The 56597-nt window shown below is 38.5% G+C and carries 59 protein-coding genes and 1 other RNA gene (1 of these 60 only partly in view); 37 read left to right on the top strand and 23 right to left on the bottom strand.

Annotation, left to right across the window (positions count from 1 at the left end; all coding sequences use genetic code 11):
* Window positions 1-638: 638 nt before the first annotated feature.
* The 3 genes from ACFX4N_RS11590 to ACFX4N_RS11580 all read left to right on the top strand — a co-directional run bounded on the left by ACFX4N_RS11590 (window position 639) and on the right by ACFX4N_RS11580 (window position 3029).
* Complete coding sequence (locus ACFX4N_RS11590; RefSeq protein WP_029323166.1) at window positions 639-2042, top strand: MFS transporter; 1404 nt, start codon at window positions 639-641, stop codon at window positions 2040-2042.
* Window positions 2043-2332: 290 nt separating this feature from the next.
* On the top strand, window positions 2333-2536 hold the full coding sequence (locus ACFX4N_RS11585; RefSeq protein ID WP_013056405.1) for a cold-shock protein: 204 nt from the start codon (window positions 2333-2335) through the stop codon (window positions 2534-2536).
* A gap of 322 nt (window positions 2537-2858) precedes the next feature.
* A complete protein-coding gene (locus ACFX4N_RS11580; protein ID WP_013058097.1) occupies window positions 2859-3029 on the top strand; it encodes a hypothetical protein in 171 nt (56 codons plus the stop codon).
* Between the two features lie 183 nt (window positions 3030-3212).
* Here the strand turns inward: ACFX4N_RS11580 and ACFX4N_RS11575 are convergent, their stop codons facing one another.
* The gene (locus ACFX4N_RS11575) at window positions 3213-3413 is read right to left on the bottom strand and encodes a cold-shock protein (RefSeq protein ID WP_013058096.1); all 201 of its coding nucleotides are present in this window, start codon (window positions 3411-3413) and stop codon (window positions 3213-3215) included.
* Between the two features lie 290 nt (window positions 3414-3703).
* Here ACFX4N_RS11575 and ACFX4N_RS11570 point away from each other — a divergent pair, with 290 nt between their 5' ends.
* A complete protein-coding gene (locus ACFX4N_RS11570; RefSeq protein ID WP_013058095.1) occupies window positions 3704-4579 on the top strand; it encodes a YitT family protein in 876 nt (291 codons plus the stop codon).
* Between the two features lie 853 nt (window positions 4580-5432).
* Window positions 5433-7361: a fructose-1,6-bisphosphatase gene (fbp, locus tag ACFX4N_RS11565; RefSeq protein ID WP_057273622.1), complete on the top strand. Its 1929-nt coding sequence runs from the start codon at window positions 5433-5435 to the stop codon at window positions 7359-7361.
* 55 nt (window positions 7362-7416) lie between these two features.
* Here the strand turns inward: fbp and ACFX4N_RS11560 are convergent, their stop codons facing one another.
* A complete protein-coding gene (locus ACFX4N_RS11560; RefSeq protein WP_013058092.1) occupies window positions 7417-8124 on the bottom strand; it encodes a M48 family metallopeptidase in 708 nt (235 codons plus the stop codon).
* Window position 8125: 1 nt separating this feature from the next.
* Window positions 8126-8629, bottom strand: a complete 504-nt coding sequence (locus ACFX4N_RS11555) for a YehS family protein (protein WP_013058091.1) — start codon at window positions 8627-8629, stop codon at window positions 8126-8128.
* Window positions 8630-9050: 421 nt separating this feature from the next.
* Between ACFX4N_RS11555 and ACFX4N_RS11550 the strand changes: the two genes are divergently transcribed.
* The 3 genes from ACFX4N_RS11550 (at window position 9051) to phaZ (ending at window position 10966) form a co-directional block, all read left to right on the top strand.
* Window positions 9051-9581: an ECF transporter S component gene (locus ACFX4N_RS11550; RefSeq protein WP_013058090.1), complete on the top strand. Its 531-nt coding sequence runs from the start codon at window positions 9051-9053 to the stop codon at window positions 9579-9581.
* 89 nt (window positions 9582-9670) lie between these two features.
* Window positions 9671-9862, top strand: coding sequence for a hypothetical protein (locus ACFX4N_RS11545; protein WP_013058089.1), 192 nt, complete (start codon window positions 9671-9673; stop codon window positions 9860-9862).
* Between the two features lie 207 nt (window positions 9863-10069).
* On the top strand, window positions 10070-10966 hold the full coding sequence (phaZ, locus tag ACFX4N_RS11540; RefSeq protein WP_301264502.1) for an intracellular short-chain-length polyhydroxyalkanoate depolymerase: 897 nt from the start codon (window positions 10070-10072) through the stop codon (window positions 10964-10966).
* 218 nt (window positions 10967-11184) lie between these two features.
* Here the strand turns inward: phaZ and ACFX4N_RS11535 are convergent, their stop codons facing one another.
* Entirely contained in the window at window positions 11185-11751 is a 567-nt protein-coding gene (locus ACFX4N_RS11535; protein WP_053487524.1) for a CBO0543 family protein, read from the bottom strand.
* Between the two features lie 268 nt (window positions 11752-12019).
* On the opposite strand from ACFX4N_RS11535, the gene ACFX4N_RS11530 reads away from it, so the two are divergent.
* The 5 genes from ACFX4N_RS11530 to ACFX4N_RS11510 all read left to right on the top strand — a co-directional run bounded on the left by ACFX4N_RS11530 (window position 12020) and on the right by ACFX4N_RS11510 (window position 15013).
* Window positions 12020-12247, top strand: a complete 228-nt coding sequence (locus tag ACFX4N_RS11530) for a hypothetical protein (RefSeq protein ID WP_063672158.1) — start codon at window positions 12020-12022, stop codon at window positions 12245-12247.
* A gap of 104 nt (window positions 12248-12351) precedes the next feature.
* A complete protein-coding gene (locus tag ACFX4N_RS11525) occupies window positions 12352-12525 on the top strand; it encodes a glycine zipper domain-containing protein (RefSeq protein ID WP_179891645.1) in 174 nt (57 codons plus the stop codon).
* 23 nt (window positions 12526-12548) lie between these two features.
* Window positions 12549-12926, top strand: a complete 378-nt coding sequence (locus ACFX4N_RS11520; protein ID WP_301264501.1) for a hypothetical protein — start codon at window positions 12549-12551, stop codon at window positions 12924-12926.
* A 274-nt stretch (window positions 12927-13200) separates the two neighbouring features.
* Window positions 13201-13824, top strand: coding sequence for an FMN-binding negative transcriptional regulator (locus ACFX4N_RS11515; protein ID WP_098277713.1), 624 nt, complete (start codon window positions 13201-13203; stop codon window positions 13822-13824).
* A gap of 211 nt (window positions 13825-14035) precedes the next feature.
* Window positions 14036-15013, top strand: a complete 978-nt coding sequence (locus ACFX4N_RS11510; RefSeq protein WP_301264500.1) for a ring-cleaving dioxygenase — start codon at window positions 14036-14038, stop codon at window positions 15011-15013.
* A gap of 69 nt (window positions 15014-15082) precedes the next feature.
* Here ACFX4N_RS11510 and ACFX4N_RS11505 read toward each other — a convergent pair whose 3' ends face one another.
* The 4 genes from ACFX4N_RS11505 to ACFX4N_RS11490 all read right to left on the bottom strand — a co-directional run bounded on the left by ACFX4N_RS11505 (window position 15083) and on the right by ACFX4N_RS11490 (window position 17382).
* A complete protein-coding gene (locus ACFX4N_RS11505) occupies window positions 15083-15229 on the bottom strand; it encodes a YjcZ family sporulation protein (RefSeq protein ID WP_377261828.1) in 147 nt (48 codons plus the stop codon).
* Window positions 15230-15584: 355 nt separating this feature from the next.
* Window positions 15585-16478, bottom strand: a complete 894-nt coding sequence (locus tag ACFX4N_RS11500) for a tyrosinase family protein (RefSeq protein ID WP_301264498.1) — start codon at window positions 16476-16478, stop codon at window positions 15585-15587.
* A 177-nt stretch (window positions 16479-16655) separates the two neighbouring features.
* Window positions 16656-17168 carry a hypothetical protein gene (locus tag ACFX4N_RS11495; protein WP_057273620.1) on the bottom strand — a complete coding sequence of 171 codons (513 nt, stop codon included), beginning with the start codon at window positions 17166-17168 and terminating at the stop codon, window positions 16656-16658.
* Window positions 17169-17172: 4 nt separating this feature from the next.
* Complete coding sequence (locus ACFX4N_RS11490) at window positions 17173-17382, bottom strand: hypothetical protein (RefSeq protein WP_029323142.1); 210 nt, start codon at window positions 17380-17382, stop codon at window positions 17173-17175.
* 197 nt (window positions 17383-17579) lie between these two features.
* On the opposite strand from ACFX4N_RS11490, the gene ACFX4N_RS11485 reads away from it, so the two are divergent.
* The gene (locus ACFX4N_RS11485; RefSeq protein WP_274589129.1) at window positions 17580-18119 is read left to right on the top strand and encodes a GNAT family N-acetyltransferase; all 540 of its coding nucleotides are present in this window, start codon (window positions 17580-17582) and stop codon (window positions 18117-18119) included.
* 61 nt (window positions 18120-18180) lie between these two features.
* Here ACFX4N_RS11485 and ACFX4N_RS11480 read toward each other — a convergent pair whose 3' ends face one another.
* The 3 genes from ACFX4N_RS11480 to ACFX4N_RS11470 form a co-directional block, all read right to left on the bottom strand.
* On the bottom strand, window positions 18181-18816 hold the full coding sequence (locus ACFX4N_RS11480; protein WP_013058078.1) for an FMN-dependent NADH-azoreductase: 636 nt from the start codon (window positions 18814-18816) through the stop codon (window positions 18181-18183).
* A 486-nt stretch (window positions 18817-19302) separates the two neighbouring features.
* On the bottom strand, window positions 19303-19938 hold the full coding sequence (locus tag ACFX4N_RS11475; protein WP_013058077.1) for an FMN-dependent NADH-azoreductase: 636 nt from the start codon (window positions 19936-19938) through the stop codon (window positions 19303-19305).
* A 40-nt stretch (window positions 19939-19978) separates the two neighbouring features.
* Window positions 19979-20296, bottom strand: a complete 318-nt coding sequence (locus ACFX4N_RS11470) for a winged helix-turn-helix transcriptional regulator (protein WP_013058076.1) — start codon at window positions 20294-20296, stop codon at window positions 19979-19981.
* Between the two features lie 220 nt (window positions 20297-20516).
* On the opposite strand from ACFX4N_RS11470, the gene ACFX4N_RS11465 reads away from it, so the two are divergent.
* From ACFX4N_RS11465 to ACFX4N_RS11440, 6 genes are all read left to right on the top strand, one after another.
* A complete protein-coding gene (locus tag ACFX4N_RS11465; RefSeq protein ID WP_029323136.1) occupies window positions 20517-20759 on the top strand; it encodes a spore germination protein in 243 nt (80 codons plus the stop codon).
* Window positions 20760-21121: 362 nt separating this feature from the next.
* Window positions 21122-22333 carry a glycosyltransferase family 2 protein gene (locus tag ACFX4N_RS11460; RefSeq protein ID WP_377261412.1) on the top strand — a complete coding sequence of 404 codons (1212 nt, stop codon included), beginning with the start codon at window positions 21122-21124 and terminating at the stop codon, window positions 22331-22333.
* A gap of 129 nt (window positions 22334-22462) precedes the next feature.
* Window positions 22463-23083: a polysaccharide deacetylase family protein gene (locus ACFX4N_RS11455; RefSeq protein WP_029323133.1), complete on the top strand. Its 621-nt coding sequence runs from the start codon at window positions 22463-22465 to the stop codon at window positions 23081-23083.
* Window positions 23084-23337: 254 nt separating this feature from the next.
* On the top strand, window positions 23338-23907 hold the full coding sequence (locus ACFX4N_RS11450; RefSeq protein WP_013058074.1) for a LemA family protein: 570 nt from the start codon (window positions 23338-23340) through the stop codon (window positions 23905-23907).
* Window positions 23907-24680, top strand: a complete 774-nt coding sequence (locus ACFX4N_RS11445) for a TPM domain-containing protein (protein ID WP_057273618.1) — start codon at window positions 23907-23909, stop codon at window positions 24678-24680. The genes ACFX4N_RS11450 and ACFX4N_RS11445 overlap by 1 nt, the downstream gene beginning before the upstream one ends.
* A gap of 378 nt (window positions 24681-25058) precedes the next feature.
* Window positions 25059-26429 carry a DUF2254 domain-containing protein gene (locus tag ACFX4N_RS11440; RefSeq protein WP_098399616.1) on the top strand — a complete coding sequence of 457 codons (1371 nt, stop codon included), beginning with the start codon at window positions 25059-25061 and terminating at the stop codon, window positions 26427-26429.
* A 35-nt stretch (window positions 26430-26464) separates the two neighbouring features.
* On the opposite strand, the gene ACFX4N_RS11435 is transcribed toward ACFX4N_RS11440, so the two are convergent.
* Both ACFX4N_RS11435 and ACFX4N_RS11430 read right to left on the bottom strand, forming a co-directional pair.
* Window positions 26465-27769 (bottom strand): aldehyde dehydrogenase, encoded by a 1305-nt coding sequence (locus tag ACFX4N_RS11435; RefSeq protein WP_301264496.1) that lies wholly within the window; start codon window positions 27767-27769, stop codon window positions 26465-26467.
* Between the two features lie 60 nt (window positions 27770-27829).
* On the bottom strand, window positions 27830-28456 hold the full coding sequence (locus tag ACFX4N_RS11430) for a nitroreductase family protein (RefSeq protein WP_078082002.1): 627 nt from the start codon (window positions 28454-28456) through the stop codon (window positions 27830-27832).
* A gap of 453 nt (window positions 28457-28909) precedes the next feature.
* Between ACFX4N_RS11430 and gdh the strand changes: the two genes are divergently transcribed.
* Together gdh and ACFX4N_RS11420 are read left to right on the top strand one after the other, a co-directional pair.
* Window positions 28910-29695: a glucose 1-dehydrogenase gene (gene gdh / locus ACFX4N_RS11425; RefSeq protein ID WP_013058068.1), complete on the top strand. Its 786-nt coding sequence runs from the start codon at window positions 28910-28912 to the stop codon at window positions 29693-29695.
* 144 nt (window positions 29696-29839) lie between these two features.
* Window positions 29840-30829 (top strand): DUF4003 family protein, encoded by a 990-nt coding sequence (locus tag ACFX4N_RS11420; protein ID WP_192100254.1) that lies wholly within the window; start codon window positions 29840-29842, stop codon window positions 30827-30829.
* 366 nt (window positions 30830-31195) lie between these two features.
* On the opposite strand, the gene ACFX4N_RS11415 is transcribed toward ACFX4N_RS11420, so the two are convergent.
* Together ACFX4N_RS11415 and ACFX4N_RS11410 are read right to left on the bottom strand one after the other, a co-directional pair.
* Window positions 31196-31957 (bottom strand): MBL fold metallo-hydrolase, encoded by a 762-nt coding sequence (locus ACFX4N_RS11415; protein WP_098547927.1) that lies wholly within the window; start codon window positions 31955-31957, stop codon window positions 31196-31198.
* A gap of 144 nt (window positions 31958-32101) precedes the next feature.
* Window positions 32102-33697, bottom strand: coding sequence for a histidine kinase N-terminal 7TM domain-containing diguanylate cyclase (locus ACFX4N_RS11410; RefSeq protein ID WP_199866390.1), 1596 nt, complete (start codon window positions 33695-33697; stop codon window positions 32102-32104).
* A gap of 309 nt (window positions 33698-34006) precedes the next feature.
* On the opposite strand from ACFX4N_RS11410, the gene ACFX4N_RS11405 reads away from it, so the two are divergent.
* From ACFX4N_RS11405 to ACFX4N_RS11395, 3 genes are all read left to right on the top strand, one after another.
* A complete protein-coding gene (locus ACFX4N_RS11405; protein ID WP_029323116.1) occupies window positions 34007-34858 on the top strand; it encodes a PRD domain-containing protein in 852 nt (283 codons plus the stop codon).
* A 119-nt stretch (window positions 34859-34977) separates the two neighbouring features.
* Window positions 34978-36918, top strand: a complete 1941-nt coding sequence (locus ACFX4N_RS11400) for a beta-glucoside-specific PTS transporter subunit IIABC (RefSeq protein WP_192100256.1) — start codon at window positions 34978-34980, stop codon at window positions 36916-36918.
* 42 nt (window positions 36919-36960) lie between these two features.
* A complete protein-coding gene (locus tag ACFX4N_RS11395) occupies window positions 36961-38454 on the top strand; it encodes a glycoside hydrolase family 1 protein (RefSeq protein ID WP_192100257.1) in 1494 nt (497 codons plus the stop codon).
* Between the two features lie 91 nt (window positions 38455-38545).
* On the opposite strand, the gene ACFX4N_RS11390 is transcribed toward ACFX4N_RS11395, so the two are convergent.
* Window positions 38546-39364, bottom strand: a complete 819-nt coding sequence (locus ACFX4N_RS11390) for a histidinol-phosphatase (RefSeq protein ID WP_192100258.1) — start codon at window positions 39362-39364, stop codon at window positions 38546-38548.
* Window positions 39365-39611: 247 nt separating this feature from the next.
* On the opposite strand from ACFX4N_RS11390, the gene rnpB reads away from it, so the two are divergent.
* An RNA gene (gene rnpB, locus ACFX4N_RS11385) (RNase P RNA component class B) lies at window positions 39612-40000 on the top strand.
* Between the two features lie 224 nt (window positions 40001-40224).
* Window positions 40225-40614: a VOC family protein gene (locus ACFX4N_RS11380; RefSeq protein WP_013058062.1), complete on the top strand. Its 390-nt coding sequence runs from the start codon at window positions 40225-40227 to the stop codon at window positions 40612-40614.
* A 125-nt stretch (window positions 40615-40739) separates the two neighbouring features.
* Here ACFX4N_RS11380 and ACFX4N_RS11375 read toward each other — a convergent pair whose 3' ends face one another.
* A complete protein-coding gene (locus tag ACFX4N_RS11375; protein ID WP_057273610.1) occupies window positions 40740-41957 on the bottom strand; it encodes an MFS transporter in 1218 nt (405 codons plus the stop codon).
* Between the two features lie 252 nt (window positions 41958-42209).
* On the opposite strand from ACFX4N_RS11375, the gene ACFX4N_RS11370 reads away from it, so the two are divergent.
* Complete coding sequence (locus ACFX4N_RS11370; RefSeq protein WP_029323104.1) at window positions 42210-43094, top strand: LysR family transcriptional regulator; 885 nt, start codon at window positions 42210-42212, stop codon at window positions 43092-43094.
* A 32-nt stretch (window positions 43095-43126) separates the two neighbouring features.
* Here the strand turns inward: ACFX4N_RS11370 and ACFX4N_RS11365 are convergent, their stop codons facing one another.
* Window positions 43127-43675 (bottom strand): MerR family transcriptional regulator, encoded by a 549-nt coding sequence (locus ACFX4N_RS11365; RefSeq protein ID WP_301264493.1) that lies wholly within the window; start codon window positions 43673-43675, stop codon window positions 43127-43129.
* 352 nt (window positions 43676-44027) lie between these two features.
* On the opposite strand from ACFX4N_RS11365, the gene ACFX4N_RS11360 reads away from it, so the two are divergent.
* Window positions 44028-44342, top strand: coding sequence for an MGMT family protein (locus ACFX4N_RS11360; RefSeq protein ID WP_029323100.1), 315 nt, complete (start codon window positions 44028-44030; stop codon window positions 44340-44342).
* Window positions 44343-44384: 42 nt separating this feature from the next.
* Here the strand turns inward: ACFX4N_RS11360 and ACFX4N_RS11355 are convergent, their stop codons facing one another.
* Both ACFX4N_RS11355 and ACFX4N_RS11350 read right to left on the bottom strand, forming a co-directional pair.
* Window positions 44385-44552 (bottom strand): hypothetical protein, encoded by a 168-nt coding sequence (locus ACFX4N_RS11355; RefSeq protein WP_192100260.1) that lies wholly within the window; start codon window positions 44550-44552, stop codon window positions 44385-44387.
* Window positions 44553-44658: 106 nt separating this feature from the next.
* A complete protein-coding gene (locus tag ACFX4N_RS11350) occupies window positions 44659-45276 on the bottom strand; it encodes a LysE family translocator (protein WP_192100261.1) in 618 nt (205 codons plus the stop codon).
* Between the two features lie 137 nt (window positions 45277-45413).
* On the opposite strand from ACFX4N_RS11350, the gene ACFX4N_RS11345 reads away from it, so the two are divergent.
* From ACFX4N_RS11345 to ACFX4N_RS11325, 5 genes are all read left to right on the top strand, one after another.
* A complete protein-coding gene (locus tag ACFX4N_RS11345) occupies window positions 45414-45959 on the top strand; it encodes a cupin domain-containing protein (protein WP_029323096.1) in 546 nt (181 codons plus the stop codon).
* Between the two features lie 170 nt (window positions 45960-46129).
* On the top strand, window positions 46130-47062 hold the full coding sequence (bla, locus tag ACFX4N_RS11340) for a class A beta-lactamase (protein WP_013058055.1): 933 nt from the start codon (window positions 46130-46132) through the stop codon (window positions 47060-47062).
* 98 nt (window positions 47063-47160) lie between these two features.
* A complete protein-coding gene (locus tag ACFX4N_RS11335; RefSeq protein ID WP_055992029.1) occupies window positions 47161-47424 on the top strand; it encodes an excalibur calcium-binding domain-containing protein in 264 nt (87 codons plus the stop codon).
* A 242-nt stretch (window positions 47425-47666) separates the two neighbouring features.
* Window positions 47667-49064, top strand: a complete 1398-nt coding sequence (locus ACFX4N_RS11330) for an NCS1 family transporter (RefSeq protein ID WP_078081995.1) — start codon at window positions 47667-47669, stop codon at window positions 49062-49064.
* A 187-nt stretch (window positions 49065-49251) separates the two neighbouring features.
* Window positions 49252-49401 carry a hypothetical protein gene (locus ACFX4N_RS11325; RefSeq protein ID WP_013058052.1) on the top strand — a complete coding sequence of 50 codons (150 nt, stop codon included), beginning with the start codon at window positions 49252-49254 and terminating at the stop codon, window positions 49399-49401.
* Window positions 49402-49482: 81 nt separating this feature from the next.
* Here the strand turns inward: ACFX4N_RS11325 and bglA are convergent, their stop codons facing one another.
* Together bglA and ACFX4N_RS11315 are read right to left on the bottom strand one after the other, a co-directional pair.
* Window positions 49483-50922, bottom strand: coding sequence for a 6-phospho-beta-glucosidase BglA (bglA, locus tag ACFX4N_RS11320; protein WP_377261403.1), 1440 nt, complete (start codon window positions 50920-50922; stop codon window positions 49483-49485).
* A 13-nt stretch (window positions 50923-50935) separates the two neighbouring features.
* The gene (locus ACFX4N_RS11315) at window positions 50936-52819 is read right to left on the bottom strand and encodes a beta-glucoside-specific PTS transporter subunit IIABC (protein ID WP_053487516.1); all 1884 of its coding nucleotides are present in this window, start codon (window positions 52817-52819) and stop codon (window positions 50936-50938) included.
* A gap of 168 nt (window positions 52820-52987) precedes the next feature.
* On the opposite strand from ACFX4N_RS11315, the gene ACFX4N_RS11310 reads away from it, so the two are divergent.
* Together ACFX4N_RS11310 and ACFX4N_RS11305 are read left to right on the top strand one after the other, a co-directional pair.
* On the top strand, window positions 52988-53698 hold the full coding sequence (locus tag ACFX4N_RS11310) for a GntR family transcriptional regulator (RefSeq protein ID WP_013058049.1): 711 nt from the start codon (window positions 52988-52990) through the stop codon (window positions 53696-53698).
* Window positions 53699-53821: 123 nt separating this feature from the next.
* Entirely contained in the window at window positions 53822-54313 is a 492-nt protein-coding gene (locus tag ACFX4N_RS11305; protein WP_013058048.1) for a GNAT family N-acetyltransferase, read from the top strand.
* Window positions 54314-54995: 682 nt separating this feature from the next.
* Here ACFX4N_RS11305 and ACFX4N_RS11300 read toward each other — a convergent pair.
* Entirely contained in the window at window positions 54996-55889 is an 894-nt protein-coding gene (locus tag ACFX4N_RS11300; protein ID WP_013058047.1) for a DMT family transporter, read from the bottom strand.
* Window positions 55890-56003: 114 nt separating this feature from the next.
* Between ACFX4N_RS11300 and ACFX4N_RS11295 the strand changes: the two genes are divergently transcribed.
* Window positions 56004-56597, top strand: the 5' portion of a protein-coding gene (locus ACFX4N_RS11295) for a LysR family transcriptional regulator (protein ID WP_013058046.1). The gene runs 279 nt beyond the window's last position; only the first 594 of its 873 coding nucleotides appear in the window; its start codon is at window positions 56004-56006; its stop codon lies beyond the right edge, outside the window.

Genomic DNA, 56597 nt, shown 5'->3' with positions numbered 1-56597 from the left:
GCTTTTACAGTAGAAGACCTACTTGAAGCCACGAACGATTATACGGAGAAAGGAGTTGAATTTCTATCCCTAGAACCCCAGCCAACTCTTAAAGTTTTATTCTATGGACCGAATCATCCATTGCTGCACTTGTTAGAACGGGCTTTATATTTATTTTTAAGGCTACATAATTTTTGTAATAGAAACAGTGTATCTATTACAAAAATAAAGCTTATATCTAATGGGTTGTAACAATAATTGTCAGATAACCTGAGTGGAAATTGCTACCAAGCACATTGTGAACCAGATGCGTTATCTTTAACGACAAGTTACTATTTCAGCGACTGTAATTCCATCGAAAACGATCCCTATTTTAGGCGAAAATCGTTTTTTTAATAGCAATGAATTGTACGTTGAAATAAAAAAAGTTTATTTTGGTTTTAATTCATTTATTTGTTAGCGTTCCTTCCTCAGCATTTTTTGGCTTCAATCCCTTTAGCCATAACCTTTTTTAATATTTAACATCACATGAATAGTTTTCGTTTTTTACTTAAAAATAAGGAGTGTTACAACACATTTAAGTGTGAAATACAGTAAGTCAAATTTGACTTTACTACTCAGTCTTGTATAATCGTATACCGCGGAGGTGACGTAATGAAATGAAGTTTAATAAGAAAAAAATTAACGTCGTAGATATTGACAACGCTAAAAAAAGCGTCTTTGCTACAGGAGTAGGAAACGCGATGGAATGGTTTGACTTTGGCTTGTATTCATATTTAGCCGTAATTATTAGTCAAAACTTTTTTAGCGCAGTTGAAAATGATCAGCTCAAATTAGTGTTCACATTTGCCACATTTGCGATTGCCTTTTTAATGCGTCCATTAGGCGGTGTTATATTCGGTAAAATTGGGGACAAGTTAGGAAGGAAAGTCGTTTTAACCACCACCATTATTTTAATGGCCTTTTCCACATTACTCATTGGGTTGTTACCTACATATGATCAAATCGGTATATGGGCACCCATCCTTTTATTAATTGCACGAATCATTCAAGGTTTTTCAACTGGTGGTGAATATGCTGGTGCGATGGTGTATATTGCAGAATCGTCTCCAGATAATAAGCGAAATGTACTTGGAAGTGGACTAGAAATCGGTACACTTGTTGGTTATATTCTTGCTTCACTGCTAGCTAGCTTACTATTTTTTATTCTGTCGGATAAACAAATGGCCTCATGGGGCTGGAGAATTCCTTTCTTATTAGGATTACCTTTAGGACTTATTGGTTTTTATTTACGAAGAAGTTTAGGGGAAACACCTATTTTTGAAAATGAACTTTCCAACGAAGACGAAGTTGAAGAAGAAAGCTTCCTCTCTATTTTAAAAAATCACAAAAAAGATGTGTTTGTTTGTTTCGTAGCCGTGGCTTTCTTTAACATTACAAACTATATGCTATTATCGTACATGCCTTCTTATTTAAATGAAATTATTGGTTTATCAAACACAGTTGGTACGGTATTAATTACGGCAGTTATGATTTTAATGGTGCCGCTTGCTCTTATGTTTGGAAAACTGAGTGACAAAATCGGAAACAAGAAAGTTTTCTTAATCGGTTTAGGCGGATTGAGCTTACTGTCAGCCTTTTCGTTCTATTTAATTAACTTAAATGGTTTAGTCTTTGTTTCAATCGGTATTCTTATTCTAGGTGTTTTACTTGCTACGTATGAAGGAACAATGCCAGGAACGCTGCCAACAATGTTCTACACAGATATTCGCTACCGAACATTAGCGATCACGTTTAATGTTTCAGTTTCTATCTTTGGAGGAACGACGCCATTAGTTGCGACATGGTTAGTTCACGCAACAGGCAATCACTTGGCTCCAGCGTTTTATTTAACCATTGTGAGCATCATCGGATTTTTCGTGATTTTATTCTTGTTTGCGAACACAGCAGGAAAATCACTCAAAGGTTCATACCCAACGGTTGCTTCTAAATCTGAATACAATGAAGCTGTTGAAAATCCAAAAGATTCATTATGGTGGCACACAGAGCAAACAGAAAAATAAAGTAAATAAAAAGCAGCTGCTACATTAACTGCTGCGCAAAATATGAACACTGAAAAAGAGTCTTCTCCTTGTATAGCATAGAGAAGGCTCTTTTTATCATTCAATAATTTATCCCATTCCCTGTATTTGCTATCTTTGATTCTGTATGTTACGATTAAGTTAATTATTTTTGTTCGGTATAAGATTGAGAGAAGAGAAATCTCTTCCATAGAATTTTTTATCTTAAGATAGTATGGTTGGACAAGGGTAGTAATACAAGCGTGGAGTATTCCACACCAGGAGGCACTATTATGGAACAAGGTACAGTGAAATGGTTTAATGCAGACAAAGGCTTCGGCTTTATCGAAATTGAAGGCGGAGACGATGTATTCGTACATTTCAGCTCTATTCAAGGTGAAGGCTTTAAATCGCTAGAAGAAGGTCAAAAAGTGACGTTTGATATCGAACAAGGCCAACGTGGAGCACAAGCTGCTAACGTTCATAAAGTAGCATAATTAAAACTAAAAAAGACTCCACATAGGGGTCTTTTTGCTTTGGATTTTAATAATTTAAAAAGATTACTTAAAAAATAAGTAAAGACATTGGAGACAGAATGCTATTAAAGAAGAGTTACCTATATGTAAAATCCCGTGTCGCAAAAAAATAGAAAAAACCCCCTTATGGTTATAGAACTGTATGCTTTAGGAGTACATATACGCCTGAAGGTATCAAAAATAACTACCCTTCGCTGGATTAGCCTTGAGAGATGCACATTATATTTCCCGATAAATAAAGTTAAAAATTTGATTATTTTTGATACGAGAGAGGATGAGGAATATGAGTATAAGCTTATTTTCTAATGGAGAAATTGTAAATATAAAAGCATCTAATGAAAGAGTAATCATCTTAAAAAGCCATTATGTAAAAAATATGAAAAGATACTCTTATACAGTGGATAAATATCCAAGTACGTTTTTCTTTGAAGAAGAATTAATGAAACATGAATAAATATTGATTTATAGTTTGGATTTTGTCTATACTGTGCTATACTGAATTTACCATTTGTATTACCGATTACTATTTTTGTATTAATAAGCCCTATTCCTCAGTGGATAGGGTTTTATTATGACATTTTCAAGGAAATGAAAAAGACAGACTCCATGGAGTCTGTCTTTTTATATTTATGATGGATTAAGCTTTTTGAACGTTAGAAGCTTGAGGGCCGCGTTGACCTTGTTCTACGTCAAATGTAACTGCTTGACCTTCGTCTAAAGATTTGAAGCCTTCGCTTTGGATTGCTGAGAAATGTACAAATACATCGTCTCCGTTTTCGCGTTCGATGAATCCAAAACCTTTTTCTGCGTTAAACCATTTTACTTTACCTTGTTCCATAATTGTTGCCTCCTAGTGTGACACGCACACATTGTGTTACTATCCTTGCCCAAATCTACAGACGAAAGTTATTTAACTTATCAATCTTTACCGAACAAAAATAATTCTTCTTAAACTTAACAGAAATAGGGACTTATTGCAAGGATAGAGTCTGTACAGCTAGAATTTCTCTTTTATCTATGTTTGCACTATGTGAGCTAAAAAACGATACGTAAGCCTCCTCAGTTCAAATAAAGAGAATGTTTGTGGTACACTTAAATAGTAAAAAACATTTAAAAGTGAGGAATTATATGAACACAACTAAAAAACATCACAGGCCTAAGCGGCTAAAAATTGCTTTCCGAGCATTAATGGTCATTATCGGAGGAATTATTGCAGCTTACGGCTTAGAAACTGTCTTAATTCCAAACCATGTTTCAGATGGAGGGGTAACAGGCATTAGCATCGTCGCTTCAAACCTATTTGGCTTGCCACTTGGGGTTCTCATCGCCGTTATCAACATTCCTTTTGTATGGTTAGGATATCAACAAATTGGGAAAAGCTTTGCCATATTTTCCATCCTCGGAATTGTCTCATTAGCTGTCGGCACTAGCCTCATGCATCACACTCCAGCAATTATTGAAGGAGATACACTACTCGTAACCGTTGTTGGCGGTATTATCCTTGGGTTTGGAATGGGAATTGCACTTCGTAACGGCGGGGCCTTAGATGGCATCGATATGCTGGCCGTGCTGCTTTCTCGAAAACTGCCGTTTGGAACAAGTGATCTTATTTTGTTCTTAAATGCATTTGTATTTATTTTCGTTTCATTAGTATTTGGTCTGCAAGGCGCGATTCTTTCTGCAATTGCATACTTTATTGCATCCAAAGTTATTCACATCGTAGAAGTAGGGCTAAGCGGATCGAAAACCTTCCAGATTATCACTTCTCAGCCTGCGTTAATGGTAGAGACAATACGTGATCGTTTAGGTCGAAGCGCTACATACAAAGAAGCTTACGGCGGTTATTCTCATGAGAAATTTAAGGAAATCACATGCGTAATCAACCGCTTGGAAGAAAGCAAAATGAAAGAAATTATCAACGAAATTGACCCGACGGCTTTTGTTACGGTATATGACGTAGCGGAAGTTAAAGGCGGCAATTTCAGAAAGAATAATATTCATTAAGTTCATAAATCACTACATTTGTACGAACACTCTACAATAATCCACTTTTAGGCGGGGGTGTAGAGATAAGAAAAGCAGCGTGATGTTTTACATCGGCTGCTTTTTCGTATCATAAAATCCATTTGCCACAAGCCGCCTGTTATATAGCTAACTTGCTCAGCGGAGGTTTTTAAAACGTGATACTTTGAAAAAGTGAAGCGGTCAGAATTAAAGTAGATAGGGTACCTGCAGACATTAATGTGAGGATTTTTCCTTTGTTTTTCTTCTTTGAAGATTTGAGCATTTTTTGTGATACAGCATTCCATATTATAATAGAAGCAATTGCTACTAGTAAAAGCCACATATGATTTCCTTCTTTGTTAATGAATAAACAGAAAAAATCTCTGAACATAAAAGAACAGAGATTCAACAGAATGATGGTTCTTATATAATACAAAGGATGACTTTTCCTGTCTCAGAAAGGTCATCTTTATCGTACCATCACCAAGGACTCGGCGCTGTGCGTTTTCTCACAGCGGGGGAAGAAAAAATCTGCTATTGTATAGAGGTCGGAGTAAACTTTCTTGATTATGTACGCTTCTTTCATATGTATCGAACCTGCTGATCTCAGTCAGCAGGTTTTTTTATGTTATCACTTAGTTTTCATCTTTAAGCGGAAAAGGCCGGTTAATCTTTATGGACAAATAGACTTTATACCATTTTACCTATACGTAAAATAGGTTAAAATAAAGAGGTGAGGCATGGAAAGAAAAGAGTTAAATAAGAGGTGCGTAACATTATAATCACAATTTATCTTACAGGGTTATGACGGTGATTATACTAAATGGTGAACGTTGAAAGGGGATACATAGTTTTGAACACAAAATATCTAGATTTACTTGCACAAAAGTATGATACGGAAGAAAAAGTGGTAACCGAAATTATTAACCTTGAAGCTATTCTTCATCTGCCAAAAGGGACCGAGCATTTTGTCAGCGATTTACACGGCGAGTATCAAGCCTTTCAGCACGTGCTGCGAAACGGTTCGGGGAATGTAAAAGAGAAAATTAAAGATCTTTTTAAAAACGTATTATCTGACAAAGAAATCAATGAATTTGCGACATTAGTCTATTACCCTGAAGAAAAATTACCGTTGATCAAAGCACAGTTTCGAAACAAAAAGGAACTCTATCAATGGTATACAGAAATCATTGATCGTATGCTTAATCTTATTTCGTACGCTTCTTCTAAATACACGCGTTCTAAACTGCGTAAAGCATTGCCAAATCAATTTGTGTACATTATTGAAGAACTGCTATATAAAACGGATGAATTTACAAATAAAGAGCAGTACTACACGAAGATTGTTCAGCAGATTATCTCTTTAGGACAGGCTGATAAGCTTATCGTAGGCCTTGCTTATACAACACAAAGGTTGGTTGTTGACCATCTGCACGTAGTAGGGGATATTTATGACCGTGGACCTGAACCGGATAAAATTATGGATACGCTGATTAACTATCACTCCGTTGATATTCAGTGGGGAAATCACGATGTGCTATGGCTAGGCGCTTTTGCGGGTTCGAAAGTGTGTCTTGCCAATATTATTCGTATCTGCGCAAGATACGACAATCTAGATATTATTGAAGATGTATATGGCATTAACTTGAGACCGTTGCTTAACCTGGCGGAGAAATACTATGAGGATAATCCTGCTTTTAGACCAAAAGTAAGCTCGAGTGACAAACTATCCGATCACGAGCGACTACAAATTACGAAAATTCATCAGGCCATTGCGATGATTCAATTCAAGCTTGAAAGTCCGATTATAAAAAGACGTCCTTTCTTTAATATGTCCGAAAGGCTGTTGCTTGAAAAAATTGATTATGATAAAAATGAAATTACGATATACGGAAACACATATCCGCTAGAAAACAGCTGCTTTGCAACGGTTAATCCGGCGCAGCCTGATCAGCTATTAGAAGAAGAAGAGCAGGTAATGGAAAGACTGCTGCTTTCTGTGCAGCATTCGGAAAAGCTGGCGAGACATATGAAGTTTCTTATGAAAAAAGGCAACCTTTATTTGAAATACAACGGAAACTTATTAATACACGGCTGCATTCCTTTAGATGAAGAAGGAAACATGGAAAAAATGACGATTGAAGATAAAACGTATGCAGGCCGCAACTTGCTTGATGTGTTTGAACATTATTTACAAGAGGCTTTTGCACATCCTGAAGAAACGGATGATTTGGCAACAGATATGGTCTGGTACCTATGGACAGGAGAATATTCATCACTCTTTGGGAAACGTGCAATGACCACGTTTGAAAGATATTTTATCAGTGATAAAACAACGCATAAAGAGAAGAAGAATCCGTATTATTACTTACGGGAAAATGAGGAAGTCTGCCGAAACATCCTGGAAGAATTTAATCTAAATCCTGATCATGGTCATATTATTAATGGTCATACGCCAGTCAAAGAAATTGAAGGAGAAAACCCGGTCAAAGCAAATGGAAAGATGATTGTCATTGACGGCGGTTTTTCAAAAGCGTATCAGTCCACAACAGGAATTGCTGGCTACACGTTATTATATAATTCTTACGGCATGCAGCTAGTCGCTCACAAACACTTCAATTCAAAAGAAGAGATTTTATTAGAAGGAACGGACGTCTTATCCGTAAAGCGATTGGTTGATAAAGAACTAGAAAGAAAAATGGTTTTAGAAACAAACGTCGGAGAAGAATTGTTAAAAGAAATTTCTATTTTAAAAGATTTAAGAAAATATCGCTATAGTTAAAGATAAAAAAGAGCAGTATGCCCCTGGGGCTTCTGCTCTTTTTTGTTTAGCGGTACTACACCGTCATTTCCCAGCTCGACATTTCCAGCCAGTTCTCTTGTTCACGATAATCGGGCATGATTTTCCCGACAAGACGCCAAAAGGATCGGTCGTGATTCATGTGAACCATGTGGCACATTTCATGAACGACTACGTAATCAATGACGTGCTGCGGTGCCATTGCCAGCCGCCAGTTAAAGGTTAGCTGACGCTTAGAATCACACGTGCCCCACGCTTTTTTGCTATCGGAAATCGAAATGGAGCGCGGCTTTGTTTTAAAATGTTTTTGATAGGAGGAGATACTCTTGGTTACTAACGCTTTACATTGTTGATAGTAAAAGCGTTTGAGCGCTTGTTTTATCGCTTCATCGTCGTGCTGATTGACATAAATCTGAAGCGTGTTCGCTTCAAACAATACAGAATCCTTTGTAATGGTCGAATCGTGATGAATCTGTATCGGATAGTTTTTTCCTACATACAAAAAGCGTTCTCCGTGTTCATAGACTTTTTTCTTTGGTCCATGCGTTCTATCTTTCATTTCGTTTATTTTTTGCTGAATCAATGCCCAGTTGTTCTCTAATAACATACATACTTGTTCAGTAGACGTTCCTTTAGGAGCAAGAACTTCGACCGTTCCGTATCCGTCTACTTTAATCGCAAAAGAACTTCGGTTTTTATATCGTATTTCGTAATGGATACTCTGATTTGAAAAAGTGTGTATCATTTTATCCTCTATATTGTACGGTTAAGCCTCTTAGGAATTTTCGAGCAAAATTCTCTTTGCACGGTTTGTAATTTTTGTGGCCTTTTTTTCGTAATAAAGCACCTAATTCTGCTTTAGATACGCGTATTCCACCGTCGTCGAATACTTCTAACATCTCTTCACTGGTTAGGGACAAAGCAATTTTTACTTTCTTTAATAAGACGTTGTACATATTTTGATTGCTCTGAACCGGCGCTGGCGGTGCTTGCCCTGGTTTAGGGTCTTGTTTTCCTCTTTTAAAGGTAATAAAACCGTTTAAAAAAGAATCTAACATACCGTTACTGCACGAGATGTGTTCGTCCGCATGAACTGCATCCTCGTCTTCTTCGTCCGGTGTTCTCGTAAGGATCTTTAATACGTCTTCTTTTGTTACGTCTACTCCGCCAAGATTAAAGATCTCTACCATTTCTGTATTTTTTAAATCCAAGGCATATCGTAATCTAATTAAAATATCGTTATTATCCATTCTTGCTCCTCCTATAACTTGCTTGCTGTATGTAAAAATCATGACTGCCACAATCTGAACGGACGTGGTTAATATCAGTACAATTATAGTAACAGGTTCCGCTGGAATTCTAAGTTATTCCATTCATTTCTACAAACATATAACTTCTCATATTTATCAGCCTTCGTCAACTCTTGAAAAAGAACGATTTGCTCATATTATGCCCGAACAGACTCTTTACCATAACAAAAATTAGGCGCCGCAGTCTACTAAAGGAAGCAGAGGCAGCTTTATTTTTTAAGAACGGATAGGACAATTTTTGAAGTTGGCGGATCCCTGTGTACTGCTAGAATGATATATCTTACTAAATAAATAGTTTTACGTATTTATTAAGTATGTAATTAGGAGTATGATAGTAGTAAAAAAAGAAAGAGGTCAACAAATGAATTCAACATACTCACCAAGAGAATCAACCAAAATCAAAGCTTTATCCATGCATGCGCTTTTTATCGCACTGACGTTTGTAGCGACAATGTTTATCAACATCAAGCTTCCAATTATGGGTAACGGAGGCCTCATCCATTTAGGCAACGTTCCTCTTTTTATAGCAGCCTTTCTTTACGGCAAAAAGACAGGAGCCATCGCCGGGGCTTTTGGAATGGGTTTATTCGACCTCATCTCCGGCTGGACAGCATGGGCGCCGTTTACGTTTATTATCGTAGGTGCAATGGGCTTTTTAGCAGGTCTTATCTCAGAAAAAGCACCTGGTAAAAGAGCACTTGTGAACACACTGGCAGTTGTTGCTGCGCTGATTGTAAAAATCGTAGGCTACTATTTTGCTGAAGTGATTCTTTATCATAACTGGATCGTTCCGCTTGGCTCTATACCAGGAAATGTGATGCAAGTTGTTATCGCCGGTATTATCGTCGTTCCGCTTGTAGGACGCTTAAAGAACAGAGCGGTACAGATTTAATCGCTCAATCGTAAGTCGTTTTACCATTATCTCATCCTTAAGTGATATACTTGATAGATATTCATCAAGTGAAAGGAGCGGAAAACACCATGAAATATTTAAAATCACAGATGAAGCAGCTCATTAAAGACAATCAGGAACTGCAAGGTAAGCTGAACGGACTGATGAAAGAGCACAGCCTTGAAAAAAACTTTGCTCTTAAAGCTCTGTACCATGCAGAAGTAGCTGAAGGCGGGAAATATCAGCTTGCCTATCAAGCATTAGACGCACCGAAAAAGTAATGGCCTTGTTGCTCATTCGTATATTTCTTCATTATAAAAAGGCAGCCAAATCGCGTATTTGGCTGTCTTTTTTAGCAAATAGAATGACATAGAATTATTTTGGGTTTTGCACAACTTCTTTCTAACTGCTTAAATCTTGATAAATAGGGTATTGAAAAATAAATGCTAGCGATCGTTCTAATTATATAAGAAAAGAGGAAAATAGCGATGACCGTATCTGCTTTAGAACAAGCAAAAGTAGAATTATCAAATGGAGAAACAGTAAATTACCGAATGAAAAAGGGCGGAAAAGAGGTACTTTTGTTAATTCACGGAAACATGAATTCTTCCCTTAACTGGGATGTGTTAATGAACGAACTTCCAGAACATATCACAGCTTATGCGATCGACTTAAGAGGATTTGGAGACTCCACTTATCATACACCTATTCACACAATCAAAGACTTATCAGATGATGTCAAACTGTTTGCAGATGCTTTAAAGTTGTCTGCTTTTACAATAAGCGGGTGGTCATTAGGAGGAGCAGTTGCTATGCAATATGTGATTGATCATCCGAATGATGCTAAAAAATTAGTTTTATTAAGCTCCGTCAATATCAAAGGCTATCCGATTCCAAGAAGAACGTTTCTAGAACTGCCTATTCCTAACAACTTTATACAAACCAAAGAAGAAGTAAAAGAAGCATTTAGAATGGTAGAAAACGCGAAAGAAACAAAAAATACATGGTTTTTAAAAATGATGCTGCGTCAATTTTTATATACAAAAAATAAGCCGTCTGCTGATCAATTTGAAAAATATTTAGAAGAAACGATCAAGCAGCGCAACTTAATCGATATCAATTACGCACTCATGAGATTTAATATTTCAAACGATTTTAATGGTGTTGTGGAAGGGACAGGAGAGGTGGGAAAAATCACGATTCCGACTATGGTTATTCAAGGAGACGAAGATAAGATGGTTTCGACAAGAGATGCATCTGACATCGCGAAAGGCATAGGGGAAAATGCGACGTTAAAAATTATGAAAGGTGTAGGTCACTGTCCGTTGTTAGATGATTTAAGCAGTTTAATGGACTTATACAACACTAATTTAAGCAGGGCTTAAAAAAGTGAGATTTTCGCTGTTAACAGAAGTTTTATTATTGCTAGATGCAGCATGTTCTAAATCCACACAAGCAAAATGAGCTGCCTGCAAAATGCTTTGAGATGAACAAAGCCTGTTACCTTCTGAGGAAGCAGACAGCTAGTAAATAAAACAATCACAAAAAACGTAAGGTCTTTTCAAAAAGGCTTACGTTTTTTTATTGAGTGGACTTATTATATTTAATGTTGTTTTTCAAAATAAAGAAACAGATTGGTAATCCATTTTGATAGCAGTATCACAGCCAGATAAAATACAAATAAATGACCGTAAGTAGCCCATTCATGCAGCTGGAAAAAGCCAATCCCTGTTAATAGCGGTTTGAAAATAAAAGCAAAAAACAAACAAAGAGCAGTTGCATATACATAGTAATTTTTATGATGGTTAATTGTCCACTGATAAAGAAGCATAAAAGAGACAGGAATAAGCGAAGCATCTAGGCTAAAGCTTACGGGTATGATTGTGTTGATTTGGTAAGGATACGTCCACAGCCCGTTATAAACTCCAGCGGTGTCAATATAGTGAAACCAAACGTGCACGTTAAATCCATAAAACCCTAAGTGAAAGGCTTTTTTTCGGTCAATTAAAAAATAGAGAATGACTAAAGGTAAAATGAAAGCGCCCAAGGTAACCCAAAACTGCCAAGAACTTGGAGTGGAGTAGTGCTGCCAATATTCAGCCCACGTTTTGGCTAGATTTTCTTGTATGCTATGTATTTTTTTAAGATATTCCTGTTGGTTTGGTGTCAATGCAATCCATCCTTTTTAAGTAAGCAAAATTTCGTTACTTTTAAAATGCCCTTTTCTTAAGTTTTGGATACCTTTTCCTATTAAGATGTTCGTAACTTTCTGAGGAGAGATTATGCTTTTGATACATTAAGTGTAAAGTATGTAGTATTTCATTCTTTTATAGGCACTCCTCGGCTTTCCGCTATGCTAAAATAGTAGCTACAAAAAAGGAAAAATAAGGGAGAGTATAAATAGTCATATTTTAAACATAGTGATAGCAGTTTTGTGTATGATGGTTGGTTTAATGATCCTTTCTTTATCTCGGTCATTATCCGATGAATCAATGAAGCGGGTTCGGATTAAAGGTCTCCTTATCCCCATGTATTGGATAGCTAAAGGATGCTTTGGCGTATCGTTTGAGCGGTTTGTACGTAAATCGATGTATGTATTTGGAGTGATCTGCATGCTTACGTCGGTCTTGCTGCTCGGAGAGGCCGTTTATCAGCTCATCATTTAAAAAGCAGTTACAGCGACTGCTTTTTTTCCATTTTTATGAAACTTTTAGCGCAGTTTTTACGTATAAAAGGTATCAATAAAATAGTAGAAAAAAGGAGTGGTTTTTTGTCTCAAGAAAAGAAAAAGACAGATTATCTAGGAATGGGGTTAGGGATGGGCGTTGCGATGGGGGCTTCTCTCGGTATGCTTATGGATAATATTGGGTTCGGCATTGCGATTGGAACGGCCTTAGGAGTTGCTTTTGGAACGGCAATGAACCAAAGGAATAAAAAGGAATAAAGTTTTGAAAGAAGGAGTTCAGAATGAAGTATTTTGACGAAGCAAAAGAACTATGGTTAAACTATGTCCCGAGAAATGGGCAGTCGGATATCGTAGAAGGAGAAGTCATCCGGGCCATTGAAAAGCTTCGCTGTGAAGCTCAAGGCAACGGAAATGCCAATTGGGACGGCGGATGTGAGATGCTGGTGTTATATATACTAGACGTATTGAATGATCCGGACGTATTCAGCACAGCTATGTTAGCCGAAATAAAAGCCGATGTTCACACCTTGCTCACTTCGGCAGAAGATCCGTATTTAGAAGACGACGTATACGATCGTTTGACCGACCGCGTCATTGAGTGGCATATAGCCAAAGGCGGACCTATCAAACGAGAAAAAAATCCTCAATTGTATAGATAAACGTGAGAAAGGAGCTGTTTTAAACAAGCTCTTCTTTTTTTGAGTTTCTGAAGCTTTATTTAACCAACGGGTATCTAATTGCATCATGTGCTAAATAAATACATATAAAAAAGCAGCGGTTTACATCGCAGCAGTGTAGCATAAGCTTCTTAAAAAATCGATTCATAAATGGTTAAATGTTTGCTGACCTCCATAAAAAGTTCATAACTGACGCTGTTGCAAACACGTATAGTATTATATCTTTTACTAAATAAGAGATAAAGGAGAAGCGCCGATGTATATTCCAAAGTATTTTAAAGTGAATGAGGAACAAATAATGTATGAATTTATTGAAGACAATGGATTCGCCACTTTGTTTTCGTATCATAATGAAAAGCCTTATGCTACTCATTTGCCCCTGATGTTAAACCGGAAAGAAAAAGCTTTATACGGACATTTTGCTCGTCCGAATCAGCAGTGGAAAGATGCTGGAAATCAAGAAATTTTGGTTGTGTTTCAAGGGCCTCACTGTTATATTTCACCTTCTTGGTATGAAACGAATCAAGCTGTACCAACATGGAATTATGAAGCTGTTCACGTGTATGGAACCATGAAAATGATTGAAGAACCAACAGAACTGCTTGGACTGCTGAGAAAGATGGTGGAGAAATATGAAAGCCCGAGCAGTACATATACACTAAATGACGTTGATCCTGCTTATATGAATGGTTTAAGCAAAGGAATCATTGGGTTTAAAATCGACATCAGCAAAATGGAAGGTAAACAAAAGATAAGTCAAAATCATTCAGTCGAAAGACAGCAGTTAGTCATAGAAAAATTAGAGCAGACATCTCGTGAAAATGAAACAAAAATTGCGGAGCTGATGAAGCAAAATGTGCAGCGCGTGCTTAAGAAGTAACCGCTGTTGGAAAAGATCAGCAGTTTGTTAAAGGGAAGATAAAGAGAAACTAACTATGTGTTTAGTTTCTTTTTTATGTTCACAACATTTTCTTGTTATTGACAAACAGGCTGTATATCCTTTAAAATTATCTTTAATTAAAGATAATTAAATTAAAGATAATTTTAGTGGAAGTTAAAAAATTTATATATTATGAAAAGAGGCGGAGCAGATGGAATTGTTAGGGTTGCATCATGTATCTATTTTGACGGGGAAAGCTGAGAAAAACTATCAGTTTTTCACCAAAGTTTTAGGCATGCGATTAGTAAAAAAAACGGTTAATCAAGATAACACTCAGTCTTACCACTTGTTTTATGCAGATGGAGAAGGGACGCCAGGAACGGAAGTAACGTTTTTTGATATTCCGGGGCTTGCAAGAACGCATCAAGGTGCATCTGACATTTCGACTGTTTCGCTTCGCGTTAAAAGTACGGATTCTTTACACTTTTGGAAAGAGCGCTTCGAGCAGTACGGAGTGGAATATGAAGAAATAGCTAAACGAGCTAATCGTGATACGTTAGCATTTAAAGATTATGAAGGGACACGTTTGCTTCTTGTTGCGGACAACGGTGAAAAAGGGGTAAGAGCAGGCGTGCCGTGGAAGCGCGAAGACATTCCGTTAGAACATGCGATTATCGGCTTAGGACCGGTCACGCTAACGGTGGGTACGGCAGAACCAACTGTTGACGTACTGACAAATATTATGGGATTTCGCTACGTGGGTTCTTATCCATCTCTTGCAGGAGATCATAGAGATATTTTGGTTTATGCAACAGGTGAAGGCGGAAGCGGAGCCGAAGCTCATATTGAAACGAGACCCGATTTGCCGAAAGTTCGCTTAGGGCGCGGTGGCGTTCATCACGTTGCATTCCGTGTTCCAAATGAAGAAGAATACAATAAGTGGGCAAGTCGATTAAATGAAAACAGTCTGCCGAATTCCGGTAAAGTAGAACGATACTATTTTAAAGCACTTTATTTCAGAGAACCAAACGGCATTTTATTTGAATTATCAACGGACACACCTGGATTTGCGACCGATGAACTGCTTGAAACGATGGGCCAAACATTAGCGCTGCCGCCATTTTTAGAGCCTAAGCGCAAAGAAATCGAAGAGAAGCTGAGACCGCTAGATTTGGACGAAACGCTATAGAATTCTTAAGGTGCCTGCCGCCTATTAAGACATTAAAAAACTCCAGTATTAATACTGGAGTTTTTTAGGTTAACACTCATCGTGCCAGAAACCGCAACCACATGCACCAATAATAATGAGTAAAATAAACAGTACGATGATAATGGCGAAACCATTACATCCATGGTGAGGAACGCCATATCCATATTCAGGAACCACATATCCATAGTCAGGCATTGAATATCCGCAGTGTGGAATTATATGATCATAAGCAGGAGCTGTATAGCCGTGGTGAGCCATAGCAGGTGAGAACGGCATATTTTCATTAGAACTAAAAGGTGCGTTTACGTTATTATGCATTTTGATATCTTCCCTTCATTTATAAAACTTTTATAAAGCTTTGATAACTTATTCATATGTTCCAAGGTCCTCATATGAAGCTTATTCACAGCCCAATTATGGTTGATTAACTATATTTTATGGTGAATGGAAATGAAGCAGTGAGTTTTACGATGCTTGCGGCCTTATAAGTTATGTCAGAAGGGAAGGGGTTTACCTGCTTTTGATTGCATACCGCTGTTTCTAGAACGGGTTATGATGAACGTTTTGATTTTCTTAATTCTATATCGTATACGTACCCAAGCTTTCGATGGTTCATAACGTCTTCAGGGGTTGTATTCCAAGGATACATCGGATCTCTAAAGTTTTGACCAAATGGCCCGTTTTTCATCGGCTGATAGTTTTGATTGAGATGAACAATTTGCCATACAGCCCAAATACGATCCACATTTGCGTGGTGTAAAAAGAAGACAGGATCATTCGGAGCAGTAGGGACAACGCCCATCTGTCCGCCAACCCAACGGTGTACGCGATTGTGAAGCTGTGGCCCGTTAATAAATCCTTCAAGCTGATTACGAAAGCTGTTTTGGCTGGTCATATTCCAAGGCGGCGTGTCATATTGAGTTATTTTTAAAGCATCGAGCACATCATCTCGAGTAGGCAATGTAGGTGCCTCTTTAGTTGCTCCAAAATTACGTTTTAGCCCTCCAGAAGGATTTCCTTGTTCATCGATCGTCGTCCAGCGCCCAGCTGCAAATGGCCCGGTATCGACGATAAAATCTTTTTTTGGATTTCCGTTTCCTCCCATAAAATCTGCACTCCAAATTTGTGACTGTGAGGGATCCTGCAGCTGTGCGTCCGTTTCCCATTCCCAATAAGGAAGGGTTACTTCTGGATTGATTGATTGAAGGTCACGTTCGAATCGTAAAAGGTATTCACGATGCCACGGCAAAAAAGCAGAACTCATATGTGCTGCATTTCGATCGCTGCCCGGAGGAGTATGAAATTTACCTGCTGCACCATGCCAGGCTATATAGCGGTCATATATCCCTTTTTCCTTTAGTATTAGCACGGTACGAACAAAATCTCTTTTTTCCGTGTCGGTAAGCCGTAATACGTTTTTTCTAACTCTGTACTTGTTACTCATTTTTTAACCTCTTTCTAAAAAAGAAGCAAGGGGCTGTTTCTTTTTTATATTTAGAATATGTCCAAGAGGTAAGAGTGCTACTGTAAATTTACAGAGACTTTTTTAAAGGTGTAAATCATAAATAGAGGTAAAATAATAAAAGCAGGCATGCGCCTGCTTTTATTCACTGCATTATTATTAATGACCAATTGGATACATGGTCGTTACGCTGTAGTCGTAGTCTTTGCCTCTGTAGTCAGTATACACAACTCTAACTTCTTGGTTTAAGGAACTAATATACTTTTCTTTAACGTAGTTGCCAGATTTATTGTTGGTGCCGTCGTCACCTTTGTTGATGACTTCTTCAGCAACAGACATCGCTTGTTTTTCATTTAAATACTTGCTGAATTGGCTTTTACCTTGGTAATTGTCAACGCCTGGTTTTTGCATATGCGCGACAATGTGGCAATATCCGTATTTATCATTTCCTTCTTGTAAGACAAGTTCTTTGCCGGTAAATAACCTGTCGCTTTGAGTCTCTGCAGAGCATTGGTTGCTTGATGTAGTGTCCGATGTGCTACTCGATGTGCTGCTTGAATTTTCATGCTGCTGAATGAGGGAAATGGGCGAATTGTTGGTAAATACAGCGATGAGAGCAATAACAAGTGCTACAATAGTGTATAGTATTTTGCTGTTTTTAAAAAAATCCATTTCTTTATGTGTCTCCTTTTTGAATCAACGTTAAAATCAAATCGACTTTCTTTTCTAGCTGATCAATTAAGTTTTGTTTTACTTGTTCTGATTGTAATAAAGCGCTTCTTAGTTCGTCCATATCTTTTTGCATATACGCACGGTTTTCTTTTTCTTGCTGCAGCTCTTTTTGAAGAGCGTGTATCGTGGACAGCAATTCTTTATCTTGGTTCATTTCTGCGTTCACCGCCTCTGTGTTGATAAAAAGCAACTTATGCCTACTATATAAAATACCACTATCTCCGCTGTAAATCGACTATTTGGATAGGAAATGAGTCCTCCCGGGTGAGGTTTTAGCAGGATATTGCTAGTTGAGAGGAGAATAGTATGGTTTACCGTAGGTGATAAGCTGCGCAGAAAAGAGGGAAGAAAATGTTTCCGGAATTAGAGACAAAACGGCTGATATTAAGAAAAATTGTAGAAGATGATGCCGGTGAGATTTTAGAATGCTTTTCTGATGAAGAGGTGCTGCGCTATTACGGGCAAAAACCTTTAGAAACGATCAACCAAGTGAAGGAGATCATTAAGGATTTTTCCAAAGGCTACGAAGAAAAGCAATTGATTAAATGGGGGATTCAGCTAAAAGGAAAAGAAAAGCTGATTGGAACAATAGGGTTTCAAGAGTGGTCTTCTGAGCATAAGAAAGTAAACGTAAGCTATGCTCTTTTTCCAGAGTATTGGAACAAAGGGTACGCAACAGAAGCCGTTCATGAAGCGATTTCTCATGGCTTCAACGAACTTCAATACAATCGCATAGGAGCGATTGTATTTACACAAAATAGTGGATCTATCGCCTTGTTGAGCAAATTAGGATTTAAAAAGGAAGGGATGCTAAGAGAGTACATGTTCCAAAACGGCATCCCGTTTGATACATATGTTTATTCGCTACTGCGCGGGGAAGCCAAGATATAATTGTGAGCATAAAAAAAAGGAACATGGGGAGATGTTCCTTTTTTTATGCTTACATTTTTTGTTAGAACGTACGTGCAGCTTCTTTAGCGCGAGCAATGCCGTCTTCTTTAATTTCTTGTGCTTTATCTGGCATTGCAGCCTGTCCTTCTACAAATAGGCTTCCAATAGAAGGAACCCCGAAGAAGTTCATCATAATGCGCATATAGCGGTGACCCATTTCTAGTTCACCAGCAGGGCCGCGAGAGTAGATACCGCCGTTTGCTTGAATATGATACGCTTTTTTATCTGTTAATAGACCTACAGAACCTTCTGCTGTATATTTAAATGATTTTCCAGCTACTGCTACAGCATCTAAGTATGCTTTCATCACTGGTGGGAATGAGAAGTTCCACATTGGTGTAACAAATACATATTTGTCTGCTTGAGCAAATTGGTCACTTAACTCGTTTAAGCGAGCAACTTTGCGCTGTTCTTCAGGAGTAAGCGCGTCAAATTCTGCGCCGCTTCCAAGTTTACCCCATCCGCTGAATACATCACCGTCGATGTGAGGGATATGTTCTTGATATAAATTAACATGAACAATCTCATCCGTTGGGTTTACTTCTTTATACTCGTTAATGAATGCGTCTCCCGCAGCCATACTGAATGATTGCGTAGCATCGTTAGGGTTTGCTGTAATATATAATACTTTTGCCATAATTCTTTTCACCTTTCTGTCTTCAATATATAAATGTTGTTTCATGAATTAAAGATAATATGTTCGAAAACATCTACTACGTTATTAATAGTAACTTACGTAACAAATTTAGTCAAAGGTTTTTTATTTGGTTTTACCATGTTTAAAACTTTTCTTGCTGATAACATATTTTCTGTTTTTATGCGTAAATCCTTTTAAGAAAAGGATTTACGCGTCTTACAGTACGATTTTAAATGTTATGATTTGAAAATAAATATCTTTTTTTGAAGGTGAATAATTTAAAAAAGAAAAAAGAAAAACATATATTTACATAACCTACGTTATGAATAGTAACAAAAAATAACAGCGTTTCATCTTTCCTTTAAACCTATTTTCAGTGCAAAACGAGCAGGAAGGTGATCATTATTTCAAGGGAAATATAAGGGAGGGAAGAGTAAAGAAAAAAGACCTCGATCTGCTTCGAGGTCTTTTTCGTTTCTATTGAATTTAAAATGTTTTGGCCATTGAATGGGCTTTTTGGAATGCTTTTTCTTTAATTTGCGGAATTTGATCCGGGAATTTTACTTGTCCTTCAATAATAATGCTTTCAAACGCTTCAATGCCAAAGAAATCCATCATAATTTCTAAATAGCGATGACCCATTTCTCTTGCCATTTCAGGGCCTTCTGAATACACGTCTCCGCGGGATTGAATGTGTATCGCTTTTTTTCCTTTAAGCAATCCCTGAGCGCCTTCTTTTGTATATGTAAAGGTTTTACCTGACACGGTGATCGCATCAATGTACGTTTTCATAATCGCAGGAACCGAAAAATTCCACATTGGCGTGACAAAAATATATTTGTCAGCGAGTACGAACTGTCCGCCTAGTTCGGCTAATCGTCCCACTTTTAATCGTTCATCCGTTGATAAATCCTGAATGGAAGAGTGAGAACGAAGCTTTTTCCATCCGTTAAATACGTCTGCATCTAAGTATGGAATATCTGCTTGATATAAATCTAAATGAACCACATCATCTTCTGGATGTGTTTGCTTATACACGTCGATAAATTCTTTCCCCACAGCCATGCTAAGCGATTCGTCTTCAGCTAAAGGGTGTGCAGTAATATAGAGAACATTTGCCATGATGCTCATCCTTTCTACGGAGTAATTTTAGTAACTGACATTAATCTTGGACCCAGCTTTCTGCCCACTGGCTAATCGGCCCTAATATTTTGCCTAGCTCTGTTCCTTTTTGAGTCAGCGAATATTCAGAACGAATAGGGCGGTCGGGAATAACATTTCGGACAACGATGCCGTGGTCTTCAAGCTCTTTAATCCGTTCTGTCAAAAGCCTTCTGCTTAAGGCTGGTATACTTTCATTTAATTCACTAAAGCGTTTAGGACCGCTCATAAGTACATAAATGATTAATCCTGTCCACTTCTTGCCAATCAGTTCGAAACTTTTTTCTACTTTAGGTTGAATATCTTTTGGTTCGTCCATATTACGTATCCTCCTTCAAACAATATGGATGAAAAATAACTTATGCATTTATTGTAACAGAAAAAGCATAAAAACATGTGGAAACTTTGGGTGAAGCAGGGTGAAATGAATAATTTCACTAGTATTTGTACCTTGCTTTTCACTTTTTGAAAATCTTTCACACATAGGCTTGTTACAGCATACGATGTACGAATTCATTTTAAGAAAAGGTGGTATGGCCATGGCAGGAGTTATTAACATCTGTAACACAAGAATTAATGGTATGGCGAGGAACGGATCGATGAATTTTGGAGAAGTTCTTCACAACGGACACACAGCGGATGTTAAATCTGTTGGAATCAACTCAACCTATGGAGACATTTCAGCTGCTTGTGCGCGAATGAAAAACACAAATATGGATGCAGATATATTTGATCAAACGGCTGTTGCGAATATTGACGGGGTATATGGAAATCAGCAATAGAAATCATAGAGATAAAGCGGCTTATAACAAGCAAAGTTATAAGCTGTTTTTTAATGTTGTTGTATAGTAGGATACCTTCTATTTACTAATGATAAGCGAATGTAAATGTTCGTTCTAATTATAATGATAGAGCGAATCTGTTATATACGCCTTTTCTAAAAAAAATTATATATTGTACAAGCACCCGGTCATTTATTGAATAGTATATAGAGGAAAAACAAAGAAAGGATGATTAAAATAGACTTGTATGATTCCTATTACAACCGTTCTGATGGAAAATACTATATTAAAAAGAAAAGAATCTTAAACCCTTAAAAGAGTCTAAAAATAAAAGGGATAAAGTAGATAATCCATTATATAAAATGAGTATAAAAAATAATCACAAACACCCTATTAAAGTTAGCATCGTTATGCCCACTTATAATAAATATTATCAAACCTCTCTTTCGCTTTACGGTTTATCAAAACAAACGTTTCCTCAAGCTGAGTATGAAGTCATTTTAGTGGATGACGCTTCTTCCGATAATACGCCCAACATTTTTAAAGAAGCTGATGTCCCGTTCAAATTTAAGTATATCGGTATGAAACAAAATAAAGGGCGTTCCTCAGTACGTAATATAGGAATTAATCATGCTGAAGGAAATCTTTTAATCTTTTTAGATGGAGAAATGCTAGCGCCTCCTGCTTTTATTGAAAATCACTATAAACATCATGTGCATGAATCAAATCTCGTGGTTACCGGTGCCATGCATTATGAGGGAGTCTACACGTTTATTATGCCAGACTATAATGAAGATCAAGTGGCTCACTTGAAAGAACTAGTCAGCAGGGATCCTGAGTATAGAAGATTGTATGAAAACTATGAACAGACGCAGCAGCATTCAAATGTTCCTTGTCCTCTTGTAACAAAAGAAGATATTAATACAAACCGTTTTCAACGTTTATCATTTCCTAATCGTTATTTCCTTAACAGCGGGCTAAAACATTTCGGAGAGCGACTTGAAGGATTTACACTACCTTATATTGCATTTTTAAGTGGAAATGTATCAGTAAGAAAAGCGAACTTAAAAAAATCCGGTCTTTTTGATGAAACGTTTGTTGGCTACGGGGCAGAAGACTGGGAGCTTGGATATAGATTGTATAAAAATGGGGTGCAGTTTGTTTTAGATCCCTCTACGGTTGCCTATCATCAGGAACATGGGATATCGAAGCGGAAAGTGAAAGAGCAATGGGGCAATCACTATCGTTTTGTTAAAAAACATCCCAATATAGACGTTCTTATTCTATCTCTTGAATGGAAAGAGCTTCCGTTTATGCATATGCACCAAACACTAGTTGAATATAAAGAGCTGAAGAAGCGTTTTCCTGACGAATACAATGAACTTACACATGCTTTTCGCCTCATGCTTTTTAGAATTATTGAGTATTTAAATAATGGACAGCCTGTGACGAAACTATATGAACTTCCTCCAGGCTCGGAAGAAAGAATAAAAATTCATCAGCAGCTTGAAACGCTGCGCCCCCGCGGATTTGACTACTTGGCGAGTTCTTTTGAACAAATCTATTACCTTTAGTAATTAACACTTTCAAAGAAAATATAGTATCGTCTCGTGAAAATCGTCTCACTGCAAAAACCCCTCAACTTACGCAAAAAAAATGAGGGGTTTATTTCTATATCTATTTTTTATATAAGGGGAGAACACATGAATCAAAATTCACCAAAATATGTTGCTTTAACGTTTGATGATGGACCCTCAGCCTACACCGTTGCTATTTTAAAAATTCTAAAAAGATATAATGTACGTGCGACATTTTTTGTCGTAGGTGCAGAAGCGGAAAAATTTCCAAGATTAATCCGACGTATTCATAGAGAAAAGCACGTAATTGGAAATCATACGTGGAGTCATCCTGATATTACAACTCTTTCTAAACGCGAATTATGGAAAGAAATCACTTCTACAAATGCTCAAATAGAGAAAATAATAGGTTGTTCTCCAAAGCTGTTTCGTCCACCTTACAGTTCGATAAATGATACAGCTCTTGCTGATATTAAAGAATTGGGAATGACGTCTGTTCTATGGAATGTAGATAGTCAGGATTGGCGTGAAGAAGATCCATTGGCCATATGCAAACATACGATTAAAAATCTACAAGAAAAGAATCTTATTGTCATGCACGATGGGGATCGATACGGCAGCGGAGCGCGAGACCAAATTGTTACTTCATTGCCGAAACTTATTAAGTATTTAATAAATAACGACTATCAATTTGTAACGGTTCCTGAATTTCACCGAGTGGCATTCAAAATTGAAGGATGGTCTTAAGCAAAAAAAGGAATACCCAAGAGGTATTCTTTTTTCTATTGTGAAACAAGATAAAATCGAGAAGGGTTACATGTGCTAATTGATAGAAAGACTAGGTAGAGAAAAGTATTTCACCTTATAGAGGAATTGATTGTTAGGAGATGTCATACTTATACGTTCAATATAAATAAAATTGGTAAAAAATGAATCTTTTTAGAGCATGATTCGTACTAGTAAGTAGATACATAATTTTGATGAAGAAAAGAGGTAGTACATTGAAAAACAAAGGTTTGATCGCTACGATCATTGTGCTAGTGCTTGTTGTAATTTACGGAGTGAGCTCTTACAATAGTCTCGTTAGCGCAGAGGAAGATGTAGATAATAAATTTTCACAAATAGATAATCAACTGAAAAGAAGATCTGATTTAATTCCGAACTTAGTGGAAACCGTAAAAGGCTATGCTAAGCATGAGCAGGAAGCAATTGATTCGGTCACTCAGGCAAGAGCGCAGCTAGCGGGAGCTAAAACTCCTGAAGACAAAGCTGATGCTAATCAACAGTTAAGCGGTGCATTAAACCGCCTGCTCGTAGTGGTTGAAAAATATCCGGATTTAAAAGCGAATGAAAACTTCAGAAGCTTAATGGACAGTTTAGAAGGAACAGAAAATCGACTCGCTGTAGCGCGTAAAGACTATAACGATGAAGTTGCGAAATACAATAAATCGGTTAAGAGATTTCCTAAAAGCATGTTAGCGGGTACGTTCGGCTTTGAAAAAAAGCCATATTTTGAAGTAACAAATGAAGAAAAAGAAGCGCCGAAAGTTGATTTTGGGAGCGATAAGTGATGAAATTTCTTGCTTCGTTTGCTTTATTATTGTCTCTTTTATGTAATACGGTAAGCGTTGCTTTTGCTGCACCTGATATTCCAAATCCGGTAGGCGATATTTATGTTCAGGATTTTGCTCATCTATTAAACGATCAGGAAAAAGCTGAAATAAACCAAATGGGCAGAAAATTGGATGATGAAACGAAAGCTCAAGTAGCGATTCTTACCGTGAATTCATTAGGTGATGCGGATGTAGAAGAGTACGCAAATGAAGCGTTTCGAAAGTATAAACTTGGTGATAAAAAGCTGAACAATGGCGTTCTTATTTTGCTCGCTAAAAAAGAACGAAAAGTTCGAATCGAAGTAGGATACGGGTTAGAAGGAGCCATCACCGATATCAAATCGGGAGAAATCATCGACTCTTATGCCATTCCTAACTTAAAAAATGGTAAATACGATACGGCGCTAGAAAGCACATACAAAGCTGTTTATAACCAAGTCGTAAAAGAGTATGATTTAGGAACAGATTTTGAACAAAAAGTACCAAAAGCAGATGCTCCCTCTGATAGCGGCGTTCATTTAACAACTCTTCAAACGCTGCTGATTGCAGCTGTTATTGTGGGCTTGCTTATTCTCGACTTCGTCTTTTTTAAAGGAGCGATTACACAATTTCTGCTAAACTTCCTTGTGATGTTTGGAGGAAGAGGCGGAGGCGGTGGCAGCGGCGGCAGCGGTCCTCGCGGAGGTGGAGGCGGCAGTTCTGGAGGCGGTGGAGCGAGCCGAGGCTGGTAAAAAGATAAGAGTAAAAAGAGGCTGGGATAAAATTAGGTTAGTGGAAGGAAGATCCGAACGAGATGGATTCTTGATTGAGAATCCAACGCGTTCGGTTTTTTTATTTGTATGGTGAACATAGCTTTCATATCTTCATTCAGTTCCTTCTAGCAGTTGATTGGAGGGCAAGACGAAGACTCCTGCGGGAAAAGCGGTTCAACTCATGTATCCTAGTTGTACGTATTTAAATCGAATTAATTAGGTATGTCTCAACCTCTTTTTTGCTTTGTACAGTTATACCTTAAAAAATAGATTTTTTCCATTATATAAGCATAATCAGAAAAATTTAGGGAACTAAGAAAAAAGTTAGAGATTTACAAATAAAAAGGAAGGTTTTATATGAATACATTTAGATGGATAGCGGCAAGGAAACAGCTCTCTCCTCGTGCTTTTAAAGATGAGCTAAATAGCCAAATATGGTTTAGTCCCTTAATTTATGCTCTTTTTTCTGTCCTTTTAGCTGCATTGACGCTGTTTCTTGATTATTACTGTAAAGTAGGAGAGAAGGTTCCTTCATTTTTTTCAATCAACATGGATTTAACCAATACGTTAGTGAGTACGATTATGCCCGGAATTCTATCGATTACGACGTTTACCTTTAATTTAATGCTTGTTGTGTTTACATCATTTGCAGCTCAGTTTTCTCCTCGCGTGTTAAAAAACTTTGCTTCTTCTAAATCTACTCAGCGAATTCTGGGGATTTTTATAGGGAGTTTTTTGTATACACTTTTTGTTTTTTTATTTTTAAACAGCTCTCAAGTAGACGGATATTTTGCGATTCCATTTGTGACGACGGCGCTATCGGTTTTTAGTGCGGGCACGTTTGTCTACTTTATTAATCACTCTGTGAAGTGGCTGCAAGTAAATCATATGACTCAATCGATGAAAACAGCGTCCATAAAAGCAATTAAGACAACAATCCGCGAGGAACTGGAGATTCATCGAACGCAGTCTAGTCATAGCGAACAATTTTCCTTTCCAGAAGGAGAAAAAAAGCCGGTATGTATTCAAACATCTGGCTATATTCAAACAGTGAACTACAGCCAATTGATTCACTGCGCCAAAGAGCATAATTTAGTTATAAAAATGGAGCGTGAAGTAGGGGATTATGTGCTCAGCGGAACCGTATTGTTTTATTATTGGCATAGAGATTCGACAGAGCAGGATGAAATGGATTGTACCGCCTTTCACCAATATATCCATGTAGGGAAATCTCAGACTGATATTCAAGATACTACGTATATCATTACGAAGTTTGTGGAGATGGCAGTTAAATCACTAGGGAATGATGATTTCAAAACGGCGGTTAACTCCATTCATCAAATTAGCGATATTCTTCGGGAAATTTGTGAAGCTAGTCAATTTTCTTCTTATTTAGTGGATGACAGCGGCGTGATACGAATGGTGATTCCTGATAAAAAATTTGAGGACTTTTTATATGATGGATTCGCTAATATCCGGCACTATGCGAGGCGGAATATTATCATTACGATGGAGCTGCTCAAAACGCTTGGAAATCTCGCTGAGGCCATTGGACCAGCTTATTACGATGACATCTGGGAGTTTGCTGTATACATTTCTAAAGGCTTTGAAGAAGAGTATTTATTTGTTCAAGATAAAAAATACTTTTTACATATTCTTTATGATTTAGCTATTTCTACAAAAAAAGAAGAGCAATATGAGCAAATCGCCAAACAAATGAAGGAATAAAAAAGCCGAAGTCAGACGCTGACATCGGCTTTTCTTTATTTATTTGAACGTTTTAAGATGCTTTTAGCATGTGAAAATGTATCGAAGCTTGCTTTTCCGTGATACGCACCCATTCCGCTGTCACCAACGCCTCCAAACGGAAGATAGTGAGATGTCATATGGTTAATTGTATCGTTAATAGAACCGCCGCCGAATGACACGCTGTTTAAGATGCGATTTTGGACTGCTTCATCTTCAGAGAAAAGATAAAGTGCCAATGGTTTTGGACGTTTTACGATTGCTTCAATTACTTCTGAGATTTCATCGTATACGATGACTGGAAGAATTGGTCCAAAGATTTCATCTTGCATCACATTGTCTTCCCATGAGATGTTGTCAAGAACAGTTGGTTCAATAAACAGACGAGAACGATCCGTTTTGCCTCCAAAAACGATATCTCCGTTTGTTAAGAAGCTGTTAAGACGATCAAAATGCTTTTCGCTCACTACGTGAGGGAAGTCTAGATTTTGTGAAACATCTTCGCCGTACGTGTTTGTTACGACTTGTTTTAGATTAGCTAGCAGCTCGTCTTTTACATTTCGTTGAACAAGAATGTAGTCTGGCGCTACGCAAGTTTGGCCAGCATTTGCAAATTTACCGCGCGCAATGCGTTTAGCTGCTTCTTCAATATTAGCATCTTCGTGTACAATTGTAGGACTTTTTCCGCCTAGCTCAAGCGTAACAGGTGTTAAATGTTTAGCAGCAGCTTCTGCTACAATTTTGCCGACCATTGTACTTCCTGTAAAGAAGATGTAATCAAAGTTTTCTTTTAGTAAAGCCGTGCTTGTTTCCACTTCACCTTCGACTACTGTCAAGTATTCTTCAGGGAAGTTTTCATTAAACATCTTAGCAAGAAGGCTTGACGTATGAGGTGTTAATTCAGAAGGCTTTAACACCACGCAGTTTCCTGCAGCAATCGCGCCTACTACCGGTGATACAGCAAGTTGGAACGGATAGTTCCAAGGTGCAATCACTAGAGCTAAGCCGTATGGATCTTGATAAATGTAGCTTTTTGCTCCTGCGTGAGTAGATGGTGTTTCTACTTCTTTTGGCGCTGCCCATTCTGCAAGATTCTCAACTGCAAAGTCGATTTCGCTTAGCGCAAGACCAACTTCTGCACGTTTTGCTTCCATTTCTGGTTTGTTAAGGTCAGCTTTTACTGCTTTTAAAATGTCATCTTCATGACGTACAACAAGTTCTCTTAATTTCTTTAGCGTTTCGATACGGAACGCAACGTCTTTTGTTTTACCGCTATTAAAGAATGAAAGCTGTTTTTTTGTAAGTTCTTGATAGTTATTCATTGGAAAGTCTCCTTTTACTTCACATTTTTAGCTCTTTATTTATTGAATAGAACTAGCTGCTTATTTCCAAGTTGTAACCGTATTGACCGGTAAACGGTAAGAAGCATGACCTTCGCTTGCTGCTTTTCCGATTGAGATAAGCATAATCGGAACATAACGTTCTTTATCCAGACCGAATGCTTCTGCGATTAATTCTTTTTCGTATCCGCCGATTGGATTTGTGTCATATCCGTGAGCACGAGCAACAAGCATAAGCTGCATAGACACAAGTCCTGAATCAATCAGCACGATGTCTTTCATATCTGCTTTTGGCATGTTTTCATAAATTGGTTTAAAGAAATTTAGCTGCTGTTCTTTAATGTCTTGAGGCATATAGCCAAGTTCTACGGCTTTGCCAAAAATTTCGTCTGCATATTCGACGTTGTTCATGTCACCAAATACAGCAATAACAGCTGAAGATGTATGAACTTGTTCGCTGTTAAATTTCGCAAGTTCAGCTAATTTTTCTTTTCCTTCAGGTGTTTCAATCACAACAAAGCGCCATGGCTGCATATTAACAGAAGAAGGAGCGCGCATAGCTTCGGTAAGAATTTCCTCCATTTCCTCACGGCTGATTTTTACTGAAGGATCATATTTTTTAATTGAACGGCGTTTTAAAGCAATTTCGTTAAAGTCTTTTGTAGTCATAGTCATTATTCCTTTCTTTTTAGGCGTTAAACTTATTTATTTTCATTTCCATATTTTTGATTGCGGACAATTGTTTGATATATCAATAATTGATACATCAACAATATAATACATTGATTTAAGAATTGCAAGGGAAAAAGTTTAAACTTGTGAAAAGGTGTTAACTTAGAAGTGGGAAGACTCATTCTCCAGGGAACAAACAAATATGAGGAAAGTGAGAGATAAAAATAAATTATAAAAATGATCAAACAAAAAGTTTGACTACTTTATCTCTCTTGGTTACGATAAGTAACGAAAAGAAACAAGAGTGAATTTGTCTCTTTTTAAATGACGTACAGTTTGAGAAAGAAGAGACAAAGAAATATTTCTTCTCTATTTAAAAACCTAAACTGTATTTATAATTAGTACAGTATAGCAAGACATATCACGCAGGAAAAGTAGGAGGACTTCAAGATGTACACAGATTTAAAAGATAAAGTAGTAGTTGTAACAGGCGGATCAAAAGGATTGGGTCGCGCAATGGCCGTTCGTTTTGGTCAAGAGCAGTCAAAAGTGGTTGTAAACTACCGCAGCAATGAAGAAGAAGCGCTAGAAGTAAAAAAAGAAATTGAACAAGCTGGCGGCCAAGCAATTATTGTTCGAGGCGACGTAACAAAAGAAGAAGACGTTGTGAATCTTGTAGAGACAGCTGTTAAAGAGTTTGGCACATTAGACGTTATGATTAACAATGCTGGTGTTGAAAACCCGGTTCCTTCACATGAATTATCGTTAGAAAACTGGAATCAAGTAATCGATACAAACTTAACAGGCGCGTTTTTAGGAAGCCGCGAAGCGATTAAATATTTTGTTGAAAATGATATTAAAGGAAACGTTATTAACATGTCCAGCGTTCACGAGATGATTCCTTGGCCACTATTTGTTCACTATGCAGCAAGTAAAGGCGGTATGAAACTAATGACGGAAACATTGGCTCTTGAATATGCGCCAAAAGGTATCCGCGTAAATAACATTGGACCAGGCGCGATCGATACGCCAATCAACGCTGAAAAATTCGCAGATCCGGAACAACGTGCAGACGTAGAAAGCATGATTCCAATGGGCTACATCGGCAACCCGGAAGAAATTGCATCAGTTGCAGCATTCTTAGCATCGTCACAAGCAAGCTACGTAACAGGTATTACACTATTTGCTGATGGCGGTATGACAAAATATCCTTCTTTCCAAGCGGGAAGAGGTTAATAGGTAGAACTGAACGAAAAAGACCTCGGAATATTCCGGGGTCTTTTTCGTATTGTCATAAATGTACGGATTATTTGCTGAATATTGAAACTTTTATTGAAGTGTTACGTATATAAGCTAACGACGAATAAAGGACGTGTTGATATGCTACCGGAAACGATTCAACAAAAAGTAGAGCAGTATAGAGGTTTTTATATCAGCTTAAAAAATGAACTCAAATGGAAAGTGGCAGATCACAAGCAGTTTATGGCTATCGCTTCTATGTATGTAGTGAAAGGCAAATCGTTTCAGCTTCAGCCTTATATTGAGTTAAGTGACTATATTAAAAATCAAGTAGGAATGTTTTCTACATTAAAATCATCGCAGCGGTTTACGATCGCAGCCATGCTGGATACCCGCTATGAGAATCCAAAAGAAACGTTTCATGAATTTCTGGATGTATATGATCAATTGGTACAAGGCGGGTTTACTAGAGGCGCATTTACGTATATCGCGGCTTCTGCTATGCTGTCGAATGAGTCGAGTCGAAGTCATAAAGAAATGGTTCGAAGGTCAGTAGAAATTTATCAAGGCATGAAAAAAAAGCATCTCTTCCTCACATCAAGCGGTGATGTACCTCTTGCCGTTTTATTAGCTGAAACGAGCGAGTCTGTTGATGATTTGATGCATGAAATTGAACACTTTTATACCACATTGGCGCAGCATGGATTTAAAAAAGGAAATGACCTTCAATTTTTAAGTCATATTCTCGCAAACGATAAAAACTTACATGGAGATACCCTTATTGAAAGATGCCTAGCAGTAAAAGAAATCTGTGAATCGGCAGGTATGAAAGTAAAAGCAATGCATTACCCAGTCCTTGGCTTATTAGCACTGTTTGAAAAACCGGAAGCTGAAATTGAAATTATCCATGAAGCTGTAAAGCAGCTGAATGCAGATAAACTTTTTAAGTGGCAGAAAGACATCAATGTTATGCTGGCGGTTAATCTGGTTATCAGTGAAAAGCTAAAGGATTCTAGACTGGTCGAAACAGGCATCTATACAACGATTGAAACGATTATTCAAGCCCAGCAAGCGGCTATGCTAGCGGTTATTGCGAGCACTTCAGCGGTTGCTACTACGACTACTACTTGATAAATTAACCGGCTATAAAAAGAGGCTGGGACATAACTACATGAATCTAACCTAAAGGTGAATCAATGGGATAAATGAGCTGAACCGCTTATAACACCGCGGTTGATTTCCGTGCAAGGCTTCGCTTTCCGCGGGCGGCCGCTGAGCCTCCTCGTCACTTGCGCTCCTGCGGGGTCTCACCTGTTCCGCTTTTCCCGCCGGAGTCTTCGCCTTGCCCTCCAATCAACCTCTAGAAGTACCATATACATGAAACCTACGTTCACCATGCCGATGAAAAAATCCGAACGAAGTTGATTCTCCATCAAGAATCTTGATTCCTCGTTCGAATTTACATTTAACTAGAATACTTTTATCTCAGCTTTTCTCTTAAAAAGTATAAACCTCGCCATCATCTGGAATAAAGACGCGGGACGCCATATCTTTTTCGTTGATAAAGCCTTTTAGCTCTTCTCTTGATAACGTCCAGTGATTTACAGCTTCCATATGGACAGAAACAATCGTAGCATGAGGGGCCGCTTTAAAAACTTGGTAAATATCTTCTTTCCCCATCACAAGAGAACCGCCTTCTAAAAATTGATTATCTCCGCCGTTTACGACAATGATCTCTGGTTTATGTGTATTGATTTCTTCTTCAACAGCGGAATACCATACCGTATCTCCAGCTACATAAAGCGTTTTTTCATTCTTATGTTTAAAAACAACGCCGCACACTAAACCAGTACGCTTTAAAATTTCTCCTCTTCCGTGTTCACCTTTTGTTTTGATTAATTCAACGCCTTCAAAAACCGTGTTTTGCGTAAGTACTTCTACATTTTTAAAACCAGCTTCTTTTACTACTGCGGCATCTTCTTCATTTTGAACGAACATTTTGATGTCTTTTGGCAAAGCCTGTTTAGCGGCATCGTCAAAATGGTCTAAATGGAGGTGAGTGACAATAACCGCATCTACATCAGCAATAATTTCTTCAACGGATATCGGTAAGTTCACTAAAGGGTTGTTTTGATCTTGTCTGATCGAATTTGGGAAAGGAGGGTACGTGCCTTTCTCTGCTAACATAGGATCAATTAAAAACGTTTTTCCTCCGTATTCAACAATTAGAGTAGCGTTACGAATATGTGTAATCTTCATCTGTATCTCTCCTTTTTTTGATCTACGTATAGTTTATAGGATACTCTAGTTGCAAATACATAGATAAAATCAAGTCTTTTAACACTTTCACTTGATAAATGAAAGAATAGTAGTCAAAAGCAAAAAGAACCGAAACAGTGCTGTTTAGGTTCTTTTTAGGATTTTTTTTATCTCTTTATATATACGTACTTGGTTGCGTCCATGTTGTTTGGCAGCGTACAGGGCGATATCTGCTTTATTCAACAGCTCATCTAACGTTTCATTTTCTTGTTTTTCCGCTTGTGCTACTCCAAGACTTAGCGTAATAGAAATGGTTTCTTCATTAATCAGTAAGGGCTGAGTCTCGACGTGACGGCGAATTTGGTCAGCAAGCGTTTCGCCTTCGGATAAAGTATAGCCCTTTAGCGCGAGTACAAATTCTTCACCGCCGTACCGAGCAAAAAGGGCTCCTTGCGGTAATACGGACTGGCAGGCTTTTACAACATGTAAAAGCACCTGATCGCCGGTATAATGACCATACGTATCGTTCACTTTTTTAAAATAATCTATATCAAGTAAAAGAAGCGTAAAAGAAGATGCGGGCTTTTTTGCTTCATCGAATGCTTGCTTGCTGTGCTGAAAAAATGCCCTGCGATTATAAATTTGCGTCAGCTCATCGTAATAAGCTTGATTTTCAAGCTTTAGCTGAAGTCTTTTTAGCTCTGTGATATCCGTAAAAATAAGCAGCAAGCCGTGACTGTTGTTGGCATACTGCAAAGGAGAGGTGCGAACTTGATACGTATACTGAGATTGATCCCCAGAAAAAAGCTGCAGCTCTTGACTGCTGTTTTTATTTTCTAATGTAAAAGGAAATGAACTGCCCGATAGCGTGAACCAAATATCAGCAAAACGTTTTCCAAACATCGCTTTTTTCAGCTGCGGAAACATGTTCTTCGACGCTAAGTTAAATTCAATTAATCTGTAAGCTTCATCAAGCACGATAACACCGTCATTGATGCTGTTAAATATCGCATCTTTCGCAACGGGCATGACTGTAAACATACGCGATGAGTTAATGGACCATAAATATAAAAAAGAAGAAATCCATAAAACCATGGGAACTGGATCAATTCCCTGCGGCGTAAAGCCCATTAAATAGACAAAAGCTGTGACGATAGGGACTAATTGCCCGACCATTAATGCAATTAACTGCAGGCGGTAAGCTTTAGCTGTTTCTTTCCAGCGGTAAACGGCGAGCAAAAAAGCAACAAACATAGACGAAAAGATGAACATTCCATGAATCATGTACCAGGTCCCAATTTCTTGATGAATGTAAGGAGCACCTAAAACTGGGTCAATTTCAAACACTCGGTAATGAAAGTGATGCCAGTCATTTGTTGCGACCATAATCAAACTAATAAACGGAATGATAAAAAGCGCAAAAATATGTTTTTTCCTCACCTTTATGCCGACATACTGCATAACAAACAGCAGTCCTGCAGGAGGTGAAAAAGGCATGCCCACGTATTGAATAACGGTCCAAAATTTCATTTCCACGAGGTTAACGGATAGTAAGCTAAATGCCGCACCAATACAATAAACGGCGGTGAATCCCGTATGAAGAATAAATAAATGCGCAATGTTAGCGTAGTGATGACGCTTAATAAATACGTAAAAACATAAGTATAGATTAAGAACACCGGACGTGCAGATAAGCGTTATATAAGCGGTTAAATCTAAATTCACAATTGTATCCCTCATTAAGAAAGCATTTTTAGTTAAATGTAGCACAGTTGAAATAAAATGTGGATGTTTTATGTGGGAAATGAGCAGTGGATAGTAGAGGGATACCTCGTTTATAAGCAGCTTCTTTATGAGAATAGTAGATTATTAAAAATTCAGTATTTTATATATTGACATCGCTTTCATAGTGGAATATAATTTCAGTAATAACTTAAAACTGGATTGTTACTGATTCGATCAGGCATTACCTGTGTTAAAAATACGTGAGGTGTTCATGTGTTTTTAAGATGGGATTTTTACGTTTGTTCTGATGTGGGGGAAGCATCTATGAAATTTGTTAAAGTATTTAATAATAACGTAGCATTGGTCAAAGACTCCTCTAATGTAGAATGGGTCATCATGGGAACAGGCGTCGGTTTCCAAAAGAAAAAAGGTGATCCAGTTGATAAGGCTGTCATTCGACGAAAGTTTGTGGCGGAGTCGTCCAATATTCGTAGACCGCTGGCTCAAATTCTGGAGAGCATCAAACCAGAAATTCTCGAGGTTTCTGTAGAGTTAATCAAGCAAGCAGAAAGAGAAATAGGTGAGCCTTTTCGCACCAATATTCATTTGACTCTTGCGGATCACTTAAATTTTGCGATTGAACGAAGCCATAATGGCCTTGAATACGCGCAGCCAAGCCGCTGGGAAGTCAAGAAGCTTTATCCGAAAGAGTATAATGCTGCGGTTAACGCGATTCGACTAGTGTATGACCGGCTTGATGTGCTGCTTCCTAAAAGTGAAGAAACGTTTCTCACCTATCATTTTGTAAACGCACAGAATGTACAAGCAAAAGTGGAAGAAACGATGAAGATGACTGAAGTGATTAATCGAATTATCGATGTTGTTCAATATCATTTTCAGCTCAAACTTGATGAAGAATCCATGAACTATTCTCGCTTTGTCACGCATCTACGATTTTTTGTTTTACGTCAGCTGGATCAGAACCCACATGTTTCTCCGGAAGTTGATGCTACGCTGCTGGATGTCGTAAAAACAAAGTATGAAAAAGCATATAAAGCTGTTGAAAAAGTGGCTAATTTACTTCATAAACAGCATGGTTGGTCTTTAACTTCAGATGAAAAGCTTTACTTAACGCTACACATTTGGCGAGTGACGAATCTAGTAGAAACTGAATAATCGTTCTTATTTGGAGGATTGTTACTGACTTGATCAGGCATTACCCAAGCAGACATTTGCATGTATCAAACATGCGGTGATCTGTTTGGGTTTTTTTATTGAAAAAAGGAGGGATATAAATGACTTCATATAAAGAAACGGCTAAACAAGTAGTAGATAAAATCGGTGGAGCACAGAATGTTAAGCAGGCTTGGCACTGTGTGACGAGACTTCGCTTTAATCTTCATGACAAGAATAAGGTGCAGGTGGAGGAAATTAAGCAAATAAAAGGAGTGATGGGCGCTCAATTTTCCGGTGATCAGTTTCAAGTCATTATTGGAAACAGAGTTGCTGAAGTTTTTGAAGAAGTTGACCCCTTGCTGGGCAGTGGAAGAGCTACCGAGGAGAAAAGCAGCCAAAAACAAGGCGTTGTTTCACTTCTAATGGATAGTATTTCAGGGATTTTTACTCCTATCTTACCAGCCCTTATTGGTGCGGGTATGCTAAAAGCTTTTGTCGCTTTATTTGCTACGCTAGGATGGCTGAGCATAGAAAGTGATACGTACGCAGTGCTGAATGCAATTGGGGACGGAGTCTTTTACTTTCTGCCATTTTTCTTAGCTGTTTCAGCAGCTCGCAAGTTTAAAACAAATGAATACTTAGCGCTTGCTTTAGCAGCTGCCATGCTGTATCCGACCTTTGTAGATGCAGCGAGAGGCATTACGAAAATAAAAGAATTCACGTTATTTGGAATCGATTTTATATCCATTCCAGTGGTTAACTATACGTCTAGTGTAATACCGATTATTTTAGGTGTACTTCTATTAAAATATATATACAAATTTGTTCGTTCATGGATGCCGGCTACCGTTACGGTCATGTTTTCACCACTGCTTGCACTTCTAATCGCCGCACCTATTACGTTATGGTTAATCGGTCCGCTTGGAACGTATATGGGAGACGGATTAGCAAGTATGTTCTCATGGATGTTTGAAACAGCAGGTCCGCTGGCAGGTCTTTTACTAGCAGGTCTTATGCCTCTTATTATCATGACCGGTATGCACTATGCAATAGCTCCTATTGCGATTCAAAATCTAAAAGTATATGGATTTGACAATGTTTTGATGCCGATGATGTATATCAGCAACCTTGCTCAAGGAGGAGCCGCTTTTGGAGTAGCGTTGAAGACAAAAAATAAAGATTTAAAACAAGTTGCGTTTTCATCAGCTATTTCAGCTGTTATCGGAATTACAGAGCCTGCCATGTACGGGGTAAACATGAAGTTGAAAAAACCTTTTTATTACGCTATTGCCTCTAGCGCACTGCTCGGCGGCTTTGCCGGATGGTATGGGTTTAAAGCTTTTACATTAGGAGGATTAGTCGGAATCTTTGCTATTCCTACGTTTGCAGATCCAAGCGGGGCAGCAGGCAATTTGATTGTCGCAGTAGCGCTGCTGGCAGGGGCCGTTATTTTACCAGCCGTCTTGGTCCTTACTCTTGGGTTTAAAGATATTGCTTCAGAAGAACCAGAAAAAAATACAATAAAACTTGAAGAACATCCTGTCAAGGAAGAAGCGCCACTGCAAAATGTTTCTCTAGCAGTAGAGGAGAAAAAAAGTGGTAAAACAAAAAACGTCTTCTCTCCGTTACACGGAGAACTTGTACCGCTGCATCAAGTGTCAGATCCAACATTTGCTCAAGAAATTATGGGTAAAGGAATTGCGATTAAACCTAGTGAAAACCGCGTAGTCTCGCCTATCGCTGGAACGATTATGGTGTTGCCTGATTCTCAACACGCAATTGGCATTAAAGGAGAAGACGGAGAGGAAATTTTAATTCATATTGGAATTGATACCGTTTCTTTAAAAGGAGAGCATTTTAAGGCGCTGGTGAAAGAAAAAGATCATGTAAATGCAGGGCAGCCGCTAGTTGAATTTGACCGACATGCGATTGCAGAAGCTGGATTTGAAACTGTTACGATGGTTATTGTCACAAACACCGCAGAGTATTTAGATGTGCTGTCTGTCAATGAAATAGGTCCAATTTTTGAAGGGGAACAGCTACTTTCTGTAGTAAAATAAATGCTATTTTTAATAAAAATATGAGAAAAGGACGTGGGGACTATGTTAACAAATGATACTGTATTTAAAAAGGGATTTTTATGGGGAGGAGCAACAGCTGCTAACCAAATTGAAGGAGCTTATGACGTTGATGGAAAAGGGCTGTCTACTGCAGATATGATCCGATTTGTCCCAAAAGACGAACGAACTGGTTATTCGATGGATGTAAAAGCAGATTATATTGAAGATGTGCTTAACAACAAAGTAAACGATCGTTTTCCAAAGCGTACGGCTATCGACTTTTATCATCGCTATAAAGAAGATATCGCATTATTCGCGGAAATGGGGTTTAAAACGCTTCGCATTTCGATCAACTGGGCGAGAATTTTCCCTAATGGAGATGATGTGAATCCAAACGAAGCAGGGTTGCAATTTTACGATAACCTATTTGATGAAATGTTAAAGTACGGAATTGAGCCGTTAGTGACGCTTTCGCATTATGAAACGCCGCTGGAGCTTACGCGTAAATACAACGGCTGGTACAGCCGCAAGCTAATTGGCTTTTATACACGCTACGCAGAAACGGTATTTACACGCTATAAAAACAAAGTGAAATACTGGCTGACGTTTAATGAAATCAATGTGATTACCCATAGTCCTTATACAGGCGGCGGTATTTTAGTTGAAAACGTTCCAAATCAGTCAGCGGAACAAATTGCGTATCAAGGAGCGCATCATCAGTTTGTTGCGAGTGCACTTGCCACTAAGCTAGCTCACGAGATTATTCCTGATGTAAAAGTAGGGTGTATGCTTGCGCGTATGACAACGTATCCTGTGACGAATCATCCGGACGATATTTTACTAGCACAGCATAAAAATGACTTGAACTTATTTTTTACAGATGTTCAAGTGCGCGGAGAATATCCAAAGGTAATGGAGCGTTACTTTAAAGAGAACAACATTCAAATCGTAAAAGAAGTAGGGGACGATGAAATTATCAAACAATATCCCGTTGACTTTATTTCATTTAGCTACTATATGTCTCTTTCTGTCACAACTCAAAGTGAAGAAGAAAATGTCCTAGGAAATATGATTGCGGGAAGTGTAAAAAATCCTCACCTTCAAACGTCCGATTGGGGATGGCAAATCGATCCGAAAGGACTTCGCTATACGTTACAAGATTTTCATAACCGTTACGGCAAACCGCTGTTTATTGTTGAAAATGGGTTAGGAGCTCATGACAAAGTAGAAGAAGACGGCTCGATTCATGATCCGTATCGTGTAGATTACTTAAGACAGCATATTGAGCAAATGAAAGAAGCCGTCAAAGATGGTGTAGACTTAATGGGCTATACAGCGTGGGGACCTATTGATTTAATCAGTGTGTCAACAAACGAAATGTCAAAACGATACGGCTTTATTTACGTAGATCAAGACGATGAAGGAAATGGTACGCTTGAACGATCTAAAAAAGATTCCTTTTACTGGTATAAACAAGTGATTCAGACAAATGGAGAAGATTTATCTTCATCTCCAAAAGTCAAAGTTTCTCAGTAAAAAACACATGCCTGAAAACACGAGATGTTCCTTCATCTGCGTGTTTTCAGGTATATTTTAATTGGTGCACAGCCTATTTAAGTTCACCGTTTTACAAAGGTGCCACCTGCATTTTTTTCTGTCTGAAAAAGACCCAATCTGTAAAACCTATTTCTTTAAGGCGCTTTTTTACTAGTTCAAAGTCGTCTCCAATGCGCTTCGGATCATGAGCATCGGAACCAAATGTAATGTGTACCCCGTAGCGCAGAGCTCTTTCCAAAATGTCGTCTGCAGGATACCAGCCTCCGCAGTCTTTGGTTTTGCCTGATGTATTCACTTCTATGGCAATATCATGTGCTGAAATCACTTTTAGCGTCTGATCAATGACAGCCGTCTCGATAGAAGAAAAAGAAGGGTAGAATCCTTTCATGGCATCAATATGTCCAAGGATCTGAAACATTCTGCTCCGGGCGGATTCTTCGATTAATTGATAATACGTTTCTTTCGTGCGCTGCTTTTCTTGCTGAGAAAGACCTTCCCAGCGCGTTTTATGAAAGATGCTGACTTCATCAACTTGATGGACAGAGCCGATTATGTAGTCAAACGGATATTTTTCATAGTAGCTACGATATATCTCCGCATGCTGGGGAAAGAAATCAGACTCTACGCCTAACAGCACTTCAATTTTTTCTTTATATTCTTCTTTTAGTTTCAAAATCTCAGCTACATATCCGGAGAATGCGCTTTTTCCCATAGCAATGTGAGGATACGGCTGGTCTTCTTCGCTCGCAAAATAAGGAGAATGATCCGAAATCCCAATGATATCAAGGCCTTTATCAATAGATGCCTCTATATAATCTCGAATCGTTCCGCGAGCATGTCCGCATCGGTCGTGATGGGTATGAAAATCAAATTTTAAATCAGCGTTCATTTTTCATCACCTCTGTTACCTTTTTATGTAGTGTATAAAATATTCTACAAAGAAACAAAGTATCCCCCGTAGAAATGGATGAAGAGAATATTTCTTGGCTTGCTGGTGAGTCATCTACTAAAAAGATTGTACAGAAAGAGGTTATTTTATTTAATTTGCTGCAAAAATTGACATGGAATCCATACCAAAAGTTACATTTGATTCGGTAAGCTAAAACGCATATACTACTCATACACGATCTGAAATAACGTTCAGGTAATCGCTGCATCATTTGATGTAGAGGAAAGTCCATGCTCGCACGGTGCTGAGATGCCCGTAGTGTTCGTGCCTAGTGAAAAAATAAGCTAGGGCAGCTTGGCTTATAGCTTAGCTGACGGCGGGAAAAACCACCTAAGTCTTTGGATATGGTCGAGTATCCCTGAAAGTGCCACAGTGACGAAGCTTTGCTGGAAACAGCAAAGGTGGAACGCGGTAAACCCCACGAGCGAGAAACCCAAACAATGGTAGGGGAACTGTCTCAAAGGAATCTAACGGAGAGACGGACGGTTACATGCGTAATCGTAGATAGATGATTACCGCCTGAGTACGAGATTAAAATCGTTTGCAGTACAAAGGTACAAAACATGGCTTATCGAACGTTGTTGAAACAGAGACTGACTATAAAATACGTAACCCAAACAAACCAGTGAGGTTTGTTTTTTTATTTGTTCTTTTTTAAAATTATAGCGCAAATGCATTGATGGAGTGCTTGAATTTTCCTTATCGTAGCAAGAGGAATTAAGGTATATGTAAATACATATTAACTAAATTGCTGTATAGTTTACTTGTACTCACTAAACATGGGGAAAGGGAGAATATTCATGATTAAGAAAATGGAACATACAGCCATTATTGTTGGAGATATGGATGAAACGATTCACTACTACTCGGATATGTTTGGCTTTAAAGTTCGCCTTAAAGGCTCTACCGAAAAAAGAGAGATGGCTTTTTTGTATCTTGAAGAACAGCCGGGAATTGAAATTGAGCTCATTCGAGATATTGATCCGATTGGCAAGTATAACAAAAGCGGGATTGTTAACCACCTTGCATTTACGGTAGAGGATATAAATAAGGCGATTCAACATTATAAGAGCAAAGGAATTGAATTTTTATCATCGGAGCCTCAGCCAACGCTCGAAGGGGGACGTATGATTTTATTTCACGGACCTAATGATGAATTGCTTCAGTTAGTAGAACGGGTTAAACTCTAAAAAAGTCTACTTTAAGGGGTACATACAAGAAAAAATGTGTTTTAGATTCTCAAAAAAGACCTTTCTTTTATGGTGATAGAAAGGTCTTTTTGATGTGTAGTTACTATGATAGATCAAGTATCTTTTTAATAATTTTCTTTAACATTGGCAGCGCGTCTTGTCTTTATTGAGCTTTTTAAAAGAAAACCAGAAAGGATAAAAGCAATTAGTAAAAAAACAATAATCATACAAATCAAGCCTTTCCAGCCAAACATTGACCAAAAGACTCCTCCTAGCGTTCCGCCTACGCTTGAACCCGTGTAATATAGAAACAAATAAAGTGAAGAAGCCTGAGCTTTATTTGTTAAAGCGCGCTGACCTACCCAGCTGCTGGCAATCGAATGGCTGCCGAAAAACCCAAACGTAAACAAGCCCAAGCCAGCTACTTTAGCAAGTAAAGCAGGATCTAACGTTAAAACGACACCAGCTAGCGTAATCGAAAGGTTGATCATAAGTATTTTTTGTTTTCCGTAGCGGTCTACCAGCCTGCCGGTCCACATCGAACTAAACATTCCGATAATAAGAATTAAAAAGATCCAGCTGACAATCGTTTGGCTTAAGGAATAAGGGGTAGCGGTTAGTACATAACCGATATAGTTAAATAAGGCGACGTTGCTGCCTAACAGCAAAAAACCTAAGCCGTATAAACAAACTAGCCCCGGATCTTTAAGATGATCAAGCAGCGATTTCCCTAGCTTTCCAACCTCTAATTTACGAGATTGAAAGTGCTGTGAAGGAGGCAGGCTAATCCAAAAGATAACGGTCGCTGCTATACTTATAATACCAATTCCTGCTATTGCACCGTGCCAGCCGAAATACTCACTAAGCGTGCCGGAGATCACTCTTCCGCCAACGGCGCCAATTGCATTGCCGCTTATGTAGAGGCCCATTGCTGAACCTAGGCTTTTTGCTTCGATTTCTTCTCCTAAATAAGCCATTGCCACTGAAGGCAGCCCGGCTAGCGTAATTCCTAGCATTGTTCGAAAAAACAATAGAACGTGAAAAGTAGGACTACATGCAGTCAATAGGCATAACACAGAAGCAGCAAGCATGGAATAGACCATAACAGGCTTTCTTCCCCATACTTCCGATAACGAACCGAAAATAAGCATACTAATAGCCAAAGCTATGGTTGTAACGGAAAGCGATAGGCTAGAAGTCGTCGGAGAAATATGAAATTCTTTTGTGAACGCCAGCATTAAAGGCTGAGCGCAGTATAAAATCGCAAACGTATTAAACCCTGCTGCAAAAAATGCAAAGCTCGTTTTGCGAAAAACGGGCGTTCCTTTCTTTATGTAACTCATAGAGCAACCAGCTTACGCTTTCTCAGATGTACGATACGTTTCATAACAAATCCTTCTTTCTGCTAGAAAATGATGATCATAAAATTTTGTAGGAGCTGTATACAGCAGCCGTTAAAAGAAACTAAAAACATCCTCGAGTATGTTTCCATTTTTTATCGTAACACCAGCTATTTATAATGTATAATTCATTATAATCATATTTTTCATACATCTATGTAATGAATAGAACGGTTAATAAGGAGATGGTACAAAGTGGAGTGGCAGCAGTTTAAATATTTTCAAACGCTTGCACGTACGCAGCATATGACGCGCGCCGCAGAAGAGCTGTTAATTACGCAGCCTGCGCTCAGTCGTTCAATTGCTCGTTTTGAAGAAGAAGTAGGAGCGCCGCTATTTGACCGGCAAGGACGTTCCATTATATTAAATCAATATGGTAAAGTTTTTTTAAAGCGTGTAGATAACATAATGAAAGAATTTGATAAAGGACAGGAGGAAATTCAAGCGCTGCTAGATCCTGAAAAAGGGCAGGTGTCACTTGGATTTTTACATACGCTCAGCACAGATTTGATTCCAGATTTAATCGCTTCGTTTCGCAGTTTGTATCCTAAGGTGAATTTTCAGCTGAGGCAAAGCCCTTCTCACGTTCTTCTTGAGCAGCTGCAGCTGGGCGAACTAGATCTTTGTTTGATTGCGCCTATGGAAGAGAAATCGATCATCAAGTGGCAGCACCTTTGGAGTGAAGAGCTGTTTGTGATTGTGCCAAAAAATCATCGGTACGCTCGCTGTGAGAGTATCCCACTAGAAGAAATTGCTGAAGAATCATTTATTCACTTAAAAGAAGGCTTTTCTCTTCGTCTTACGTTTGAGCAGTTATTTGAAGAGACAGGGGTAAAGCCTCACATCATGTTTGAAGGAGAGGAAGCTGATACCGTAGCGGGACTTGTAGGAGCCGGCTTAGGAATTTCTATCCTTCCAGATTTACACGGAATAGATCAAAGTAAAATAGTGAAAATCCCATTAGCTAAAGCCAACTGCCACCGAGTAATTGGACTAGCTTGGATTGAAGGAAGATATCTATCACCGGCTGTTAAACAGTTTAGAAACTTTGTTTTACATAAATTCCATGAGCAGAAATAAAGGTGTTTCGTAGCCTAGACTTGTTTACAAACTCAGTCCTTTTTTCTTTTAAATAACCTTTTTAAAATCGATCTCTTTTTACCTACTACGCTGCTTTCTTTTGAAGCTTCTACTAATTCTGAAATGGCCTGCTGTTCACGCAAGCTTTTACGCAAAGATTGAATAAGCTGCTTATCTTTTTCCTGAAGAATTTGTTTTGTATCAGGCTCTTGTTGGGGTGAAGGCTGTACCGGCTGTTCGGGAGGTGTCGGCTGCTGGTCAGCTGCTTCTGCTGTGTTCTCTGTGTTCTCTGTGTCCTCTTTGTCTTCGGCTTCTTCTAGAGACACGGCAGCTTGATCCTCGCTTGTAGTTAAAGAGAATTCTTTTTGCAGCGCTTCATTGATTTCTTCTGCTTGACAGCCCTCATCATAAAGCTGCTTAATTTTCAGTAAAACGGTCGCAGCCGCAGCTTCATATTGTTTTGGTCGATGATCCTCTTTTTGTATAAAGAAATATTGGAATTTATCTATATATCTTCTAATCGTTGAAGTAGGAATACTCGTTTCTTCAGATAACTCTTTTACACTAAGCCATTTTGTCATTTTCTCACCACTTTTTAAATGATTACTTATTCGTCAGCATCAATTTGAAATTGTACTAGTATCTACTGTTTATCTTATCATGTAACGCTTCTACGTACCTTGCTGTGTTGGTTTCTGTAACGTTTTTATAATCACAGTGTCATAAATGAGGTATAAGCTGCCACTCGCACAAAGATTTGTTAGTTGAAGAATAGGAAATAATCAGTAAGCATTTGTTTGGAGTATGTTGAACAATGATGAGCGTACTTCTTATTATTATTATCTTATAATGTTGCTGAAGAAAAATCGAGTGATTACTTCACTGTTTAATGATTATGGTAATGTTGTACTAAAGAATAAAAGGAGGGGCAGCATGAGTTTTACAGAACGAGCAGTAGCACTTATTAAACAAATACCATCCGGGAAAGTAATGACATACGGACAAATTGCCGGCCTGGCTGGTAGTCCGCGAGGTGCAAGGCAAGTTGTACGAGTACTGCATTCGATGAGTAAGAAACATAATCTCCCCTGGCACAGAGTCATTAATTCTAAAGGAGAAATTGGGTTTAAAGACGAAGAAATGTACGTTGTTCAAAAACTTTCACTTGAAGCGGAAGGAATACTCGTTTCTTCGGATGGAAAGCTTGATCTTAAAGTCTATCTCTATGAACCTGACGAGCATAAATGACAAAACAGATTGAGACAGAACGAAACCAATTCCATCTAAAGGCTAACAAATGAGATAAAGGAGCTGAACCGCTTGTGACACCGCTATTAAATTCCGTGCAAGACTTCGCTTTCCGCGGGCGGTCGGTGAGCCTCCTCGTCGCTTGCGCTCCTGCGGGGTCTCACCATTTCCGCTTTTCCCGCAGGAGTCTTCGTCTTGCCCTCCAATCAATAGCTAGAAGCACTTACATTTACCCTGCCAATGAAAAATCCGAACGAGTTTGATTCTCCATCAAAAATCAAACTCGTTCGGAACTTCCTTCAACTAACATATTTTCTTATTTATGTTTTTCAAAAGCCAGCTTTAATCCAAACCCGATTAAAACGACTCCTGTTGCTTTATCCATAAAACGCTGAACGCTAGGTGTTGTGAGCCATTTTCGTAAGTAGTTAATAAAAAAGACGAATGCGAAAAACCACGTGATAGCAAGGATCGTATACGCTATTCCCATAAGCAGTAATTGAAGAGTTACGTTTTGATCACTTTGAACAAATTGAGGTAAAAAAGTTAAGAAAAACACCGCCACTTTTGGATTAAGGACGTTTGAGACAAGACCTTGACGAAAAGCGGATATTTCTTTTGACTTCTCCTCTTTTATAGGAGAAACTGTATCGCTTTTTTTAGAAAGAAAAGCAGAGATTCCTAAGTACATTAAGTACAGGGCTCCTGCGTATTTTACCACTTCAAAAGCCAAAGCTGACTGAAGAAGAAGAGCAGATAAGCCAAACGCGGCGGCGAGCGTATGAACTAAAGAGCCGCTTGCCAATCCTAACGCCATTTTATAGCCGCCCGTTTGTCCATCTGCCATCGTTCGTTTGGTGATAAGAGCCGTATCAATACCGGGACTCATAATAACAAACAATGTAAGAACTAAAAAGGTCAAGATGTCATTCATTTTTTTCTTCCTCCTTGCTGTGATAAAATACAACTACATTTTATTTATTAAATATAATTTAACATATTTCACTAGGTTTATTAAGTCTAATTTAATAAAATTAAATATAACTAAACATCTTTTGCGGAGGAATCATCATGGAAAACATAGATATTGGAAAAAAAGTAGAGAAATTTCGAAAAGCAAAGGGGCTAAGCAGTCGAGAATTAGCCAAATTAGCGGAGATTACGCCGTCTATGTTAAGTCAAATTGAACGGGGATTAGCTAATCCGTCCATTTCAACGCTTAAAATTTTAGCTAAATGCCTCGATGTTCCCACTTTCAGCTTTTTACTTGAAGAAATAAACACCTCTCATTTAGTCGTACGGTCGAACGAGCGTAAAACGATGAAAGTAAAAGAGTTAACGTATTCGCTAGTATCACCAGACTTTACGGGAAATCTAGCTACGGCGATCATGGAAGTACCGCCGATGAAGTCTTCATCAGAATCTCCTTTAGCGCATAAAGGGGAGGAAGTGGCATATGTCTTAGAAGGAAAAATTAAGGTGTATTTGGAAGAGGAAGTATACGTGCTAGAAAAAGGAGACAGCGTCAAAATCCCTTCGCATCTGAAGCACAAATGGGACAATCCGTTTGAGGAGAAAGCGGTGATTTTATTCTCAGTTACACCGCCTGTTTTTTAAAATACTTACGGTTTTTATACTGCTCATCTTCAGTGTTAGACACTTTTATTATATAAATGTGATAAAGCTATCATGTTTGTGGGGATAAACAATTGATAAAATAGCATTGTTGGTAATCTCTACCTAAGAGAATACACACTAAATATTTTTTTGAAAGGTGTTGAAGGGTAATGAAGACATGGAAAGAGATGTTTCGTACTTCAAAGCTTAAAAAAATGATGCCTGTACTCGCTCTGTCGTGCGCGGCGGCTGTAAGCTTTTCAAGCAGCGAGGTACATGCTGAAACGGTAAAATGTCAAAGGCAAGAAACTAAGAGTGATCGAGAGTTTGCTAAGCTTGAAGAAAAATATGATGCGAATCTTGGCGTTTTTGCATTAGATACGGGTACCAATAAAACGGTAACGTATCATCCGGATGAGCGTTTTGCTTATGCGTCTACTCATAAAGCTCTTGCTGTCGGTGCACTTTTACAGCAGAAGTCAATCGAAGATCTCAATGAACGAATCTTTTATACGCGCGATGACCTTGTAAACTATAATCCCATTACAGAAAAGCACGTGGATACAGGCATGACTCTTCGAGAACTTGCGGATGCATCGCTTCGCTACAGCGACAATACGGCAGGGAACTTAATTTTGCAGCAGCTGGGCGGACCGGATGGATTTAAAGAAGCTTTAGAAAAAATAGGAGACGATGTGACGCTGCCTGAGCGCTTTGAACCGGATTTAAATGAAGTGAATCCAGGAGAAACCCACGATACAAGTACACCGAGAGCGCTCGCTACAAGTCTTCAAACGTATGTACTTGGACAGGCACTTCCTGAAAACAAACGTGCACTTTTAACAGATTGGATGAAGCGAAACACAACAGGGGATGCGTTAATACGAGCGGGCGTGCCGAAAAGCTGGGAAGTAGCCGATAAGACAGGCGCAGGCTCGTACGCGACGCGAAATGATATTGCCATCCTTTGGCCGCCAAAAGGAGATCCAATTGTTCTTGCGATCCTCTCCAATCGTACGGAAAAAGATGCGGAGTATAATGATAAACTGATTGCAGAAGCGGCTAAACAAGCGGTGAAGACCCTTAAAGTTACTCGGAAATAAAATTGGATAATAGTAGTTTAAATGTAAAAGAAAGATCGAAAAGATTGATAGAACATTCTATTATTAATTAGAAAAAATACAGGAAGGAAGTATCTCTTATGAAAAAGATTTTTCCAATTGTTCTATCTTTCGGTTTATTAACGAGCGTATCTTTTAGCACAGTTTCAAACGTAGATGCGGCAGCTAAATCTTACAAAAACTGCACGGAATTAAACAAAGACTACAAAGGCGGCGTAGCTCGTGCGGCTAATGTAACAAATAAAGGCGGCAAAACAAAGTACAAACCGTATGTGTCAAAATCACTGTATGATGCCAATAAAAAACTAGATCGAGATAAAGACTACATCGCCTGTGAAAAATAAATACTAGCTGACTCATCCAAGCGCTTATTGTAAGCGCTTGGATTTTTTAATATCATCAACTTCTGTATGTTGCGAGCTGAGGTCAAAAATTAGTCAAATCGCACAAAATAATATCAGAAAATTCACATAAATAATAATGAACTTCCGTTGGAATTCGTATACACTATGTACATGTTAAGTTAACTTACATCTTATGTTAGAAGCAAGAGGGGGAACATCACAAAAAAGGAGTTGAGTATATAGTGTCTACAAATGCAACAAGTTCCGTTATAGAAGAGATGCATTCTCATCAAGATAGAAGTCTTGATCCGTCACTAAAGCCAAAAGTGGAAAGTGATCGAAAGCTAACTCCGATGTCCTATATGTTTATGTGGATTGGAGACGGCGTTAATTTAGGAAATATGACGCTTGGCGCAAGCTTAGTAGTAGCAGGTACTGCGGTATTAAATCTTTTTCAAACGTTTGTGGCAGCGATTATTGCCATTGGTATTATTTCTACTTTTTTTGTGTTAAACGATCGAATTGGCTATAAGACGGGCATACCGTATGTGATGCAGCTTCGAATGTCTTTCGGAATAAAAGGATCCGTCATATCGTCTCTTTTACGAGGTATTCCAGCTATCATTTGGTACGGTTTCCAAAGCTGGACAGGCGGTACCGCTTTAAACGAAATCGGGAAAATTGTGAGTAAAGGGTCTTTTGACAATCTTGTTCTTTGCTTTATTATCATTCAGCTGCTGCAAATTGTGCTTTCTCTGTACAGCTTCCACGCGGTTAAATGGGTAGAGATGCTTGCTTCAATCATCATATTGCTTGGTCTTGTTTACGTATTTGGCGTTCTTTTAACTTCTCATAGTGAGGTAGTAGGGGAGAAGTGGGTACATACAAAAGGTTCATGGGGACTTCCGTTCTTTTCTTTCATTATGATGTTTATGGGAAATTATGCAGCGATTTTTCTAAGCGCAGCCGATTACTCTAGAGAACTGAAGACAGGAATTAGCGACACAAAGCGTGGGTTCTTATACTTTACACCGATTCTAGTAGCCTACGGATTCGTTCTTACAATCGGGGCAATGCTTGCTTCTGCTACGGGTATTTCCAATCCAGTTAAAGCGTTCGCGGTTGTAGTGGATAATTCATATATTACCGTCGCTGTATCAGCTTTTATTGTGATTGGGGTTATTGCCGTAAACATGGTGGCGAATATTATTCCACCTACGTATGTGATTACGCTGCTGACAAAAGCAAATTATAAAGTGGCGGTGACCGTTACTGGACTGCTTGCCTTTTGCTCGTTCCCTTGGGTGCTTGTTCAAGATTCGTCAGCTGCAGGTCTTGGGCTGTTCATTTTGATTTACTCTGCTTTTTTAGGTCCAATTGTTTCTATTTTACTAGTTGATTACTATATTTTACGAAAACAAAGAGTAAACGTAGAAGAATTGTATCAAGAAAAAGGGCCGTTTTCCGGCTACAATCCGTGCGCCATGCTTGCGATGCTCATCGGCGCAGGTGCTGCGTTTATCGAAGTCGATTTAGGCTGGATTATAGGAGTGGTAGTTGCAGGAGTTACGTATATTCTTTTAACGAAATTTGCTTTTAAACATTCAAAATTTAAAAAAGGAACCATCTTTGAATACTAACATTCCATCGATAAAAGCCTTTGCTTTCTGCAAAGGCTTTTATCGCGTCAGATTAAATCTCTTTGTCTAGTTTCCTAAAAAGTGGGTAAAGTAAAGAAGAGAAAAAAGTTACCTCTATTATGAGTTGCTTTTACAGGAGCGCATCTAATGTATCGCATCAATCATAGTTTAAAGGAGAGGGCAGAGTATGTATGAATTTAGAGTGTATACTCTTCGAGATGGAAGCGAAAAGGTAATCAAAACGCTGAAACATGAATCGTTTGCTGATGAAATTCAACGAGCGGGAATTAAGCAAACAGAAATTGCTCAAACACAGCTAGTAGATAAACCGAGATAAGGCATTTGCCTTTATTTTTACACGTTTTAAAAAAGCCGGATTCCTATGCCTTTACGCAGGAGTCCGGCTTTTTCTAATTTCTTATAGTTCTTCACCATTTGTTTCAATTACATGTTTATACCAGTTAAAGGAATCTTTTTTGTAGCGCTTCATTGATCCGTTTCCTTCGTTGTCACGGTCGACATAAATCATGCCGTATCGCTTTTTCATTTCGCCTGTTGTAAAGGAAACAATATCAATAATTCCCCACGGCGTGTAGCCCATTAAATCAACACCATCGTACGTCACAGCTTTTTCTAACGCTTCGATGTGCGATTTTAAATATTCAATTCGTGATGCGTCATGAATGGATCCGTCTTCTTCAACTGTATCGATAGCGCCAAATCCGTTTTCTACGATGAACAGCGGAATTTGATAGCGGTCGTAGAAGCGGTTTAACGTATAGCGCAAGCCCGTTGGATCAATCGACCAGCCCCAATCGCTTGACTTGATATAAGGATTTGCTACGCCGTTTGGCAATCCTCCGTTTACGATATCGCCTGTGTTATCAGCTTCAACGTCGCTTTTAACCGTTGTTGACATGTAATAGCTGAAGCCTAAATAATCCACCTTTCCGTTTCGTAAAATTTCTTCGTCGCCTTCTTCAAACGGAATACGATAGCCTTCTCGTTCGAACTCTTTTAACGCATAGCTTGGGTAGTAGCCGCGAACTTGAACGTCAGGGAAGAAGTAGCGCTGTCTCATTGTTTCTTCTGCTAACATCACGTCTTCAGGGTTTGAAGAATACGGATAGATTGGTACATGTGACACCATCGCTCCGATTTGGAAATTCGGATTAATTTCTTTTCCTTTTGACACGGCAAGAGCACTTGCCAGCAGTTCATGATGTCCTGCTTGATACATCACTTCTTTTGCGTTTTCACCCGGTTTTACAGAAACGCCGGAGTTCGTCCATAAGAATAGAGGGTTGTGTACGTCCATTTTGTTGTTGATTTCATTAAACGTCATCCAGTACGTGACTTTGTCTTTGTAGCGGTCGAAACAAACTTCAGCGAACTTCACAAAGCAATCTACCGTTTTTCGGCTTCTAAATCCGCCGTATTCTCGAGCCAAATGCAGGGGCATTTCAAAGTGAGACAGCGTAATAACCGGCTCAATGCCGTGTTTTAACAGTTCATCAAATACATCGTCGTAGAATTTTAGTCCTTCTTCGTTTGGCTCAGCTTCATCGCCCTTAGGAAAAATACGACTCCAGCCAATAGACGTTCGTAAACATTTTAAGCTCATTTCTGCAAACAGTGCGATATCTTCTTTGTAGCGGTGGTAAAAATCAATTGCTTCGTGATTTGGATAGAATTTATCTTCTTCCACTGTTTCAGTGATTTGTCGCGCTACACCGTGCGCACCTGCAGTCATAACGTCTACTACGCTCGGTCCTTTTCTACCTTGGTTCCATCCACCTTCAAATTGATGAGCTGCTAATGCGCCGCCCCATAAAAAATCTTTTGGCATCTTTGTCATTGTTAGTTCCTCCTTATTTCACTACGGTAAATAATGTTTGATCTAGCCCGCTATTTTCAACATCTTCAACAATCACTTCGCGGTAAGCGCTTGAATTTGTGATAATAACCGGCGTAATGGTTTGTAATCCTTGTTTTTTAATAAATTCTTTATCAAATTCTATTAGTAAATCGCCTTTTTTAAATTTTGTACCGTCTTCTACGTGTAGCGTAAACGGCTTGCCGTCTAACGTAACGGTATCTAATCCAATATGAACAAGCAGCTCAACGCCGTATTCTGAACGAAGGCCAATGGCGTGCTTCGTTGGTGCTACCATGACTACCGTTCCGTCAAAAGGTGCATAAAGCTTATTATCTGAAGGATCAATCGCTAATCCTTCTCCCATCGCACCTGAGCTGAATACTTCATCGGGTACGCTAGAAAGAGGGATGACTTTCCCGCTAAACGGTGCGCTGATTGTTTCTTCATTTTCTTTTGGATTACTTACAGCTACTTCGTTTAAAGGAGCAGCAGCTGCGTCTTTTGCTGCATCTTCTCCGTAACCAAATACTTGAATAAGCAGAACGGGAAGAATGATTGCAATGGCACATCCAATTAAAATGCCCCAGATCGACATCGGGTAGTCCTGACTGATACCGTTTACAATGGTCAGCGGTCCAGGCAATCCTGCGTAAGCAAAGTAGTAAGGATGAAAGAAGCTTGCTACAACAGCACCAATAGCACCTGAAACGCATCCAAAGATAAACGGCTTTTTAAAACGTAGGTTTACGCCGTAGATGGCTGGTTCGGTAATACCGAATAATCCTGTTATCCCAGCTGATACGCTGACTTTGCGTGCTTCTTGGCTTTTTGCTTTTAAAATAACCCCAAGTACCGCTCCGACTTGAGCTACCACGGCAATTGTTTGATACGCTTGAAACGAATCTCTGCCGTTTAAATCAAAGTTTGCAAGCACCATCGGCGTAATTCCCCAATGTACTCCAAAGATAACAACAATTTGCCAGAAGCCGCCAATGATTGCTCCGGCCAAAGCAGGTACGTTTTCAGCTAAAAAGTTATAGCCATGAGCGATTCCATTAGCGCCCATCGTGGTAACAGGACCAATAAGCAAAATTGTTACAGGAACCATAATTACCATACATAAAAATGGGACAAACAGCGGTCTAACCACTTCATGAATGCTTTTGTTTAGGAACCTTTCAAGATAAGACAAAATCCATACTAAAAATAAAGGCGGTAAAACAGAAGAAGTATAGACCGTTTCGGATAGGGAAAGACCTAAAAACGTAATGCGGCTTCCGTCTGCAATTTTAGCCGCCATTTCTGCCCATGTTGGACTGACTAATGCCGCACAGCACGCCACTGCGATGTAGGTGTTGGTCTTAAAATGCTTGGATGCTGTGATGGCAATAAAAATAGGTAAAAAAACAAATGGTGCCCATGAAATGAAGCTTAATACTTGATATGTGCCCGTTTTTGCAAAGCTGTTAGAGACTAAGTTAATTAAAATTAACGAGCCCTGTAAAATTCCTGCTGCTGCTAGGATGTATACAAACGGGGCAAACACCGCTGACATCGTAGCAATCACACGATTTAAGATTGTTCCTTTGTTTTCAGATTGTTCCTCTGTGGTATCCAAGTTTACTAAACTAGCAAATTCTTCATAAACATCTCCTACGTGCTGTCCAATAACAACTTGAAACTGTCCGCTGTTTTCAACGACTGTAATAACACCAGGCATAGAAGACACCTTGCGTTTGGCTTCTGGCTTTGAGCGCTTTAACACAATTCGCAGTCTCGTAGCGCAGCGTGTAGCGCTTACGATATTTTCTTCGCCGCCTACCGCATCTAAAATGTCTGCTGCAAGCTTGTGATAATCTCTAATTTTCCCTCCCATATGTTCAACCCCCTTGTTGAGTATACGCTTTCATTATAATTGTACCGATACAATTTATCAATACCCAAATAAAATAATAATTAATGAATAATTTAAGTTTATGGTATAGAGTTAGATTATGGTATAATCGTGTTATTCTTGAGACAAATTCAGTAAAGAGGTATAGCTATGATTAAATACCAACAAATTGCAATTGAAATTGAAACCTATATTGAAGAACACAAGCTTCAACAAGGAGAAAAGCTGCCGGTATTAGAAACGCTGATGGCGCAGTTTAAAGCAAGCAAAAGTACCGTAACAAAAGCCTTAGATCTGCTAGAGAAAAAAGGCGTTGTTTTTCAAGTGAGAGGAAGCGGCATTTTTGTCCGTCGCCATAAACGAACAGGCTATATTGGCTTGCTTTCCAATCAAGGATTTACGAGTGAACTTGAAGATTTTCAGTTAACGTCGGAAGTGATTGAGTTAGATGTACGAAAGCCGACGCAAGAAGCCGCGTTAAATTTAAACATAGAAGAAAATAGTGACGTCTATTATGTAAAAAGAGTACGGTATATTAACGGCCAGACGCTTTGTCTAGAAGAATCGTTTTATAATAAATCCATCGTTACGTACTTGAATAACGAAATTGTTTCTCAGTCTATTTTTCATTACATTAAAGAAGGACTTGGCTTAAAAATCGGGTTTTCTGATCTATATCTTCACGTCGGCAAGCTGAACGGAGAGGAAGCGAAGTACCTAGGATTAAAAGAAGGAGATCCTAAATTATTTATTGAAACACTCTTTCACTTAGCTAACGGACAGCCGTTTGATTTTTCAAAAGTAACGTATAACTACGAACAGTCTCAGTTCTTTTTACAAGCAACGAGTCACGTTTTATAAAAAAAGTGTCCGTCTCTCAATTCTTGCAGGTGCTATGATTGGTTTTGTAGTTAACATAAGTTGTGCATTATTAAAGTTAATTAAAAATAAAGTGGAGTAAACTTATTCGGGGCGGTGGAGGTTTTGAGTGAAAGTATCATTATTCAGCCATATACGAGCAAGTATCAACAGCAAGTAGTGGATTTAATTCTTCATATTCAGCAGCAAGAATACCAAATTCCAATAACGGAAAAAGATCAGCCTGATTTGTTTGAAATCGAAAGCTTTTATCAACAGGGGAATGGAAACTTCTGGGTTGCTGTTTGCGACGAAAAAGTAGTAGGAAGCGTAGCTTTAATAGACATTGGCAGCCGTCAAGTAGCGCTGCGGAAAATGTTTGTAGCAAAGCCTTATAGAGGAGCAAACTTCAAAACAGCTCACCGGTTATTGCATACAGCCATCGCGTGGGTAAAAGAGCAGGAAGTGGAAAGAATATATCTAGGAACCACATTACAATATAAAGCTGCTCATCGATTTTATGAGAAAAATGGGTTTCAACATATAGAGAAAGAAAAGCTGCCTAAGAATTTCCCCGTGATGAACGTAGATAAAAAGTTTTATACATATAAGGTATAAGCTAAGTCTTTGTGCAAAATCATATCGGTTATTGTAATGAACGGTAGATATGAGAGCTGTGTTTGTAGCAAAACATATAAAAAAGACGGTCTATGCATATTAGATCGTCTTTTTATATAGCCTGTTTATAAGGATGGATGATAACCCAAACGGTAATGAACAGCTCAATGTTACAATGAGGATTCGCGGGAAGAGACTAAAAGCGGATATCCCGTCGCTTAGCAAAAATAAAGTTAATACGGCGAGTGCTCCAACGATACCGAAAAGAAGATATAGAATTAGTTCAATTAATATCTTAAGTGAATTTATGTATTTCATGATGCTTGTTATAGCTATTGAACAGGGGATGCCTACTATAATGATGAATGGAGTCGTAAGATACACACCAATAAGCAAAATCGATAGATAGTCTAGTATACCTGTATAGCCAAGGGAATTTAATTCAAATATTTCGATGCAAACTGCACCGCCGCATATCGATGAAGCAATAGTTGCAAGTATTTGTTTAATAAGCTTCACAGTCGTTCTGCTAGACGTACTTTTTTATCTAGAATAGCAATATAGTTTGAAAATTACTAGCATCTATTAAAAGAAAAGTGGATATAGGCGTTGGAACTGCTAAAAGAAAGCTTATACCTTAGCTTAATGACAAAAGCCGCTAGGTCAACGAATCTAGCGGCTTTTACTTTGGCAATGTCTCTTGATAATGAACTCTTTTTTTAAGTAGGAAATTGTCTAACTGAGCAATTAAAATCCCCGCAACCACAATAACAGAACCAATCAGTTCTTTAAGCGTAAACAGCTCATGCAAAAAGAGAACGGCAAACAGCGCAGCAAAAATAGGCTCTGTTGCAAAAATAAGTCCTGTGTGAGTAGGAGTTGTATAGCGCTGCGCAATAGCTTGACAAATGAATCCAATCGCGCTGCAAAGAACGCCAAGACCTAATATTGCAATCCATGATGATAAAGTAGTTGGGATGCTAGGGTGTTCAAATAAAAAGCTGCAAGTCAGTGCAAATAATCCAGCAAACCCTAGCTGTAAAATGCCGAGAGCAATTGGGTTTTCGTTTTTCGTAAACGTGCCGGTTAGCGTGATATGAATGGCATAACATAGCGCCGTTCCAATGCAAAGTAAATCACCAGCATTCATATGAAAGGAATGCTTTAAAGTTAAAACACCTATACCGGTTAGGGTAGTGATAACGCCAAGCCCAATCGGCCAAGAAGGAAGCTTCTTCACTAAAAAGCAGTTAAGCAATGGAACAAAAATGACCGTTAAACTGACAAGAAATCCGGCATTTGAAGCAGACGTCATGCTGACGCCAAACGTGACAAATGAAAAAACGGAAAACAGTAAAAAGCCTAAAATAGCTGATGATCCAATTGTTTTGCGTGTGATTTGTCGTAAAGGCTTATAGAAAAAGAGTCCGGCAATAAAAAAAGCAATCAAACATCTAAGTGCAATAATAGTAAATGACCCGAGCGAACTCAGCCCCATTTTCATAAACACGTACGACATGCCCCAAAATACGTTTACCCCAATCATCATCATATTTGCTCGAGTGCGGTAACTCACGTTCAATCCTCCATTGTTTATAATATACTCACAGTATACAAAGGAATTTGATATTAATAAAATGAATCTTTATAATGATGAACGTGAATTAAATTCATGTTGAGGAGGGAGAAAATGAGCTTAGTAAAATATGAAATATTAAATAAAGTAGCGGAAGTGAAAAGCTTTACAAAAGCGGCAGATGCGCTGGCGCTCACGCAGTCAGCGGTCAGTCATGCCATTACAAATCTTGAATCGGAATTTGGATTTCTGCTTGTGAATCGAAACAGATCAGGTATTACCTTAACAACAGAAGGCGAAACGATGCTTCTTGCCATTCGGAAAGTGCTGCAAGAAAATGAAAAAGTTCATCAAGAAGCAGCCAGTCTGTTAGGTCTTGCAAAAGGAACGATTAAAATCGGTATTTTTAAAAGCGTGTCGACCAAATGGCTTCCTGAAATTATTCGGCTGATGGAAAAAAACTACCCTGAGATTCAAATTCAGCTCAAAGAAGGCGACTACCTTGAAATTGAACAGTGGCTGCTAAGCGGAGAAATAGACTGCGGTTTTATTAACATTACGCATTCAAGTCAATTTCATATTATTTCTTTAAAAAAAGACCGGCTGCTGTGTGTCGTATCGGATCAAAGTGCTCTATATCATCAGAAAACCGTTTCTTTTGAAGATTTAGAGAAAGAACCGTTTATTATGCCGACGTACGGCGGTTAT

Origin of the sequence: Priestia sp. YIM B13551 (assembly GCF_042787905.1) — a bacterium.
Taxonomy (GTDB): domain Bacteria; phylum Bacillota; class Bacilli; order Bacillales; family Bacillaceae_H; genus Priestia.
Note: the sequence above shows the minus strand (reverse complement) of the source record. Positions and strands in the feature narration are given on the sequence as shown.

Excerpts from the sequence above, each read along its gene's own strand:
- ACFX4N_RS11590 (WP_029323166.1), top strand. The coding sequence starts at position 639 with ATGAAGTTTAATAAGAAAAAAATTAACGTCGTAGATATTGACAACGCT.
- ACFX4N_RS11585 (WP_013056405.1), top strand. The coding sequence starts at position 2,333 with ATGGAACAAGGTACAGTGAAATGGTTTAATGCAGACAAAGGCTTCGGC.
- ACFX4N_RS11580 (WP_013058097.1), top strand. The coding sequence starts at position 2,859 with ATGAGTATAAGCTTATTTTCTAATGGAGAAATTGTAAATATAAAAGCA.
- ACFX4N_RS11575 (WP_013058096.1), bottom strand. The coding sequence starts at position 3,413 with ATGGAACAAGGTAAAGTAAAATGGTTTAACGCAGAAAAAGGTTTTGGA.
- ACFX4N_RS11570 (WP_013058095.1), top strand. The coding sequence starts at position 3,704 with ATGAACACAACTAAAAAACATCACAGGCCTAAGCGGCTAAAAATTGCT.
- ACFX4N_RS11560 (WP_013058092.1), bottom strand. The coding sequence starts at position 8,124 with ATGATACACACTTTTTCAAATCAGAGTATCCATTACGAAATACGATAT.
- ACFX4N_RS11555 (WP_013058091.1), bottom strand. The coding sequence starts at position 8,629 with ATGGATAATAACGATATTTTAATTAGATTACGATATGCCTTGGATTTA.
- ACFX4N_RS11550 (WP_013058090.1), top strand. The coding sequence starts at position 9,051 with ATGAATTCAACATACTCACCAAGAGAATCAACCAAAATCAAAGCTTTA.
- ACFX4N_RS11545 (WP_013058089.1), top strand. The coding sequence starts at position 9,671 with ATGAAATATTTAAAATCACAGATGAAGCAGCTCATTAAAGACAATCAG.
- phaZ (WP_301264502.1), top strand. The coding sequence starts at position 10,070 with ATGACCGTATCTGCTTTAGAACAAGCAAAAGTAGAATTATCAAATGGA.
- ACFX4N_RS11530 (WP_063672158.1), top strand. The coding sequence starts at position 12,020 with ATGATGGTTGGTTTAATGATCCTTTCTTTATCTCGGTCATTATCCGAT.
- ACFX4N_RS11520 (WP_301264501.1), top strand. The coding sequence starts at position 12,549 with ATGAAGTATTTTGACGAAGCAAAAGAACTATGGTTAAACTATGTCCCG.
- ACFX4N_RS11515 (WP_098277713.1), top strand. The coding sequence starts at position 13,201 with ATGTATATTCCAAAGTATTTTAAAGTGAATGAGGAACAAATAATGTAT.
- ACFX4N_RS11510 (WP_301264500.1), top strand. The coding sequence starts at position 14,036 with ATGGAATTGTTAGGGTTGCATCATGTATCTATTTTGACGGGGAAAGCT.
- ACFX4N_RS11505 (WP_377261828.1), bottom strand. The coding sequence starts at position 15,229 with ATGCCTGACTATGGATATGTGGTTCCTGAATATGGATATGGCGTTCCT.
- ACFX4N_RS11500 (WP_301264498.1), bottom strand. The coding sequence starts at position 16,478 with ATGAGTAACAAGTACAGAGTTAGAAAAAACGTATTACGGCTTACCGAC.
- ACFX4N_RS11495 (WP_057273620.1), bottom strand. The coding sequence starts at position 17,168 with ATGGATTTTTTTAAAAACAGCAAAATACTATACACTATTGTAGCACTT.
- ACFX4N_RS11490 (WP_029323142.1), bottom strand. The coding sequence starts at position 17,382 with ATGAACCAAGATAAAGAATTGCTGTCCACGATACACGCTCTTCAAAAA.
- ACFX4N_RS11485 (WP_274589129.1), top strand. The coding sequence starts at position 17,580 with ATGTTTCCGGAATTAGAGACAAAACGGCTGATATTAAGAAAAATTGTA.
- ACFX4N_RS11480 (WP_013058078.1), bottom strand. The coding sequence starts at position 18,816 with ATGGCAAAAGTATTATATATTACAGCAAACCCTAACGATGCTACGCAA.
- ACFX4N_RS11475 (WP_013058077.1), bottom strand. The coding sequence starts at position 19,938 with ATGGCAAATGTTCTCTATATTACTGCACACCCTTTAGCTGAAGACGAA.
- ACFX4N_RS11470 (WP_013058076.1), bottom strand. The coding sequence starts at position 20,296 with ATGGACGAACCAAAAGATATTCAACCTAAAGTAGAAAAAAGTTTCGAA.
- ACFX4N_RS11465 (WP_029323136.1), top strand. The coding sequence starts at position 20,517 with ATGGCAGGAGTTATTAACATCTGTAACACAAGAATTAATGGTATGGCG.
- ACFX4N_RS11460 (WP_377261412.1), top strand. The coding sequence starts at position 21,122 with ATGAGTATAAAAAATAATCACAAACACCCTATTAAAGTTAGCATCGTT.
- ACFX4N_RS11455 (WP_029323133.1), top strand. The coding sequence starts at position 22,463 with ATGAATCAAAATTCACCAAAATATGTTGCTTTAACGTTTGATGATGGA.
- ACFX4N_RS11445 (WP_057273618.1), top strand. The coding sequence starts at position 23,907 with ATGAAATTTCTTGCTTCGTTTGCTTTATTATTGTCTCTTTTATGTAAT.
- ACFX4N_RS11440 (WP_098399616.1), top strand. The coding sequence starts at position 25,059 with ATGAATACATTTAGATGGATAGCGGCAAGGAAACAGCTCTCTCCTCGT.
- ACFX4N_RS11435 (WP_301264496.1), bottom strand. The coding sequence starts at position 27,769 with ATGAATAACTATCAAGAACTTACAAAAAAACAGCTTTCATTCTTTAAT.
- ACFX4N_RS11430 (WP_078082002.1), bottom strand. The coding sequence starts at position 28,456 with ATGACTACAAAAGACTTTAACGAAATTGCTTTAAAACGCCGTTCAATT.
- gdh (WP_013058068.1), top strand. The coding sequence starts at position 28,910 with ATGTACACAGATTTAAAAGATAAAGTAGTAGTTGTAACAGGCGGATCA.
- ACFX4N_RS11420 (WP_192100254.1), top strand. The coding sequence starts at position 29,840 with ATGCTACCGGAAACGATTCAACAAAAAGTAGAGCAGTATAGAGGTTTT.
- ACFX4N_RS11415 (WP_098547927.1), bottom strand. The coding sequence starts at position 31,957 with ATGAAGATTACACATATTCGTAACGCTACTCTAATTGTTGAATACGGA.
- ACFX4N_RS11410 (WP_199866390.1), bottom strand. The coding sequence starts at position 33,697 with ATGAGGGATACAATTGTGAATTTAGATTTAACCGCTTATATAACGCTT.
- ACFX4N_RS11405 (WP_029323116.1), top strand. The coding sequence starts at position 34,007 with ATGAAATTTGTTAAAGTATTTAATAATAACGTAGCATTGGTCAAAGAC.
- ACFX4N_RS11400 (WP_192100256.1), top strand. The coding sequence starts at position 34,978 with ATGACTTCATATAAAGAAACGGCTAAACAAGTAGTAGATAAAATCGGT.
- ACFX4N_RS11395 (WP_192100257.1), top strand. The coding sequence starts at position 36,961 with ATGTTAACAAATGATACTGTATTTAAAAAGGGATTTTTATGGGGAGGA.
- ACFX4N_RS11390 (WP_192100258.1), bottom strand. The coding sequence starts at position 39,364 with ATGAACGCTGATTTAAAATTTGATTTTCATACCCATCACGACCGATGC.
- ACFX4N_RS11380 (WP_013058062.1), top strand. The coding sequence starts at position 40,225 with ATGATTAAGAAAATGGAACATACAGCCATTATTGTTGGAGATATGGAT.
- ACFX4N_RS11375 (WP_057273610.1), bottom strand. The coding sequence starts at position 41,957 with ATGAGTTACATAAAGAAAGGAACGCCCGTTTTTCGCAAAACGAGCTTT.
- ACFX4N_RS11365 (WP_301264493.1), bottom strand. The coding sequence starts at position 43,675 with ATGACAAAATGGCTTAGTGTAAAAGAGTTATCTGAAGAAACGAGTATT.
- ACFX4N_RS11360 (WP_029323100.1), top strand. The coding sequence starts at position 44,028 with ATGAGTTTTACAGAACGAGCAGTAGCACTTATTAAACAAATACCATCC.
- ACFX4N_RS11350 (WP_192100261.1), bottom strand. The coding sequence starts at position 45,276 with ATGAATGACATCTTGACCTTTTTAGTTCTTACATTGTTTGTTATTATG.
- ACFX4N_RS11345 (WP_029323096.1), top strand. The coding sequence starts at position 45,414 with ATGGAAAACATAGATATTGGAAAAAAAGTAGAGAAATTTCGAAAAGCA.
- bla (WP_013058055.1), top strand. The coding sequence starts at position 46,130 with ATGAAGACATGGAAAGAGATGTTTCGTACTTCAAAGCTTAAAAAAATG.
- ACFX4N_RS11335 (WP_055992029.1), top strand. The coding sequence starts at position 47,161 with ATGAAAAAGATTTTTCCAATTGTTCTATCTTTCGGTTTATTAACGAGC.
- ACFX4N_RS11325 (WP_013058052.1), top strand. The coding sequence starts at position 49,252 with ATGTATGAATTTAGAGTGTATACTCTTCGAGATGGAAGCGAAAAGGTA.
- bglA (WP_377261403.1), bottom strand. The coding sequence starts at position 50,922 with ATGACAAAGATGCCAAAAGATTTTTTATGGGGCGGCGCATTAGCAGCT.
- ACFX4N_RS11315 (WP_053487516.1), bottom strand. The coding sequence starts at position 52,819 with ATGGGAGGGAAAATTAGAGATTATCACAAGCTTGCAGCAGACATTTTA.
- ACFX4N_RS11310 (WP_013058049.1), top strand. The coding sequence starts at position 52,988 with ATGATTAAATACCAACAAATTGCAATTGAAATTGAAACCTATATTGAA.